This is a genomic window from Halomonas nitroreducens (genome assembly GCF_003966155.1).
In the GTDB taxonomy this organism is placed as follows: Bacteria; Pseudomonadota; Gammaproteobacteria; order Pseudomonadales; family Halomonadaceae; genus Halomonas; species Halomonas nitroreducens.
The window spans coordinates 56,396-107,350 of the sequence record NZ_RXNS01000012.1 but is presented as its reverse complement, the minus strand read 5'-3'; the positions used below and the strand labels follow the sequence as shown (position 1 = coordinate 107,350).

Sequence of the window (50,955 nt, the reverse complement as noted above, 5' to 3'; positions counted from 1 at the left end):
ATCTGGTCGGCGTTTTCCTCGGGCAGCACCGAACAGGTGGCATAGAGCAGGGTGCCGCCGGGCGACAGCAGCGGCCAGAGATTGTCGAGCAGGCGGGCCTGGAGCTCGGCCAGCCGCGGGATGTCCGAGGGCCGGCGCAGACGCTTGATGTCCGGGTGGCGGCGGATCACGCCGCTGCCGGAGCAGGGAGCGTCGAGCAGGATGGCGTCGTAGGGCGTGCCGTCCCACCAGTCTCGCTGGGTGGCGTCGCCATGAGCCAGGGAGGCGCTCAGACCGAGCCGCGACAGGGTGTCTTCGACCCGGGCCAGGCGGGCGTCGTCGCTGTCGATGGCCTGCAGCTCGATATCGAACAGCTCGAGCAGGTGAGCAGCCTTGCCGCCGGGGGCGCAGCAGGCGTCCAGCACTCGGGCACCGGGGCGCGGGGCGATCACCGGCCCCAGCAGTACCGCGGCGAGCTGGGCCGACTCGTCCTGGACGCTGACCAGGCCCTCCTGGAAGCCGGGCAGGTTGGTCACGTCCCGCGGCGCGTCCAGGGTCAGGCCATCGGGCGCATGCAGGCACAGCCGGCAGCTGATGCCCGGGGCATCGAGGCGGTCGCGGTACATCTCGCGGTCGCCATGGCGGCGGTTGACCCGCAGGGTCATGGGGCCGGGGTGGTTATTGGCATCACAGATGGCCCGCCAGTCATCCGGCCAGGCCTGGCGGAAGGCCTTGAGCCACCACCTGGGGTGGAGCAGGGCCACGGCGGGGTCCTTGTCGACCTCGGCCTGCAGCGCCGCGGACTCGCGCTGCAGGCGGCGCAGGCAGCCATTGAGCACCCGCGTGGCCCAGGCCTTGCCCAGCAGGCGGGCGGCGCCGGCGGTCTCGCCCACTGCTGCATGGGCCGGGATGCGCAGTTCAAGCAGCTGGTAGATGCCGACCAGCAGCAGGGCCTGGATATCGGCATCGCGGGCCTTGAAGGGCTTCTCCAGCAACTGCGCAGCCAGGGCCTCCAGCCGCGGCAGGGCCCGGCAGGTGCCGAAGCACAGCTCCTTGAAGAGACTGCGGTCCCGGGCCACCACCTGGTGCTCGTCGAGGTTGTTGAGCGAGCCCTTGCCGGTGATCACCGGGGCGAGCGCCCGGGCCGCAGCGGCCCGCACGGCCAGGCCGTTGTCGAGGGACTTGGAGCGTCCGGCGTTCTGGCTCATGCAGAGGTCTCCCGATCCGAGGGGCCCAGGCGAGTGCCCGGGACGAAGCGGTCTGCGCGGGCCTTTAGCAGCTCGCTAACGTCCAGGGCCTTGCCGCCCGGCAGCTGTGCCCGGGTCACCCGCAGCACCTGGTTGCCGGTGGGACCACAGGCGATGCGCAGGGCATCGGGGGCCGGCGCGAGCAGGGTGCCGGGTGCCGTGGGGTCGCCCGTGTCCGGCGCCGTTTCGGCCATCAGCAGGCGCAGGCGGTCCGCATCCAGGGTGCACCAGGCCACCGGCCAGGGGTTGAAGGCGCGGATGCGGGCGGCGAGCGCCTCGGCGGGCTGGCAGAAATCCAGCGCCGCCCCGGCCTTGGTCAGCTTGGCGGCATAGGTGACACCGGCCTGCGGTTGCGGCTCGGCGACCAGGCCATCGCCGGCCAGGGCATCCAGGGCCTCGCGCAGCGCCTGGCCGCCCAGGGCGGCCAGGGTGTCATGGAGCTCACCGCCGGAGGTCGTGGCGGTGATGGGGGTGCGCCTGACCAGCAGCATGTCGCCGGTGTCCAGGCCCTCGTCCATCTGCATGATGGTCACGCCGCTCTCGACGTCGCCGGCCTCGATGGCCCGCTGGATCGGCGCTGCGCCGCGCCAGCGCGGCAGCAGCGAGGCGTGGACGTTGATGCAGCCCAGCCGCGGCGTGTCGAGCACCGCCCGGGGCAGGATCAGGCCGTAGGCCACCACCACCATGAGGTCGGCGTCCAGCGCCGCCAGTGTCGCCTGGGCCTCCGGCGTGCGCAGCGAGGCGGGCTGGTAGACCGGCAGCCCATGCCGTTGCGCCAGTGCCTTGACGGGGCTGGGGGTCAGCTTGCGCCCCCGCCCGGCAGGACGGTCGGGCTGGGTGTAGACGGCGACGACGTGGTGGGGACTCGCCAGCAGGGACGCCAGGCTCTCGGCGGCGAAGTCGGGCGTGCCGGCGAAGATGACGCGCAGGGGTCGGGACATGGATCGAGGGCCTTACCGGGATGAATGCCCCCATGATAACGGAGCGGGGCGCAAACGACGAAGGTCGACGCCATCAACGGCGCCGGCCTTTGGGTTCAAGCTATCCCTGCCGGTGATGTCGTTCGACCTGATCCCGGCGACAGGTTCCGGTGTGCCGGACCATCGAGGAGGCGCTGTGCCCCCTTCCCTGGGCGCTACCGACGCCCTGCCACGCTCTCGCGTCCCGCTCCGCTCGCAGGTCCGGTGCTGGCCGTCCGTGGCCAGCCCGTTCGCAGCAAGGCTCCTCACCCCTGGCGTAGGACCTGTTCTTCGACCTGTCCCCGGGGCCCTCTTCGCGCCTTACGCTGCCAGGGTCGCCGAGGGCGAGATGGGGAGGGGGGTCAGGCCGGCTGGCCGAGCTTGTGGCGCTTCTGCATCTTCTTCATTACCCGGTCCCGTTTGAGCGGCGACAGGTAGTCGACGAACAGCACGCCTTCCAGATGGTCGCACTCGTGCTGGATGCAGTGGGCCAGCAGGCCTTCGGCCTCCAGCTCGTAGGGCTGGCCATCGCGGTCCAGCGCCTTGAGCTGCACCTTCAGGGCGCGCGGCACGTCGGCATAGTACTCGGGGATCGACAGGCAGCCCTCCTGCATCGGCTCACGTTCGTCGCCGATGGCGGTGTACGTCGGATTGACCAGCACCAGCGGGGTGCTTCGGTCGTCGCTGACGTCCATCACGATGACGCGCCGATGCACGTCCACCTGGGTGGCCGCCAGGCCGATGCCTTGGGCGTCGTACATGGTCTCGAGCATGTCGTCGACCAGTTGGCGCACCTCGTCGTCGACCGTCTCGACGGCGACCGCCTTGGTGCGCAGCCGTTCGTCGGGGAATTCGAGGATGGGGAGTTTGGCCATGGCGTTGGTGTCACCGTTGTGCTGTCATTCAGGATATGCGGCTATTCTAAAAGCCGGCGACGCGGCGGAAAACCACGGGCCGCGTATCGTATCGATAGCATCAGACTATACCACGGTGGCGAGGTTCCATGCGCCACCGGGGATTCACAACGCGGGGGACAATGGGGATGAGGCAGACGAGACGCAGCAAGGTCATGCGGCGCTGGCTGGGGGCGCTGGCCGCGGGGTTGCTGGTGGGCCCCGTGCAGGCCCAGGGCCTGTCCTGGGAGGATGGCCTGAGGGACAGCGCGCCGGAACGCTACACCGTGGTCAAGGGCGATACCCTGTGGGACATTTCCGGACGCTTCCTGCAGCACCCCTGGCAGTGGCCGGAGGTCTGGCAGGTCAACCCCCAGATCGAGAACCCGCACCTGATCTATCCGGGGGACATCGTCTATCTCTACGACTGTGGCGGCCGGCCTTGCCTGGGCCTGGAGCGGGGCCAGGGCATCGTGCGCCTCTCCCCGGAGATGCGTACCCTGCCGCACCGCGAGGCCATCGCCCCCCTCCCGCTGGAGTCGGTGCGTCACTTCCTGCGCGGGCATCGCGTGGTCACCGACCCCGAGCAGCTGGACGAGCTGGCCTATGTGGTGGCGGGCGACGACGGCCGCCTGGTCAGCGGAGCCGGGGACCAGTTCTACGCTCGGGGCCGCGTGGACGGCGGCGGGCGCTTCGGCATCTATCGCGTCGGCGAGCGCTACCGGGACCAGAGCAGCGGCGAGCTGCTCGGCCTCGAGCTGGAAAGCGTCGGCGAAGCCCGCCGGTTGCGCCAGGAGGACGACATTGCGGTGATGGAGGCCACCGACACCCGAGAGGAGATCCGCAGCAACGACATCATCCTGCCGCTGGAAGACCGGGCCCTGACCACCGAGTTCCTGCCCCGGGCCCCGGAGCAGCCGATCGACGGCCGCATCCTGGCGGTGCCCGGCGGGGTGCGCTTCATCGGCCGGCTGCAGGTCGTGGCGCTGGACCGTGGTACCCGCGATGGCCTGGTCCCCGGGCACGTGCTGGCGGTGGAGCAGCGCGGCGAGCTGGTCGACGACCCGCGCAGCGGCGAGGTCCTGCGGTTGCCCGGCGAGGATGCCGGGCTGGTGATGGTCTTCCGGCCCTACGAGAAGATGAGCTATGGCCTGGTGATGCAGGCCACCCGCCCCCTCGCCGTGGGAGACCGCTTGCACAACCCGCGCGCCTCGCTGGGCACGGCGCTGCGCTGAGTCGTCGGGCCACGCATGGGGCTCGAGGCCAGGGAGTGGCTGCTGCTGTCGCGGCTGCCCGGCATTGGCGCCGCCGCTCTGGCAGCGCTCGCCGACCGCGGCCCGGCCTGGCCGGAGGGGTGGCTGGCGGTGCTGCCCGCGCCGGCCGGGCGGGCCCTGCGACTGTGGCTCGAGCATCCCGGGCGCAGCCCGCTGACCGCCCAGCTCGAGGCTGACCTGGCCTGGCTTGACGCCGCGGCCGACCGGCACCTCCTGCATCCCGACCATCCCGCCTGGCCGACCCTGCTCGGCCAGATCGCCGACCCGCCGCCGGTGCTCTGGGCCTGGGGCGATCTCCAGGCCCTGGTACCGCCGAGGCTGGCCATGGTCGGCTCGCGCCGGCCGACCCGAGAAGGCCTCAGCAACGCCGCCAGCTTCGCCCGCGAGCTCGCCACACGCGGCTGGAGCGTGGTCAGCGGCATGGCGCTGGGCATCGACGGCGCGGCCCAGCGGGCGGCCCTGGAGGCCGGCGGTTGCAGCGTGGCGGTACTGGGCTGCGGAGTCGATGTGGTCTATCCGGCGCGCCATCGCGACCTCCACGCGCGGCTGCAGGGCGCCGGCGGCCTGCTGGTCGCCGAGCATCCCCCGGGTACCGCGGCCCGGGCGGGCTTCTTTCCGCGGCGCAATCGCATCGTCACCGGCCTGTCACTGGGCGTGCTGGTGGTCGAGGCCGCCGAGCAGAGCGGCTCGCTGGTCAGTGCCCGGCTGGCCAACGAGCAGGGCCGGGAGGTGTTCGCCCTACCGGGGTCCATCCACAACCCCCAGGTCCGGGGGTGCCTGCAGCTGATCCGTGACGGCGCGGCGCTGGTTCGCCAGGTGGACGATATCCTCGACGAACTCGTGCAGTGGCAAGGCGCCCGGCCGGCCAGCGAGGCAGCGCTCACCGGGCCCGCCCCGGCCCGGGAGGACCCGCTGCTGGGCTGGCTCAGCGACACGCCCACGCCGGTGGATGCCCTGGTCGACCTCACCGGGCTCGGGGTCACGGAGTGCCAGCGACGGCTGCTCGAGCTCGAGCTCGAGGGCCAGGCGAGCCCGGCCATGGGCGGCTGGGTGCGCCTGCCGGCCCGGCGGTGCCCGTGATAGAATGCCGGCCGTCGTCATCAGCGCACCGGACCCTCTGCCATGACCCAGGCCACTCCCCTCGAGACCGCCGTGGCCGCCCTGCACGCGGGCGGCGTGATTGCCTATCCTACCGAGGCCGTCTGGGGGCTCGGCTGTGACCCCGACGATGAGGCGGCCCTGACCCGCCTGCTGCGGCTCAAGGGGCGCGACCCGGCCAAGGGCGTGATCCTGGTGGCCGCCGACCTCGACCAGTTGGCGCCCTGGCTCGACGGCCTGAGCGCCGCCCAGCGCGAGATCCTGTCACGGCCTCGGCCGACTCCCACCACCTGGTTGGTGCCCGACAACGGCCGTGCCCGGCGCCTGGTGCGGGGCGAGCACGACCGGGTGGCGCTGCGGGTCAGCGACCATCCGCTGGTGGTCGCCTTGTGCCGTGCCTTCGGCGGGCCCATCGTGTCCACTTCCGCCAACCGCGCCGGCGAGTCCCCGGCGACGAGCGCCGAGGCAATTCGCGCGATCTTCGGCGAGACCCTCGATGCCATCCTCGACGGCCCCCTGGGCGGCCACGAGCGCCCCAGCACCATCCGCGACCTGGTCACCGGCCGGGTACTGCGCGACTGATCCCGTTTCGCCGATCATCCAAGGAGGCCCCGTGGCCCACGCCCACCTCGACGACGTCAAGACCTATCTGCTCGACCTCCAGGACCGGCTGTGCGACGCCCTGGCCGCCGAGGACGGCCGCGCCGGCTTCCGGGAGGACGCCTGGACCCGCGAGGAGGGCGGCGGGGGCCGCTCTCGGGTGATCGAACACGGTGCGGTATTCGAGAAGGGCGGGGTCAACTTCTCGCATGTGCACGGCGCCACCCTGCCGCCCTCGGCCACCGCCGCCCGCCCGGAACTGGCCGGTCGCGGCTTCCACGCAGTGGGCGTGTCCTGGGTGCTGCATCCCGAGAACCCCCATGTGCCGACCAGCCACGGCAACGTGCGCTTTCTGATTGCCGAGAAGGAAGGAGAAGCCCCCGTCTGGTGGTTCGGCGGCGGCTACGACCTGACGCCCTTCTATCCGGTACTCGAGGACGTCCGTCACTGGCACCGGGTGGCCCGGGACGCCTGCGCCCCCTTCGGGACGGAGGTCTACCCGCGCTACAAGGCCTGGTGCGACGACTACTTCTATCTCAAGCATCGTGGCGAGACCCGCGGCGTCGGCGGGTTGTTCTTCGATGACCTCAACGAGGGCGGCTTCGCGCGCTGCTTCGCCTTCCAGCAGGCGGTGGGCGACAGCTTCCTCGACGCCTACCTGCCGATCGTGCGCCGGCGTCGCGAGACCCCCTGGGGCGAGCGGGAGCGGGACTTCCAGCTCTACCGGCGGGGACGCTACGTGGAGTTCAACCTGGTCTGGGATCGCGGCACCCTGTTCGGCCTGCAGAGCGGCGGGCGCACCGAGTCGATCCTGATGTCGATGCCGCCGCTGGCCCGCTGGGAATACGACTGGCAGCCCGCGCCCGACAGCCCCGAGGCGGTCCTCGATCGCGATTACCTCCATGCCCGCGACTGGTTGGGCGAGCAAGCACAGGAGACCCAGGCATGACCGATCGTTACTGCGTCTTCGGCCACCCCATCGGCCATTCCAAGTCGCCGGCCATCCATGCCGCCTTCGCCGAGCAGACGGGGGAGGCCATCGAGTACACCGCCATCGAGGCGCCGCTGGACGACTTCGCCGGCGCCTGGCGCGACTTCGTCGCCGCCGGGGGGCGCGGGGCCAATGTCACCGTGCCCTTCAAGGAGGAGGCCTACCGGCTGTGTGACGAGCTGACCCCCCGGGCCCGGCGGGCCGGAGCGGTGAACACCCTGCTGCTGATGGCGGATGGCGGTATCCGCGGCGACACCACCGATGGGGCGGGTCTGGTCGGTGACCTTGAGCGCCACGGCGTGGCGCTGGCGGGTGCCCGGGTGCTGGTGCTGGGTGCCGGCGGGGCCGTGCGCGGCGTGCTCGAGCCGCTGCTCGAGGCCGGGCCCGCGAGCCTGCATATCGCCAACCGCACCGCGGCCAAGGCTCGCGCCCTGGGCGAGGACTTCGCCGACCTGGGGCGGGTCTCGGGCAGTGGGTTCGACGCCGTCGAGGGTCCCTTCGAGGTGGTGATCAACGGCACCAGCGCGAGTCTAGCCGGCGATCTGCCGCCGCTGCCGGATGCCCTGTTCGCCCCCGGCGCGACCGCCTACGACATGATGTACGGCGCCGAGCCCACGGTCTTCCTGCGCTGGGCCCAGGCCCGCGGCGCCCGCGGCATCGACGGCCTGGGCATGCTGGTAGGGCAGGCCGCCGAGTCGTTCCATCTGTGGCGCGGCAAGCGACCGGACGTCACCCCCGTGCTGGAGGCGCTCAGGCGCTCGCTCTGACGCCGACCATGGGTGCTACCTGCCCTTGCCGGGAGGAGGCACCCTCTCGGCGAGCTGTCCCCGGCGCCGTCAGCGCTTGTTGACGTAGAGACCCACCATGCAGCAGGCCAGGCCGGCCAGCGATACCAGTATGCCGCCATTGACCAGCCAGGGATAGCGGTCGATCCAGGGCACGAACGGCTGGGGCGTCTCGCGGCATACCCCGGTCAGGTAGTCCCAGTGGCCTTGCTGGACCAGCAGGCACTCACGCACATCGCCCAGCTCCATGAAATAGACGCCCATCAGCACCAGGATGGGCAGGACCAGCAACAGCAGTCCGATTTTCAGCATGTGGTTTCCTTCGGGGCGTCAGGGACGCCCGCAGTTCGGGGGGCGACCGGCCTGTCGGGCCTGTTCAAAGCGGGGCAGGACCTCGGGAATCTCGGCCTCGAGACCGGCGATACGGCTGCCGTGGCTGGGGTGGGTGGACATCCACTCCGGGGGCTGGCCGCCGCCGGCGGCACTCATGTTCCGCCACAGGGCCACGCTGGCCCGGGGGTCGAAGCCGGCCTCGGCCATCAGCTGCAGGCCGATCACGTCGGCCTCGCTCTCGTGGCGCCGCGAGAAGGGCAGCAGAATGCCGTACTGGGCGCCCAGGCCCATGGCGGCCATGACCTGCTCACCGCCGGCGCCCTCCAGGCCCGCCGCCGACGACAGCACCGAGAGGCCGAGCTGGGTGGCACTCTGGGTCGAGGCGCGCTCATTGGCATGATGGGCCAGCACATGGCCGATCTCGTGGCCGATGACCGCGGCCAGCTGGTCCTGGTTCTCGGCGATGTCGAGCAGACCGGTGTTGACCCCCACATAGCCGCCGGGCAGGGCGAAGGCGTTGGCCGACTCGTCCTCGAAGACCCGTACCTGCCAGCCCCCGTCACGGGCCTGCGCCGGCAGGGTGCGGACGATGGCCTCGGTCACGCACTGCACATAGCGGTAGGGGGCGCCGCCCACGGTGGAGCGCTCCTGCTGGTACTGGGCGAAGGCCTGGGCACCCATCTGGTCGAGCTGCTGGTCGGACATCAGGGTCAGCTGCGAGCGACCGGTGGGTGAGGTGGTGCAGGCCGCCAGGGCGAGGCTCAGCGCCCCCACGGCCACTCCATGTATCCAACGCATCTGGGCTCCTCCTGGGGCCGCCAGGGGCGATGCCACTGGACGGCTTGTCACGGTTCGCCACAAGATACCCCGAACGCCCGCGAGGTCAAACCGCGAAACCTGCAACGAAGGAGGAAGTCCATGGACGAGGAGCTGGCGCGGCGCCTGCTGCACCTGGTGGAGCGGCTCGAACCCTGGCTGCCGCCGACCCCGGTCGAGATCGACTGGGACCGCGATATCGCCGCCCTCTGGCAGCGTCATGCCCTGGGTGGACGCCTGATGCCGGTACCGCCCCGAGATACCCTGGGCCTGGCGGCGCTGCTGGGCATCGAGCGCCAGAAGCAGGCCCTGGTCGACAATACCCGCGCCTTCCTGCGCGGCCATCCCGCCAACCACGCCCTGCTGTGGGGCGCCCGGGGCAGCGGCAAGTCCTCGCTGGTCCGGGCGTTGCTCAACGACCTGGCTGCCGAGGGCCTGCGGCTGGTGCAGGTCGACCGCCACGACCTGGCCGGCCTGCCGAGCCTGGTCGAGGGGCTGCGCCGCGAACGCCATCGCTTCGTGGTCTACTGCGACGACCTGTCCTTCGAGGGGCACGATGACGCCTACAAGGCGCTGAAGAGCGTGCTCGACGGGGCGCTCACCGGCCCGCCCGAGAACGTGCTGCTCTACGCCACCTCCAACCGCCGCCACCTGCTGCCCGAGTCGATGAGCGACAACGATGCCACCCGCCTGGTGGGCGACGAACTGCACCATGGCGACGCCGTGGAAGAGAAGATCTCGCTCTCCGACCGCTTCGGGCTCTGGCTGGGCTTCCATCCCTTCAACCAGGAGGTCTATCTGGAAGCCTGCCGTCACTGGGTCGGGCACCTCGGCATGCCCGCGGACTGGACGCCCGAGGCCCGTGCCGAGGCGCTACGCTTCGCCACCCTGCGCGGCGGGCGCAGCGGCCGGGTGGCCTGGCAGTTCGCCTGCCAGTGGGTGGGCACGCGCCGGCTGCAGGCCTCGCCTTGATCAGCCCTGGGGCACCAGCTCGCCGTCCTCGCCCACGGCCATGCGGATCGTCGGGGTCAGCAGGCCGGCGGGAAGTGTCATGCCGAGGCCGCGGAGGTCGCCGGGGGTGATCGCCAGCTCGCTGCCGGCGGGCAGTTCGCCGCGGCGGGCGAGCTGGCTGGCGAGCTCCACCACCGGGGCCAGGCGACGGCGGTCCGTGGCCAGCACATCGAAGGCCACGGGCAGGCGCAGCTTGGCATCGCTGGCGGCGTTGAGGGTCACGTCCTGCTGGTAGCGACCGCTCAGCGCCTCGGCGCCGGGCACGTCCAGGCGCCAGCGGAAGCCGGCCATCTCCACCGGCGGCATGCCGGCGGGCAGGCCGAGGCCCAGGGCCAGGGTGGCCTGAACCGGCAGGCTGCCCGCGCCCAGGCTCGAGGCGATCAGCGAGGTGAGGTCGCTGGTATCCAGCCGGGCGTCGAGGGCGTAGGGGCCGATACGCACCTCCTCCACGCCCAGCGAGGTGACCGCAAGGCGAAAGGCGAACAGGCCGGTCTGGGGCAGCGCCAGGCAGCCGCCGAGCAGGGCGGCCAGGCAGAGGGGAGCCAGCAGGCGCCAGCGGCGTGGAAGGCAACGGGAACGCATCGAGGGTCTCCGGTGGGGGCGAGGGTGATTCTGCGCACGGTCAACGCTGTGGCAGGAGCGGCGTATTTGAGGGGTGCCGGCGTGGCGGGTCAAGGGCCGGCGAGGGCCTTCGGCGTGCCGCCGAGGCGAAGCTGTCGACCGCTGACGACACCGCCCGGCCCGTGAGCGTGCACGGACCGGGCGGGGCGGTGAGGGGCAGAGCTGGCGAGCGTGTCAGCGACGGCCGCGGCGGGCCTCCTTGGTGCGGTCCAGCTCGCGCTTCTTGGCTTTCTCCCGGTCGCTGGCGCCGGCCAGGTTGTCGTAGGGATTCTTGCCCGAACGGAACTCGAAGCGCATCGGGGTGCCGCGCACCTTGAGCACCTTGCGGAAGGTGTTGGTCAGGTAGCGCTTGTAGGCCTCGGGCAGTGAGTCCGTCTGGTTGCCGTGGACGACGATGATCGGCGGGTTGCTGCCGCCCTGGTGGGCCATGCGCAGCTTGATGCGCCGGCCGTTGACCATCGGTGGCTGGTGCTGCTCCACGGCGTCCTGGAGGATGTTGGTCAGCCGGTTGGTGGACCAGTGGCTGTTGGCGGAGGCGAAGGCCCGTTCCAGCGAGGGGTAGAGGTCGCCCACGCCGGTGCCGTGCAGCGCCGAGATGAAGTGCAGTTCGGCGTAGTCGGCGAAGCCCAGGCGGCGCTTGATCTCGGTGCGCATCCTGTCCTTGGCCTCGCTCTCCAGCCCGTCCCACTTGTTGACCGCCAGCACCAGGGCGCGACCGCTGGTCAGCACGTAGTCGAGCAGGTGCAGGTCCTGCTCCACCAGGCCGCTGCGGGCATCCAGCACCATGATGGCGACATGGCACTCCTTGATGGCCTCCAGGGTCTTGATGATCGAGAACTTCTCGGCCACCTCGCGGACGTTCTTGCGGCGTCGCACGCCGGCGGTGTCCACCAGCACGTAGGGCTTGCCGCGGCGCTCGAAGGGAATCTCGATGGCGTCCCGGGTGGTGCCGGCCTCGTCGAAGACCACCACCCGCTCCTCGCCGAGCAGGCGATTGACCAGGGTCGACTTGCCCACGTTGGGCCGGCCGATCACCCCGATACGGATGCCCTTGGTGCCGGTGTCGGCGGGGATGTCCTCGTCGCGCTCGGGGAAAGGGGTGAGCACCTCCTCGATCAGCGCGGTGACGTTGCGGCCATGGGCGGCGGCGATCGGCCGCGGGTCGCCGAGGCCGAGCTGCCAGAAGTCCGCCATGGCGGAGTGCTCTTCCAGGCCGTCGGTCTTGTTGACCACCAGCCAGGTCTTCTTCTGGTTGATGCGCAGATGGTTGGCGATGGCCTCGTCGGCCACGTTGAGGCCGCTGCGGCCGTCGACCAGGAACAGTACGATGTCGGCCTCGTCGATGGCCTGCAGTGACTGCTCGGCCATGGCCGCGTCGATGCCTTCCTCGTCGCCGCTGATGCCGCCGGTGTCGATCACCGTGTAGGCCTTGCCGCCGAGCACGCCGTTGCCGTACTTGCGATCCCGGGTCAGCCCCGGGAAGTCGGCCACCAGGGCGTCGCGGGAGCGGGTCAGGCGGTTGAACAGGGTCGACTTGCCCACGTTGGGGCGGCCGACCAGAGCGATCACGGGGGTCATGGTTGCAGTTCCAGGGCCTCTAGGCTGCCGTCGTCGGCCAGGGCATAGACGCGACGGCCGTCGGTGAGCGGGCGGACGCTGATGCCGGAGCCGTCGATCTCGGTGCGACCGACGAGGGCGCCCTCACGGGCATCGATAAAGTGGAGGTAGCCCTCGAAGTCGCCCAGCACCAGGCGGCCGTCGGCGAAGGCCGGGTCGGTGAGCCCGCGGCCCTCGAGGGCCTCGAGACGCCACAGCTCCTCGCCGTTGCCGGCGTTCAGGGCTACCAGGTGACTGGCCTCGTCAACCACGAACAGGAAGTCGCCGACCAGCACCGGGGTGCGGTAGCTGGAGACGTCGCGGGACCAGAGGATCTCGCCGGTGGTGGCCTCGAGGGCCACCAGGCGGCCGTTGTAGCTGGTGACGAAGAGCCGGCCGTCCTGGGTCAGGATCGGCTGACCGGCCAGGTCGACCAGGCGCTCGATCTCGCTGCGGCCCTCGGGCGTGGCGATGCGGCGCTCCCAGAGGGGCTGGCCCACGCGATTGTCGAGGGTGACCAGGCGGCCGTTGGCCAGGCCGGCGAAGGTGACCTGGTCGATCACCCGGGGGGTGCCGGTGCTGCGCAGGGTCAGCGACGGGCGCGAGGCACTGTAGACCCAGCGTTCGGCGCCGCTCTCGCGATCCAGGGCGGTGACCTTGCCGTCCACGGCCTGGACCACCAGCAGCTCGCGGTTGGCCTGGGGCGCGGCCAGCACCTCGCTGCTGACCCGGGTGCGCCACAGCACCTTGCCGTCGGCCTGATCGAGGGCCAGGACCTCGCCGTTGCGGGTGCCCAGGTAGACGCGGTCGGCCACGGCGGTCAGGCCGCTGGAGGCGCCGGCGGAAAGCTCGACGGTCCAGCGAGTCTCGCCACTGCTCGCATCCCGGGCCTGGACCAGGCCATGCTGGTCGGCGGCGAAGATGACGTCACCGTCCCGGGCTGGCGACAGGGGATAGCCGCCCAGACCCAGGCCGTCGCCGACCTGCTCGTGCCACAGCGTCTCGGCAGAGGTGGTGCCCGCGGTGTCCTGCAGCTCCTTCGGCGGGTACTGGGGCTCCACCTGGCCGGCACAGCCGGCCAGCAGGCCCAGCGCCGCGGTGGCGGCGATCATGAAGCTCGCTTTCATGAGGTGGTCTCCTCGACGCCCAGGTCATCCAGCTTGAGTTGCACGCCATAAAGCGGCTGGTCGCTCGCCTCGGACAGGCTGAGCGCCTCGCGCCAGGCGTCACGGGCCGCCTCGCGGTCGCCGAGCGCCAGGTGGGCATCGCCGCGAATATCGGCCCGCTGGGCGGCCAGGGGCGCGGGGATCTCGCCGTCCAGGGAGGCCAGCGCCGCCTCGGCGTCGTCGGCGGCGAGCTGCAGGCGGGCCAGGCGCAGCCGCGCCAGGCCCTGCAGGTAGGGGCGAGGGCTCTCGTCGATCAGCCCCTCCAGGGCGGTGCGGGCGGCGGCGGTATCGCCGGCCTGCACGGCCAGGCGGGCGTCCAGCAGCCGGGCCAGGTCGGCATAGAGGCTATCGCCGTGGTCCTCGGTGAGGGTCGTCACCAGGTCATCGGCCTGCTGGCGGGCGGCCTCGTCGAGTGCGTCCTGGCCACTCAGGGTGAGCAGCTGCTGGTAGCGCTGTGAGGCGGCCTCGGCCTGGCCGGTCTGGTAGTCCTGCCAGGCCTTCCAGCCGAAGACCCCGGCGGCGGCGATCACCGCGCCGACGACCAGCGAGGTGCCGTTTTCCTTCCACCAGCGCTTGATGGCTTCCAGCTGCTCTTCTTCGGTTCTCAGCTCCGCCACGGGCGGTCTCCTTTGCTGTCCGCGGGCCGTCAGACGAGGGACTCGTCTGCCAGCAGGGATGTGAGGGTCTCGGCCAGCGCTGCCTGGTCGAGGCGCTGCTGCTCGCGCTCCTCGCGCAGGAATTTCAGCGTCACGGCGTTCCCGACGAGCTCATCTTCGCCGAGCAGCAGCGCCAGGCGGGCGCCGCTCTTGTCGGCCTTCTTGATGCGGCTCTTGAAGCTGCCGCCACCGCAATGCAGCTGCAGGCGCAGTTCGGGCAGGGCCTCGCGCAGCCGCTCGGCGAGCAGCAGGGCGGCCGGCTCGGTGGCCTCGCCCATCGGCAGCAGGTAGACATCGAGCTCGCCGCGGGCCGCATCGGGCACCAGGTCCAGGGTGTCGAGCAGCAGGATGAGGCGCTCGATGCCCATGGCGAAGCCCACCGCAGGCACCGACTTGCCGCCGAGCTGCTCGACCAGGCCATCGAAGCGGCCGCCGGCGCAGACCGTGCCCTGGCTGCCCAGCGCCGTGGTGGTCCACTCGAAGACCGTGCGCGAGTAGTAGTCCAGGCCGCGGACCAGGCGCGGATTGATCACGTAGGCGATGCCGGCGGCATCGAGCATGGCGGTGAGCCGCGCGAAATGGTCCTGCGAGTCGGCATCCAGGTGATCCATCAGCCGCGGAGCATCGGCCAGCATGGCGGCCATGTCCGGGTTCTTGGAGTCGAGGATGCGCAGCGGGTTGCTGGTCAGTCGCCGGCGAGAGTCTTCGTCGAGCTGGTCATGGTGAGCCTCGAAGTAGCTCACCAGGGTGTCGCGGTAGGCCGCGCGAGCCTCCGGCGAGCCCAGGGAGTTGAGCTCCAGGGTGACGTGCTCGAACAGGCCCAGCTGCTTCCACAGCCGGGCCGACAGCAGGATCATCTCGGCATCGATGTCCGGCCCCTCGAGGCCGAAGCTCTCCACGCCGACCTGGTGGAACTGCCGGTAGCGGCCCTTCTGGGGACGCTCGTGGCGGAACATCGGGCCCTGGTACCACAACCGCTGGGTCTGGTTATGCAGCAGGCCGTGCTCCATGGCGGCCCGCACACAGCTCGCCGTGCCCTCGGGACGCAGCGTCAGGCTGTCGCCGTTGCGGTCCTCGAAGGTGTACATCTCCTTCTCGACGATGTCGGTGACCTCGCCGATGGAGCGCTTGAACAGTGCGGTCTGCTCGACAATCGGGGTACGGATCTCGTCGTAGCCATAGCGACTCATCAGCGTGCGTACCTGGCCCTCGAAGTACTGCCACAGCGGGGACTGGTCCGGCAGCAGGTCGTTCATGCCACGAATGGCCTGGATCTTCTTGCTCAATGCTTGCTCCTTGAGAGGGTCGTCGGGATCAGGCGTCCCGGGCGATGACGTCCTGTTCGGCCTGCTGCTTCTCTCGGACCTTGTCGCGGATCAGCCGCTCCAGGTCGTCGACCAGGTGGTCGTTGCGCAGCTTGCTGGCCGGCTTGCCGTCGATGTAGACGAGGTTGGCCGGGTCACCGCCGGTCAGGCCGATGTCGCTTTCCTTGGCCTCGCCGGGGCCGTTGACCACACAGCCGATGACCGAGACATCGAGCGGGGTCAGGACGTCTTCCAGACGCTCTTCCAGGGCATTCATGGTGCCAATGACATCGAAGTTCTGGCGCGAGCAGCTGGGGCAGGCGACGAAATTGATACCCTTGGCCCGCAGCCGCAGGCTCTTGAGCATGTCGAAGCCGACCTTGATCTCCTCGACCGGATCGGCGGCCAGCGAGACCCGGATGGTATCGCCGATACCGTCCATCAGCAGCATGCCCAGGCCGATGGATGACTTGACTGTGCCCGAGCGCAGCCCGCCGGCCTCGGTGATGCCGAGGTGCAGTGGCTGTTCGATGCGGCCCGCCAGCTCGCGGTAGGCGGCCACGGCCATGAACACATCGGAGGCCTTGACGCTGACCTTGAAGTCGGGGAAGCCGAGGCGCTCCAGGTGGTCGATATGGCGCATCGCGGACTCGACCAGGGCCGCCGGGGTGGGCTCGCCGTACTTCTTCTGCAGGTCCTTCTCCAGCGAGCCGGCATTGACGCCGATGCGGATCGGGATGCCATTGTCCCGGGCGGCACTGACGACCGCCTGCACGCGATCCTCGCGGCCGATGTTGCCGGGGTTGATGCGCAGGCAGTCGACGCCCAGTTCGGCGACGCGCAGGGCGATCCGGTAGTCGAAGTGGATATCCGCGACCAGCGGGACCTGCACCTCGCGCTTGATGCGGCCGAAGGCCTCGGCGGCGTCCATGCTGGGCACCGAGACGCGAACGATATCGGCGCCGGCGTTCTCCAGCTGGCGGATCTGGGCCACGGTAGCGGCCACGTCCAGGGTGTCGGTGTTGGTCATGCTCTGGACGGAGATCGGGGCGCCGCCCCCGACCGGGACGTTGCCGACATGGATGCGCCGCGAGTGGCGTCTGGTGATGGGCGATGGTGCGTGCATGATCTCGGACTCATTCTCCCAGAGTGAAACGGGCAACGTTGTTGGCACCGGCGCGCGACCCCAGGTCCACGGTCTCGCCGCGCCAGACCAGCTCGACGCCGGTGGCGTTGCCCACGGTCAGGCGGAAGGGCGGTTCGCCTTCGACGCGCGCCGTGGTGCCGGGTTCCTGCAGGCCGACGAAGACGCGTTCGTTGCTGGCGTCGAAGATCTCGGTCCAGGACTGCTCGTTGAAGGTCAGGCGCAGCACGCCGGCGTCGGGCGCCGGGGCCTCGCCGGCCGGCTCGGGGGCGGTATCCGCCTCGGCGGCAGTGGTCTCGTCCTCGGAGGGCTCGGGCGTGGCGACATCGCCTGCCGGCGTGGTTGCTGGCTCGGCATCGGCATCGGCATCGGCATCGGCAGCAGGCGTGGACGGGGCCTCCGTCGAGGCTGTCTCGGCCGAGGCCGCGTCGGCGCCGGGCGCCTCGCTGGCGGTCGCTTCATCCCTGGCTGCGGGGCTGGCGGTCGCCTCGGCCAGGGCCGGCTCGCCGCCGCCCTCGGTGATGGTGGTGGTGCCGTCGAGGCTGTCCACGGCCACCGGGGCATTGTCGCCGGGGGTGGGCGGCTGGCTGCCGCCGCGGCTCTGCCACCACATCAGCGTCAGGCCGACCAGGCCGGCGATGACCACCAGGGTGGCCAGGCGAAACATCCAGGCGCCGAGTCGCGAGGGCGGCTTGTTGACCACGTGGACCGGCGTCACCTTGCGCTCCGCGTCGTCACTGCCGAAGCGTGCTTGGTAGGCGGCCAGCACCTGGTCGGCGTCGATGCCCAGCAGGTTCGCGTAGCTGCGCAGGTAGCCGCGCCGATAGGTGACGATCGGCACCTCCTCGTAGCTGTCCCGCTCCAGGCCATCGATCACGGCCGGGCGCAGGTTCAGGGCCTCGGCGACCTCGTCGCGTGACAGCTCCATGGCCTCGCGCTCGCGTCGCAGCAGCTCGCCCGGCGAGGCCTGGGGAGCGAAGGCATCGGGCTCCTGTGAATGGGTGTCGCTCATGGCGTGGCATCCTTCATTGAAATTCTCGGGGGTCAGGGCGCGCCACGGGAAGCATCCAGTGAGGGCGCATCGACCTGGCCTCCCCGGGCCTGGGCGATGTCGCGGGCCAGGCGGCGGGCCGCCGGCGTGGTGCCGGCCAGGCGCCGGTAGCTCTCGAGCTCGCGCTCGGCCCGGGCATAGTTGCCCTGCTCGTATTCGAGCTCGGCCAGGCGCAGGTAGCTGCCGGGCCGTCGCGGATCGATGCTCCGGGCGCGCTCCAGGCTCTCGCGCGCGGCCTGGGTGTCACCGAGCTCCCGCTGACACTGACCGAGGTTGGTGAACAGCTGGGCCCGGTTGGCGTACTGGGTGTCTTCGGTGGCCTGCTCGAGCTGTTGACAGGCCTCGCGGATGCGTCCCTGATCATACAGGAAGGCGGCATAGTTGTTGCGCGCCCGGGTCAGGTCCGGGGCGCTGCGCAATGCCTGGCGAAAGGTCTCGTCGGCCAGGGCCGTCTCGCCCTGCCGCTGGTAGACCATGGCCATGGCCTGCAGGGCCTCGGGGGCCTCGGGGTCCAGCTCCAGGGCGCGGTCCAGCGCCGACAGGGCTCGGGGCAGGTTATTGCGCTCGAGATAGGCCACGCCGAGGCGGGTATAGGCCGCCACGGGGTCGGCCGTCTCCGGCGTGGCCGGCGTGCTCGCGCCGGGCTGGGCGGCACAGCCGGTCAGCCACAGCGCGCTGGCCAGGAGGACGGTGACGGGCAGGTGTCGGAATCCGGGCAGGCGCGGGCGACGGGGCATGGCATCCTCTCTGGTGGCGGGCACCGCCCTCCGCGCGGGGCGTGGGGTGCCGGGCCGGTGGTGAAAAAAGGCCCGACCATCAAAGCGTCGTGCCCAGTTGAAGTCAAGGTACCCCCGGCTCAGTCGGCGTCGAGCTGGATCGACTGGATATAGCGCTCATGGCGACGGGTGCGATCCTTGACGCGGCCGACCAGCTGGCCGCAGGCAGCATCGATATCGTCGCCGCGGGTGGAGCGGATCGGCGCCGTGTAGCCGAGCTCATAGAGCCACTGCTGGAAGCGCATCACCTGGTTGCGCGACGGCTTCTCGTAGCCCGAATGGGGGAAAGGGTTGAAGGGGATCAGGTTGATCTTGCAGGGCAGCTCCTCGAGCAGCGCCGCGAGTTCACGGGCATGTTCCTGCTGGTCGTTGACGCCCTTGATCACCGTGTACTCGACGGTGACCATCCGCGTGTCGTCGCACTTGGCCAGGTAACGCTGGCAGGCGTCGAGCAGGGTGCGGATGTTGTACTTGCGGTTGAGCGGCACCAGCTCGTTGCGCAGCTCGTCGTTGGCGGCATGCAGCGAGATGGCCAGGCTCACGTCGAGCTCGTCGCCGAGGCGGTCGAGCATCGGCACCACCCCGGAGGTGGAGAGGGTGACGCGGCGCTTGGAGAGACCGTAGCCGTTGTCGTCGAGCATCAGCTTCATGGCCGGCACGACGTTGTCATAGTTCAGCAGCGGCTCGCCCATGCCCATCATCACCACGTTGGTGACCGGGCGGTTGGCGGTGTCCTTGCGCGCCCCGAAGCTGTTGCTGGCGACCCACACCTGGCCGATGATCTCGGCGGCGGTGAGGTTGCGCTGGAAGCCCTGCTTGCCGGTGGAGCAGAAGCTGCAGTCCAGCGAGCAGCCGACCTGGGAGGACACGCACAGGGTCCGGCGCTTGCCGTTCTCGGCCGGGATCAGCACGGTCTCCACGTAGCTGCCGTCCTCCACTTCCAGCACCCACTTGCGGGTACCGTCGCTGGAGGTGCCTTCGTAGACCACGCCCGGGCCGCGGATCTCGGCGACCTCGGCCAGGCGCGTGCGCAGCGCCTTGGAGAGGTTGGTCATGGCCGCGAAGTCGGCGCAGCCCTCGTGATGGATCCATTTCATCACCTGCGAGGCACGGAACTTCTTCTCGCCGATGGAGAGGAAGAAGGCTTCCATCTCCTCGCGCGTCATGCCGAGCAGGTTGGTGCGTTGCGGAGCAGTGGTGGCGGTCATGGCAGTCAGCGGGTCGGTGGGGCCGAGCGGGGGTGGGGCACCCCCGCCGATGACAGGCGATCAGCCGCGCGGGCAGATCTCGCTGTCCTCGAAGAAATAGGCGATCTCGCGAGCCGCGGATTCCGGCGAGTCGGAGCCGTGGACGGCGTTGGCGTCGATGGACTGGGCGAAGTCGGCGCGGATGGTGCCTGCCTCGGCTTCCTTCGGGTTGGTGGCGCCCATCAGGTCGCGGTTGGCGGCGATGGCGTTCTCGCCTTCCAGTACCTGCACGACCACCGGACCGGAGGTCATGAAGCCGACCAGGTCACCGAAGAAGGGACGCTCCTTGTGCTCGGCATAGAAGCCTTCGGCCTGCTCCTGGGACAGCTGGAGCATCTTGGCGGCGACGATCTTGAGGCCGGCCTTCTCGAAGCGGCTCTCGATTTCGCCGATGACGTTCTTGGCGACGGCGTCGGGCTTGATGATGGACAGGGTGCGTTCGGTAGCCATGGGGCATGTCTCCAGTCTGGGAAGGTTCGAGCGGTACAACCTCGCGCCGCCCCGGGAGGGCCGGGGCGGCGCGAGGCATCGGTATGGTGCGGTCCGGCGCCGGGCGCCGACTGGGCGCAGAGTATACCGCCCCGGGGCGGCAATGGACAATCGCGCCCGGCGGGCTCAGACGCTGAAGCTTTCGCCGCAGCCGCACTCGTCCTTGACGTTGGGGTTGCGGAAGCGGAAGTAGCGGTTCAGGCCCTCGGAGACGTAGTCGACCTCGCTGCCGTCGAGCATCTCCAGGGCCTCGGGAGCGACATAGACCCTGACGCCGTGCTCCTCGAAGGCCACGTCGTCGTTGGCGGCCTCGTCGGCGAAGTCGAGGACGTAGCTGTAGCCCGAGCAGCCGCTGGGCTTGACCGTGACCCGCAGGCCCAGGCCGTGCCCGCGCTCGTCGAGCACCCGACGGATCTGCTCGGCGGCGGCAGTGGTGATCGAAAGATGCGACATGGTGGTCTCCTGCATGCGTGATGGGGTCAAGGCGTCTTGCGGCGCAGCCCGATCAGGGCGTGGCGCAGCGCCTCCAGCGCCCGGTCGATATCGGCCTCGGTGGTGAAGCGGCCGAAGCTGAAGCGCAGCGAGGCGAGCGCCAGGCGACGCGGCACGCCGATGCCCTTCAGTACATAGGATGGCTCGACACTGGCCGAGTTGCAGGCCGAGCCGGTGGACAGTGCGATATCGCGCAGGGCCATCAGCAGCGACTCGCCATCGACTCCCTCGAAGGCCAGGTTGAGGATGTTGGGCACCGCGGTCTCGACGACGCTGTTGTGGCGGATGCCGTCGAGGTCCTCGAGCCCGGCCAGTAGCCGATCGCGCAGCGCCAGGATCCGGGCCTGGTCGGCCTCGCCCTCGCGGCCGGCGATGGCGAAGGCCTCGCCCATGCCGGCGATCTGGTGGGTGGGCAGGGTCCCCGAGCGCATGCCCCGCTCGTGGCCGCCACCGTGGATCAGCGCCTCGAGGCGGATGTCCGGGCTGCGTCTTACGTAGAGGGCGCCGACACCCTTGGGCCCGTAGGCCTTGTGGCCGGACAGCGACATCAGGTCGATGCCGAGGCGTGCCACGTCCAGCGGGACCCGTCCCACCGCCTGGGCCGCATCGACGTGGAAGACCGCGCCCCCGGCGTGGGCGACCTCGGCCAGCGCCGCCACGTCATGGATGCTGCCGAGTTCGTTGTTCACGGCCATCAGTGACACCAGTGCCGTGTCCTCGCGCATGGCCGCCCGCAGGGCCTCGGGCGTCACCCGCCCGTCGCGCTCCGGGGTCAGCCAGGAGACCTCGAAGCCTTCCTGCTCCAGAGCCTTGGCGGTGTCGACCACGGCCTTGTGCTCGATGATCGAGGTCACCAGGTGCCGGCCCCGGGCCCGGTTGGCGCGCATGAAGCCGATCAGGGCCAGGTTGTCGGCCTCGGTGGCGCCGCTGGTCCAGACGATCTCGCGGGGATCGGCGCCGATCAGGTCGGCGACCTGACGACGCGCGCCCTCCACGGCCTGCTCGGCCTGCCAGCCTGGCATGTGGCTGCGCGAGGCCGGATTGGCGAAGACGCCGTCCAGGGTGAGGTGGCGACTCATGACCTCGGCGACCCGGGGGTCGACGGGGGTGGTGGCGGCGTAATCGAGATAGACGGGTGCGCTCATGGGCTCGGTCGGTGTCGGGGTTCAGGGCGACGCGGTCGGGATCTGGTCGTCGTCGAGGCGGCGGCGCTGGCGGCCGGCGATGCTCTGGATCTCCTCGCGACTGGCCAGCTGGCCCAGGGTCACGCCCTCGAGGAAGCCATGGATCTGCTCGGACAGCTCGCACCACAGGTGATGGGTCAGGCAGGTGTCGCCCTGCTGGCAGTCCGACAGCCCGCCGCAGCGGGTGGTGTCCACCGACTCGTTGACGGCATCGATGACCCGGGCCACCGTGATCGTCTCCGGGGCCATGGCCAGCAGGTAGCCGCCGCCGGGGCCGCGTACGCTGTCGACCAGGCCCCCGCGCCGCAGGCGGGCGAACAGCTGCTCGAGGTAGGACAGCGAGATCTCCTGCCGCCTGGAGATGTCGGCGAGGCTGATCGGACCTTCGTCGGCATTCATCGTCAGGTCGAGCATGGCGGTGACGGCGTAGCGTCCCTTGGTGGTCAGGCGCATGGAGCAATCACCTCGGCACCGACGCGGGCGTCGGTTGTCGGTGAATCGGGCCGGTCCCCCGCGAAGGACCAGAAAGACCGGCCATTATGATAAAGACCCAGCAGCACGGTCAACCATTGCTGCGGCGCTTGCCGACCTCGTCCCCGGGGGGCGTCGGTGCCTCGCCGCTGGCCGGTTCGCGGGCGGCGGTGCTCTCGGCGGAGGGGTCGCGGGCGGCCGTCTCGGCCCTGTCCTCCCGGGGGCCGCAGCAGCTGTCGACGTCCTCGAGGATATTGGCGAAGTCCTCGTCGCGCAGCTCCGGCAGCCGGCCGTCGCGGAAGCCGGCATCGATCTGGCGCAGCGTCGAGCACATGCGCTCGATGCGCTCGTCCACGGCATGCATGTGGTCGAGCATGGCCTGCATGGAACGGGCCACCGGGTCGGGCATGTCCTGGCTGACGCCGTAGGCGTCGAAGCCGAACTTGCGGCGCATGGCCTCGCGGCGCGCCGGGTCGACCTGCAGGGCCTCTTCCTGGTCAGGCTCGCTGCGTTGCACCACCTTGCCGGGAATGCCCACCACGGTAGCGCCCGCCGGCACCTCCTTGGTGATTACCGCATTGGAGCCGACCTTGGCCCCGGCGCCCACCGTGAAGGGGCCGAGGATCTTGGCGCCGGCGCCGACGATCACGCCGTCCTCGAGGGTCGGGTGGCGCTTGCCCTTGTTCCAGCTGGTGCCGCCCAGGGTCACCCCCTGGTAGAGGGTCACGTCGTCGCCCACCTCGGCGGTCTCGCCGATCACCACGCCCATGCCGTGGTCGATGAAGAAGCGCCGGCCGATGGTCGCCCCGGGATGGATCTCGACGCCGGTGAACCAGCGCGCCAGGCTCGACAGGGTGCGGGCCAGCCACTTGAGGTTATGACGCCACAACCAGTGGCTCATGCGGTGCACCAGCAGGGCGTGCAGCCCCGGATAGTTGGTCAGCACTTCCAGGAAGTTGCGCGCCGCGGGATCCCGGGCGAATACGCTGTTGATGTCCTCGCGCAGACGTTGAAACATGCGGCGGTCCTTGGGTGGAGGGCGAGAGGTTCCTTTCATAGTGGGGGTGCGGCGGGCCGGCTTCAAGCCGGCTGCTCAGCCATCGTCGCCCCGCTCGGCCTGGCGCTCGGTGGCAGAGAGGATGCCACGCAGGATATTGAGTTCCATGCGCTCCGGCCGGGCCCGCAGGGTGAAACGGCGCAGGCGCGCCATCAGCTGGCGCGGCGTGGCCGGGTCGTGGAAGCCGATGGCGACCAGGGTGTGCTCCAGGTGGGCGAAGTAGTGCTCCAGCTCGTCGTGGCTGGCCAGCGGTTGGCCGTCCCCGTCGTCGTCCGTGGCCTCGCCGCTCGCCTGCCGGTCCAGCCAGGCCAGGCGGCACTCGTAGGCCAGCACCTGCACGGCGGCGGCCAGGTTCAGCGAGCTGAAGTCGGGGTTGGTGGGGATATGCACGTGGGCATGGCAGCGTTGCAGCTCGGCATTGGTGAGCCCGCTGTCCTCGCGGCCGAAGACCAGGGCCACGCGGCTCGCCGGCGCGGCCAGCTCCTCGGGCAGTCGCTCGCCGAGCGCCCGAGGCGTGATCATCGGCCAGGGCAGGGTGCGCGAGCGGGCGCTGGCGCCCACCACCAGGGTGCAGTCACTCACCGCCTCCTCCAGGCTGGCGACCGTGCAGGCCTGGTGGACCAGGGCGTCGGCCCCCGAGGCCCGGGACACGGTATCCGCGGTCAGCGGCTCGCAGCGGGGAGCCACGAGCGCCAGGTCGGCCAGGCCCATGTTGTGCATGGCGCGGGCCGTGCCGCCGATGTTGCCGGGATGGCTGGTGCCGATCAGGACGATGCGGATGCGCTCGAGCATGGGGGACCTGCGTGGTGTTGCCGTGGGAAAAGGCCAGCAGTCTAGCATGCCGGCCGGGGGGCTGGCGTGGCGCGCGAGGCGTGCTTCTGCTAGGATTCGCGCCGACCCGTTCTTTAACACCACCGACTCCCCAAGGCCCGATCATGCATCCGATGGTCCAATTCGCGCTGCGTGCCGCTCGCAGTGCCGGCGAACAGTTCCTGCGCATCCGTGAGCGTATCGAGAACGCCCACGAAGAACACAACCTCGACCGCCTGCTCGAGGACGCCGCCCGCAATGCCGAGACCCTGATTTCCCGTCAGCTGTCCCGCGGCTATCCCCAGCATGGCGTCGTCGGCCGCTATACCCCCCATCGTGGCGGGGAAGGCGAGGGCAGCGACATCCTGTGGCGCATCGAACCCTTCCACGGCTACTCCAACCTGGCCGTCGCCTCCCCCGGTTTCGCGCTGTCGCTGGTATGCCTGGTCAAGGGCCGCCCGGAGCATGCGGTGGTGATCTGCCCCTTCAGCGATGACGAGTACCTGGCCAGCCGTGGCCGCGGTGCCCAGCTCAACGGCAAGCGCATCCGCGTGCCGAAGAGCACGGCGATTGCCGGCAGTCGCATCGCCATGAGCCTGCCGGAGACCTGGCTGCGGCCGCGCTTGCTGCCCGCCTACCTGACCCTGACCCAGCAGCTCGCGCCCCAGATCGAGCTGCAGCGCGCCTCCGGCAGCGGCCTGCTGGATATCGCCGAGCTGGCCGCCGGACGCGTTGATGCCACCTTCGTGCTGGGCCTTGAGGAGCAGGACATGCACGTCGGTACCCTTCTGCTCAAGGAGGCCGGGGCGCTGATGGGCACCCCCGACGGCCAGCCATCCATCGAGGTCGAGGGCCAGCTGATGGCCGCCGGACCGCGGCTGTTCAAGGCGCTGGTGCAGCAGCTCAAGCCGCACTTCTGAGCGGCGCCCGGCGATGGCCGGGCCGGCGATGACCGTCTTCACGATGACGCCCCCGCGGCCTGGCCGCGGGGGCGTCGTGCGTTCTGCAGGAGGGGGGGCGGGCGAGGTTACATCCAGTGACAGTCACGGGACTGTTCTGGCTGGCCATGTCGGTGTAGCTTGGGAGGTGTCCGGCGGTCCGACGACCCCGGCATCATGCGCCCCCGGGGGTCACGCCGCCGGGCCATGAGACCCACCCGCGAGAGGAGTGACGATGCAACCGCTCAGCTATTACTACTACAACGTGCTGGAAAGCCTGGAGAAGCCCTGCGACGTCCCCGCCGTGCACCTCCAGGAAGGCTATGACCTCCTGTATCGCTACGGCGGTCGGGTCGAGATGGACCTGATTCGCCGCGCCGAGCAGGCCAGCGCGAATGGCGAGCCGTACCACTGGCACGAGGCCCTCGATGCCGAACAGCAGGACAAGCTGCGTCGTGCCCTCGACGACGGGAATCCGGCCAAGATCCTCAAGGTGATGCAGCGTAACGGTTATGCCGGCGTGCTCTATCATCACGCCCGCGAAGTCTATCGTCCCGACGCCCAGGGCGTCGCCTAGCTGCGTCCTCTCGACCCGCCCGGCTACAGGGCGGGCATGAAAAAGCCCCCGGCACGCCGGGGGCTTTTTGCTGAGGGCGGGCGCGATACCCGGGTCAGGGCAGCTCCTCGGCCTCCGGGTCCTCTTTCTTGGCCGGGATCAGGTCCTCCCGCTGCAGCTTGAGCGGCAGCAGCAGGGCCGCGGACACGTAGATGGACGAGAAGGTTCCGATCACCACGCCGAAGATCAGCGCCACGGCGAAGAAGTGGATCATGTCGCCGCCCAGGGTCACCAGGGCCAGCAGCACCAGCAGGGTGGTGCCGGAGGTCGCCAGCGTGCGCGACAGGGTCTGGTTGATGGCCTCGTTGAAGATGGCCGGCATGTCGTCGATCCGCGACTTGCGGATGTTCTCGCGGATACGGTCGTAGACCACGATGGTGTCGTTCAGCGAGTAGCCGATCACCGCCAGTACCGCCGCCAGCACGGTCAGGTCGAACTCGAAGCCGAACAGCGCGAAGGCGCCGACCACGATGATGACATCGTGGAGCAGCGCCAGCAGGGCGCCGAGGGCGAACTTGTACTGGAAGCGGGCCGCCACGTAGAGCATCACGATGCCCAGCGCCACCAGCATGCCCATGCCGCTCTGGTCACGCAGCTGGTCGCCGACCTGGGCGCCGACGAACTCAGCGCGGACCAGGGAGACGTCGTTGCCGGCGTCCTGCAGCAGCGCCACTACCTGGTCGCCGACGCCGGCCTCGAAGGCCTGCTGGAGACGGATCAGCACCTCGGTGGAGGCGCCGAAGGTCTGCACCGCCACGTCCTGGAAGCCGGCGGCCTCCAGCGTCTGGCGTACCGTCTCCAGCGCCGGCGCGCTGGCGAAGCGCACCTCCACCAGGGTGCCGCCGGTGAAGTCGAGGCCCAGGTTGAGCCCCAGCAGCAGCAGCGAGACGATCGACGCCAGCAGCATCGCCGCGGAGATCGCGAAGGCGACCCGCCGCTTGCCCATGAAGTCGAACTGTCGTTGTATCAGGGATTTCATAGGCACCTCTTATATCCAGAGCTTCTTGAGCGGCTTGCCGCCGTAGCACAGGTTGACCATGGCGCGGGTCACCATCAGGGCGGTGAACAGCGAGGTCAGGATGCCCAGCGACAGCGTCACGGCGAAGCCCTTGACCGGCCCGGTGCCGATCGAGAACAGGATCAACGCCACCAGCAGGGTGGTGATGTTGGCGTCGACGATCGAGGTGAAGGCCCGCTCGTAGCCGGCGTGGATGGCCTGCTGGACCGAGAGCCCGGTGCGCAACTCCTCGCGGATGCGCTCGAAGATCAGCACGTTGGCATCCACCGCCATGCCCAGCGTCAGCACGATGCCGGCGATGCCGGGCAGCGTCAGGGTGGCCCCGAGCAGCGACATGGCGGCCACCAGCAGGGTCAGGTTGAGCGCCAGGGCGAGATTGGCGAACACCCCGAAGACCTTGTAGCGCACCAGCATGAACAGCACCACCAGCAGCAGGCCGATCTGCACCGAGAGCACGCCGCGCTCGATGTTCTCGGCGCCGAGGCTCGGCCCGATGGTGCGTTCCTGGGCGAAGTAGATCGGCGCGGCCAAGGAGCCTGAGCGCAGCAGCAGGGCCAGCTCGGCCGCCTCGGTGGGCGAGTCGAGGCCGGTGATGCGGAAGCTGTTGCCCAGCGCGCTCTGGATGGTGGCCAGGCTGATGATGCCGCGCTCGGTGTAGGGGTCGCGGACGGTGACCTCCTCGCCGTCCTCGATCACCGTGCGCTCGCGGGTCTTGTGCTCGATGAACAGCACCGCCATGTTGCGGCCGATGTTGGTGCGGGTGGCACGGTTCATCAGGGTGCCACCGGTGCCGTCGAGGTCGATGTTGACCTGGGGGCGGCCGTTCTCGTCGAAGCTGTGGTTGGCGTTGGAGACGCTGTCGCCGGTGATGATCACGTCGCGCATCAGGGCGGCGTTGCGCGCGGGCTCGTTGCGGAACGGGAAGGTCTGGGTCTCGACCTCCGGGGTGTCCGGGCGGGCCTCGAGGCGGAACTCCAGGTTGGCGGTGGCGCCGACGATGCGCTTGGCCGCGGCGGTGTCCTGCACGCCGGGCAGTTCGACGACGATGCGATCCGGGCCCTGGCGCTGCACCAGCGGCTCGGCCACGCCCAGCTCGTTGACGCGATTGCGCAGGGTGGTCAGGTTCTGGTTGATCGCATAGTCCTGGATCTCGTCCACGGCGGTGTCGGTCAGCGTCATCGCCAGGCCGGCGCCCCGCGAGAGGTCGACGTTACGGTAGTCGAACTCGGGAAACTCGCGGCTGATCAGCCGCCGAGCCTCGCTGCGGTCCTCGGCGTTCATGAAGTCCATGCGGATCGAGCGCCCGTCGATCTCGGTGTTGCGGTAGCGCAGGCGCTCGTCCCGCAGGGTCTCGCGCATGGCGCTGGCATTGACCTCGAGGCGCTGGGTCACCGCGGCCTCCATGTCCACCTCGAGCAGGAAGTGCACGCCACCGCGCAGGTCCAGGCCGAGGGTCATGGGGGAGGCGGCCAGGGATTCCAGCCAGGCCGGGGTCGACTCGGCCAGGTTCAGGGCCACCACGAAGTCCTCGCCCAGGGCATCGCTGATCAGGTCGCGGGCGCGGATCTGGTCGTCGGCGTTGTCGAGGCGGATCAGCACGCTGCCGGCGTTGCGCTCGACGGACTGGATGTCGATGCCGGCCTCGCTCAGGGTGGTCTCGAGGCGCTCGAGGCGGCGCTCCTCGAGGCTGGTGTCGCCCCGGTCGCTGCTGATCTGCACCGCCGGATCCTCGGGGAAGAGGTTGGGGAGGGAGTAGACCAGGCCGACGAGGAGGACGAGGAGTATCAGCAGATACTTCCACAGGGGGTAACGGTTGAGCATGGGAGCCCTGCCCTCAGGTTGCTGATGATGGAGACGGACGCTACGCCATCACGAGCACCGGGCGGAGCCGGTCGGCCGGGCCCCGCCTCGGTGGTCGCAGGGCAGCCCGCCGCGCCAGGGCGACGCGGCGGGCGCGGGTACGCCCGGTCAGATGGACTTGAGCGTGCCCTTGGGCAGGACGGCGGCCACGGCGTTCTTCTGCACGTTGACCTCGGTGCCCTCGGCGATCTCCATGGTCAGGAACTCGGTGTCGTCGCTGACCTTGGTGATGCGGCCGAGCATGCCGCCACCGATGACGATCTCGTCACCCTTGGAAAGGTTGCCGATCAGCTGCTTGTGCTGCTTGGCCCGCTTGGCCTGGGGGCGCCACAGCAGGAAGTAGAAGATCAGCACGAAGCCGACCAGCATCACGATCTGGGCGATGCCGCCGCCGGCGGCAGCGCCGGCATCCTGGGCCAGGGCCGGGGAAATGAAGAAGTCCAGCATGTACGACGATCTCCTGAGTCGCGTGAGAACAAGGTGGCGCCTGGGCGCCGAGCCGCCGGCCCCGGGGCCGGCCAGCCGTCAATTGGGTGCGGGGGGGACCGGCAGGCCGCGGCGTGCGTAGAACCCTTCCACGAAGTTGGCCAATGTACCCGCTTCGATAGCACCGCGCAAACCGGCCATCAGGCGCTGGTAATGGCGCAGATTGTGGATGGTATTGAGCATCGAGCCAAGCATTTCGCCACAGCGGTCCAGGTGATGCAGGTAGGCTCGGGAGAAGTGCTGGCAGGTATAGCAGTCGCAGTCCGCCTCCAGCGGGGCGGTGTCGTGACGGTGCTTGGCGTTGCGGATCTTGACCGTGCCCTCGGCGGTGAACAGGTGGCCGTTTCTCGCGTTGCGGGTGGGCATCACGCAGTCGAACATGTCGACGCCGCGACGCACCCCCTCTACCAGGTCCTCCGGCTTGCCTACCCCCATCAGGTAGCGCGGCTTGTCAGCCGGCATCCACTCGGGAAGGTAATCGAGCACCTCGATCATCTCGGCCTTGGGCTCGCCCACCGAGAGCCCGCCGATGGCGTAGCCATCGAAGCCGATGGCCTCGAGGCCCTTGAGCGACTGCTCACGCAGTTGGGGATACATGCCGCCCTGGATGATGCCGAACAGCGCCGAGGGCGAATCGCCGTGGGCGTCGCGCGAGCGCCTGGCCCAGCGCAGCGACATCTCCATGGAGCGCCGCGCCTCCTCGAGGGTGGCCGGATAGGGCGTGCACTCGTCGAAGATCATCACGATGTCCGAGCCCAGCGAGCGCTGCACGGCCATCGATTCCTCGGGGCCCATGAACACCTTGGCACCATCCACCGGCGAGCGGAAATGCACGCCTTCCTCGGTGATCTTGCGCATCTCGCCCAGCGAGAACACCTGGAAGCCGCCGGAATCAGTCAGGATCGGCTTGTCCCACTGGGCGAAGTCGTGCAGGTCGCCGTGGGCCTCGATCACCTCGGTGCCCGGGCGCAGCCACAGATGGAAGGTATTGCCGAGGATGATCTCGGCGCCAATCTCCTCTACCGCCTGGGGCGTCATGCCCTTGACGGTGCCGTAGGTGCCTACCGGCATGAAGGCCGGCGTCTCCACGGTACCTCGGGGGAAGGTCAGGCGTCCGCGGCGCGCCCGGCCGTCGCTGGCCAGGGGCTCGAAGGTCATGAAGCATTCGTCTCGCATGGGATCTCTCGAAATTCGTCGGAGCGTGCGGCCACTTGGTCGTCTGTCTCTCCGGCTTAGCGGGCTCTGGTGAGATACATGGCGTCGCCGTAGCTGAAGAAGGCGTAGCCCTCGCGGACCGCCTCCCGGTAGGCGGTCATCACCGTCTCGAAGCCGGCAAAGGAGGACACCAGCATCAGCAGGGTCGACTCCGGCAAGTGGAAGTTGGTGACCAGGGCATCGACAACCCGCCACTCGTAGCCGGGGTAGATGAAGATGTCGGTCTCGCCGCTGTAGGGGGCGATCTCGCCGTCGGCGCTCTTCAGGCAGGCCGACTCCAGGCAGCGCACGCTGGTGGTGCCCACGGCCACCACCTTGTTGCCCCGGGCGCGGGCGGCCCGCACCTGCTCGCAGACGGTCTCGGACACCTCGATCCACTCGCTGTGCATCTGGTGCTCGCGGATGTCGTCGGCGCGCACCGGCTGGAAGGTGCCGGCGCCTACATGCAGGGTGACGAAGGCGCTCTCGATGCCCTTGGCGGCAAGCGCCTCGAGCAGCGGCTCGTCGAAGTGCAGCCCGGCGGTAGGCGCGGCCACGGCGCCGTCGCGGCGAGCATAGACGGTCTGGTAGCGCTCCCGGTCGGCCAGTTCGTCCTCGCGGGTGATGTAGGGGGGCAGCGGCATATGGCCATGGGCCTCGAGCAGCGCGATCAGCGGCGTCTCACCGAGGAAACGCAACTCGAACAGTGCCTCGCGGCGGCCCTCGACCACGGCGTGGATGCCGCCCTCGAACACGATCTCGGTGCCGGGCTTGGGCGACTTGCTCGAGCGCAGGTGGGCCAGGCCGCGATGGGCGTCCAGCGGGCGCTCCAGCAGCATCTCCACGCGCCCGCCGCTGGCCTTGTGGCCGTGCAGGCGGGCGGGGATCACCCGGGTATCATTGAACACCAGCAGGTCCCCGGTCGCGAGGTGCTCGAGCAGGTCGGGGAAGCGACGGTGGGCGAGCCGGCCGCTGGCGCCATCGACGCACAGCAGGCGGCAGTCGCTGCGTTGTTCGGAGGGATAGCGGGCGATCAGCGCCTCGGGGAGCTCGTAGTGAAAATCGGCGCGCTGCATGGGGCGTTTCGGTCCGGATGAAGGGCATGAACGACGGCTCGGACGAGCCGTGGCAAGCCGACAAGGATACCGTGTCCCGTGCGTGAAGTCAGGGGGGCGATTGACCTGCTCCACGGCCCACGTATAATGCGTCGCCGTTGCCGGTGTGGCGGAATTGGTAGACGCAGCGGATTCAAAATCCGCCGCCCTCACGGGTGTGTCGGTTCGAGTCCGACCACCGGCACCACTTGTAAATCAAGTGCTTACCAGCGGTTTTCCCTCTCTCGTAGCACCCCTCCTCAGTGCTTGGTCGCAGTTTGGTCGCAGATGGCCGCATCCAGTCGCGGCAGCCTCGTGGCGATGTCATCGAGCCCGGCGTCGAACATATGCGCATAACGCGATGTGACGATCAGGCTGGAGTGCCCCAGCAGATCCCGCACCGTGGTCATGCTCTCGCCGGCCTGGGCCAGCATGCTGGCGTAGCTGTGGCGCAGGTCGTGGAAGCGCAGGTCCGGCCGGCCCACCGCCTGCCTGGCCTTCTCCCAAGCCAGGCGCAGTCGCGGATAGGTGGTGGCGAAGGGCAGATCCTCCAGCCATGGCCGCGCGTCCTCCGGTACCGGGACCACCCGGGCCTTACCGCTCTTCGTCTGGTCTGGTCGCAGCAGGATGCGACCACCGTGGACGTTCGAGGCGTCCAGGCTGAGCAGCTCCCCCTGACGTAGCCCGGTGAGCGCCGCCAGGGCGATGACCTTCTTCTCCACGGGGTTCCGGTCGGGGATCGCCTGCAGCAGTTCGCTGAGCTGATCTGTGGTCAGGTAGACGTGCCGCTCGTTCTTGGGTGACTTCTTGCGCAGCTTGTCTCCCAACGGCTGCTCGAGCCATCCCCACTCGCGGTAGGCCAGGTTGAGCACGCGCTTCACCACCTGGAGGTGGTTGTTGATCGTGCTCTGGGCCCGGCCATTCCGGCGCAGGTCCCGGGCCATCTCCCGGGCCCGGTCAAGCGTCTCCTGGCCGAGCAGCACCCGGTCGCCCATGTAGGCCGCAACCGGGCGGATCGCCTTCACCTGGCTGGCCACGTCGTACTCGTCGATCCAACGCTCGAGGCCCTCGATGAAGGTGCGGTGCGGCTGGCGCCCCATCACCTCCCCATGGAAGACCGCCTCGTTCAGTTCAGCTTCGCGCTTGGCGGCGTACTCTCGCGCCTGGCGTTCCCCGTCTCGATCCCCCGCAAACGTTCGTTGATGTCGCTGACCGTGGTGCGTTTCCGTGACCACCCACCGGTCGCGCTTCTCCCTGTAGCGGACAGTGATTCCCATGTGTTGCGTCCCCCTGTCTGAGGGCCGCGCTTGCAGCCCTCAGAGTATGCCGCGACGTCGGCCGGCTCAAACCGGATCGCGGTACCGAGCTGGTGGTAGCCGATGCGGTGCTTGTTCGCATAGACCCAGCTCAGGCTCATGGCGAGCTGCTGGGCCACCTCCTCCGGTGTGAGCAGTGCCATCGTCAGTCTCCCGTTCTCCGCTGGCCGTTGGGTCCATGCCCCCGGCCGCCTCTCCATTGCTGCTCCTGCCGGCCCACAGCTTCGTCCTGGCGGCGCTTCACCAGCTCCTGGACCTCGGGCATGGCCTCGAGGCTGTGCAGTCTCTGCAGGGCCGTCTGCTGGCGCTGGATGATGCGGCCCGCGATGTCGGCGAGCTGCCACATATCCGTCGGCGTTTCCCCGTCCGGCCGGACCTTCCCCAGGCCATAGCAACCGCCGCACGGCTGGCGCTTGTTGCCCTTGATCTGGTCGGTGCCGGTGCCCATGCAGAGGGTGCAGTCGTCCTTCTCGATCTCCCGCCAGTGCTGTCGCCACTCCCCCTCGAGGGCGACGCTCTCGACCTCACGATCTAGGTCGCGGTATAGCGCCAGGCGCTGGCCATCCAGGGCCCCGGTCCCGTGGTGAAGGGCGACCAAGGTGAAGCGGCCTCCCTGGGTGCGGTGCGTGTGGGTAGGCTTCGTGGTCATAGGCTACTGCCTTGCGATGGGCCCAGATGGGCAGGGGCCCAATGTGCAGATAGCGATCCTGCTATCAACGTGACAGCAGGAAAACCAAAATTCACTGTGCTAGCTTGATAAAACGTAAGATCAGAGGAAGGGGGGAGAGGAACATGCCTGATAGAGAGATACCGAGAAAAATTTTTGATCCATATCGTAGGGTTACAGACGACATGAATTGGGATACTCACCGGCCAATTTATGAAGCTCCTTTTCTGCCTACTGAAAATAACCAGGATGATGAAAAATCTGGCGATGAGCAGGAGGATGAAGCTACTGACGTTATCCAAGATCACACTCACTTGAGATCGTAATGTCTGACAGGCGCTTCCGTGACCCCGCAACGCAATGCTGATGAGTTCGCAGTTTTTGTCTCTTTCAACGTTGAAAAGCTGACAGAAACCCTTAACGCCCGTGCTGACAGGTTCTGCACTTTTCTTCTGATTCTGCTGGGTTCGGCAGTTTTTGGCTCCATGGCGGATACCTTCTGGCTTGGTTTTGCCGTGGCCAGCACCGCTGCTGTGCAGTTCGTCTGGCGATTCGGTGAAGCGGCTGGGGCCGCTGGCTCTCAGAAGCAGCGCTATGCTCTGCTGCTGGGGTGTATGAGTAGTTTGAGCGATAGTGATCTGGCTGCAGAGCTTGAGCGTATCCAAGAGCATGACAGTCGCCCGTTGTCCGCAATTGAAGCAATCGCCTTTAATAAGGCGTGTCTTATGCGCGGGCAGTCTGATCAGATGAAACCCCTTCCCACTCCTGCTCGGATGCTGGCGCCATTTATAGGAGGACACCCTTGTGGTAGTTCTCTGAGGCGTGGCTCGGCTTCCAGTTTTTGAGTCCATATGCTGCTTCATACGTAGCGTCCTCAATGTTGTACCAGCTGGCGCTCGGTGCTCAGGTCCAGTGCCGGGGCGGCCGGGCGCAGGCCCGGACACTCGTCGGCGGCGATACCCTTCCAGTCGGGGTGGCCGGTACGGTGCTCCGGCTGCACGCCCTGGTGGGCCTCCCACTGCCAGGTGGCCACGCCTTTGCAGTACTGGCGGTGGCCCTCGGCGGCGATCTCGGCGTCGGTGCCCTGGACGGCGCCCAAGGCGAGGAGGGCGGCGCTGCCGACGACCAGGGCGGCGAACCCACCGACGATGCCGCCGGTGGCGCGGTCGGTGTGCTGTTGGCGTGTCATGCGCATGCGGCGTCCTCCCGGCGGTAGAGGGTGATGTTCCCGTTGTGGTGGAGCTGCTCGAGCATCCAGCGCAGCCAGTCGATGGCCTCTTGCTCGTAGCGGTGCGGCTCCTGGGCGACGATGGTCACCAGCTCGCCGGTGCTGGGCACGAAGAAGGCGGGGCGGTAGCCGGCCCGGGGCGAGCCCTGGACAGCCTCCTGCGCCAGCAGCTGCGTCTCGGGGTCGGTGATGCCGTGGCGCTGGGCGTGCTCGCGCCAGGCGACGGCGATGTCGTGCACGTGGTAGGGGAACTGGGTGGCGTCCTGGTGCTGGTTCATGAGGGCTTGCCCTCCTCGATCAGGCGCTCCAAGCGCTCGGCCATGTTGAGCAGGTCGGCGTGGACCGTCTGCTGCGCGATCTGCCAGGACCATCCCATGCGCTGCATGTAGTCCTGGTCCCACAGGCGGCTCAGCCAAGCGTCCATCCCCACGGCCTCCGGATCGGTGTGCGTGCAGCCCCGGGGCATGGTGACGAGGCGATAGCTCAGGCGGTCGCCGCCGTGGATGTAGAGCCATGCCTGGTGCCGGCCGGCGAGGTTGAGGTCGAGCACCAGGTCCTGGATGCGGGCCATCAGGAAACGAGTGGCGGATGGAATGCTTGGCGTGCTCATGCGTAAAGGCTCCCGGTGTCGCGGCGAGTGAGCCGCGCGGTGGCTGACACTTGCTGGCGCGTGCGCTGGGGCGGACGGTGGCGCATGGCCTCGGCGTGGGGGTTCAGGCCGGAGACGAGCAGCGCCAGCACGAGCGGGGCGATCCAGCCGCGGCGCATGCCCTTCACGATGGCGTCGGCGGCTCGGGTGGCGCGCAGGCGGTAGTAGATGGCCTCGGCAGTGCTCTTCACGGTGGACGGGCTGATGCCGCGCTCCCGGGCGATCTCCTTCTGCGTCATGCCCGCGGCAAGCCCGGCGAGCACCTGGGCTTGCTTGGCGGTGGGCCAGTCCGAGCCGCGCTTGCCGATGCAGCATCGGAAGCCGGCGAACTCGATGTGCTGCGGTGCGTGATCCATGTGATGTCCCCCATCCATGCGCTGAACTTGTGAACCAAATATGTACCATTGGTACAGCAATGGTCAAGTACCAAAAGTACATTTCAGGGCTTGGGCACAAAAAACCGCCTCGAGGGCGGGCTGTCGGAGGTCAGGAAGAGCACGGGTCAGCGGTATGTAGAAGGCTCAGGGCATTGTGGGAGTAGGGGTGCCCGGGTAGCATCTTCTGGCCCCGTCGAGGGGCGCCAACAGAACATCGACTTACGCAAGGGGACTTATGAAACTCAAGGGAATGGTTGCCGCGATCGGCGTGGCCAGCGTGATGACGCTCAGCGGCTGCGCCAGCATCGTGGGCGACAAGGAACAGGCGATCACCATCAACAGCACCCCGTCCCAGGCGGACGTGGTGATCACCGATGAGCGGAGCATGGACGTGTTCGAGGGCAAGACCCCGACCACCGTGACCCTGCGCAAGGCCGACGGCTCATACTTCGGCGGAAAGAGCTACACCGTCAACATCAGCAAGGACGGCTTCGAGGACCGCACCGTGGCGATCTCCAGCTCTCCGAATGGCTGGTACGTGGCGGGCAACCTGGTATTCGGCGGCTTCGTCGGCTGGCTGATCGTGGATCCGCTGACCGGCTCCATGTATTCCCTCAGCCCGGACGAGATCAACGCCAGCATGGGCGAGAGCGTGGCCACCGCTGAGGACGGCAGCCAGGCCCTGAACATCGTCCTAGTCCAGGACGTGCCGCAGGAGCTGCGCAGCGACATGAAGCTGCTGGGGCAGCTGTGACAGCGTTACCAACGTCCTGAAACGCAAAAAGCCCGCATCATTGCGGGCTTTTTGGTGCTAGGGAGCCAGCTTAGGCAGCGTGAGCCTTCATCCTTTGCTGGATGGCTTGGCCAATAGCGTGAGCCACGGCTTGGCTGGCACCTTTCACCTTTAGGGTGGATTTCAGCGCTTGGGCCCCGTGGCGTTGCGTGAAGACGCCAAACAGCTCATCAGCATACGAACCGGACAGAGACGATACCTCACTGTAGTCCAGCACCACCTGCTCGCCTTTGTAGGCAAGCTCCTCGATCTGGTGGCGTTCCTGCGCTGCCGTGTTCCGATTTGCTAAGGAGCCCTTATATTTCAATGTCTTAGTCATGGTCTGCTCCCTCAGTGGCGCGGCATGGTGAGAGCTCACTCGGAGATGAGATCGTCCAGAATGGACTGCACGTCCTCATCGAGGGGCTCTTCTTCAATGTGTTTACCAAGCTCGCTGATCCTTAATCTACATGCGATTGCCACACCTTGCCAGTGCGGCACTGCAGCAAAGCTGCCGAATTCTGCGTCCTGTCGGGTGGTCGCGCTGGAGGTCAGCAAGGCATCCCCGCTGGCGATCCATAGGTCTCCATCGTATTGGCGCACTAGCTTCATGAGCTGGTCTAGGCCCAAGCCTTGGTGGTGGTTGCCGTCATGCCAGTGACGTGTCTCGGTCAGGTCGCCAAAGGGGGTGCCCATCGCATCCTCGGGTTGCTGCTGGGCAAATTCATCATGATCTACGTCTTTCGTAGAATGCTCTTTTCTCAGGCACCAGTCGATAGCGCTAGCATGATCGGTCGCTTCAGGAATGCCGCGCCGCTGGCACTCTCCAAGAAACCCCTTGCCTGCATCTACCACCGAGAACTCGATGGCGTCGTATTGTCCTCGATAATTCCAGAGCAGCGCCATCGAGAATCCAGCGCCTCCGGCGTGTGCTCGGACGTTGTCGTGAAGTTCGCCAATGACGCTGCATAGCTTGGCCACGCCAGGTAAGTCACCAGCGTGCCCACGAATACATGTAGAGGTCTCTGTAGTGGCGCGGTCAACGTCGTCAGCGTCTACCAGCATCATCATGGGGCTATACCGTAGACCCCGGTTTATGCGAGCCAAGGGGAAGTCATCATCGCCAAACAGCATGTAAGGCACCTGCAAGGCTGAGAACAATCCCTGATGACTGCCTGGATCGTCGTACTGGATCCCGCTGACCCCGTTCGTGTGGCCCAGGCTGGTGGCCACGGTGACAAAGCCTGGGGTGAGAAACCCTTGAGGGACTCTTAGCTCAGCGCCGGGCTCACCTACGATCCTTGATTGCGTTCTGATCGCATGCTTTAGGCATTTTTCTGCCATGGGGGCATCCCTGCTCATATGTCGTGTTGGTTATTAGCTGGCAAGTTGCCAGTGAGGAGGCTGGCTCCTGACTATATCTCAGTCCTGGGAAGGGCATCCATGAGGGTAGGCAAGACTCAGCGCATCCGCATGTCCGCCACCACCACGCCGATGACCCGGCAGTTACCGTTGATGGGCAAGTAGGGGTCCTTCCAGGCGGGGTTGAGGGCCTTGAGCATCTTGCCAGCGCCCGGCTCCTCGATGAAGCGCTTGAAGGTGGCCTCGCCGGTGTCGGTCATCACCGCGATGACGTCCTTGCCGGTCTCGGCGCTCTTCTCCGGGTCCACATAGATCAGGGTGCCCGGGCTGTATTCGGGGATCATCGACTCGCCGACCACCCGCAGCACGAAGGTCTGCTCGCTGGCGCTGGGCGGGCGCGGGTACCAGTTGACCGACTCGGGATCGAGCTCGACGTGGCAGACTTCGGCCCACTGGCCGGCCTGTACCCAGGAGATCTCAGGGCACATGCCCTGGAGCTGTGGTGCTGGTGCCACGTTGCTCTCACCTGATGGCGTTGAGCCGGCGCCCTCGTCAGCTGCTTTCTCGCCGGCTAGTTCGGAGAAGGTCATGGGGCCGCGCCCATAGGCCAGCCACTCCTCCCTGACCCGCAGAGCCTTGGAGATAGCCACCAGCTTGTCATGCCCTGGGCGGGCTTCGTCGTTGAGCCACTTGCTCGCTGCCTTCGGCGTCACTTGGGCCAATTTCGCAAGGCGAGCCCCTTCCCCGCGGCCGGATAACCCGGCGCGGTCAAGTGCTGCCCTTAAGCGTGCGCTGAATGGCGCTTCAGAATTCGGAGTGTGAACCATGCGTTCAATCATGGCAGTGGTTGCGTGTACTTTCAGTCCCGGCCTATTATGTACCGTAAGTACATAAGTGGAGGTCGGCAGTTCATGAGCGCACTGAGGTTTGCGATCGATAAGGTGGGCGGCGTCACGGAGTGCGCCCGGGTCTGCAACATCACGCCGCGCGGCGTTTACAAGTGGATCCATCGCGATGCTCTCCCTCGCACCGAGTTCACCGGCGAGACCCGTTACGCCAAGGCCATGGCTGAGGCGAGCAGTGGAGCCTTCACCGCTGAGTGGTTGCTGGCCAATGCCGGCCCTCGCTCTGTCCCAAAGATTACGCCCCAGCCAGGGATGGCAACGACCGCTTGAGAGAGGTGGTTGGATATACAGGAGTCGAGGGGGAAGAGATGACCGCCGCATTGACGCTGCTGAGCTACGGAGAGAGCTCACGCACCGACCTGATCCTCGAGGTGTCCCGCCTGGGGCTCGCCGTCGAGGAGGCGCTGCACGACCAGGGCCCGGTTGAAGAGGCCCGCCTTCGTGCCCGGTTCCATCACGCCATGGCCACGCTGCTGGCGCTGGTGAAGGCCGAGGAGGAGGACGACGAGGCCCGGGAGCGGATCGTCGAGCAATGGAGCCACCACGCGCAGCTGGTGGAGGAATACAAGGCCGAGCTCGCGAAGCTCGAGGGAGACGCACGATGAAGCAGGATATTCCGCTGCTGGAGCAGTGGCAGGTGGAACAAGAGCTCGGTCGCCTCATTGGAGAGCTTCAGGCAGTCCGGGAAAGCGTCTCTCGCCTAGAGGAAATGGTAGGGCGGGAGCGGGGCCACGAGCGTGAGGTGCTGGCGGAGATTCGAGCATATCGCCAGCACCTCGCCGCGCTCTATTCGGCTTGTGAGGCGCCCTCCGGTTCAGGTGCTAGGTGACTGATATGCGAGAACATGTCGTTTTTCGTGAATATTCCCTTGACGGCTTGGTAAACACCCGGGTCGTACGAATGCTGAGTCAACTCGTCGTGCAGTGCCATGAAAAGGTCCGCATCGCTGAGTTCTCTCACTGTGGCGGGAAGCCAGTGATGCTTGTTTACGGCATCGAGCTCGGCACCCATTCGCCCGGTAAGTACAGCCCAAGGTCGATCTTCTTGAGCTTTGATCCTTTCATGGCTGTAGCAGGCAACCAAGAAACTCTGAAGGGCCATGGGAAGAATGGCTCCAGGGCGTTCGTAACGTGGCATGTCTGGGTTTTCACTATCAACGCGCTGCGCCGTTTCTTGCAGGATCCGGTCCCAAACATGCTCGTGCAGCATTGGTTCGATTTCGGCCACGGTGTTGCTCCATTGGGATGTGTGGAAGCTCCTAATGTAGCGGGTAACACCGTGGCCCTCTATTCCCTGGGAGGTGGCTATGTCGGTTGAAGCCACCACCTGGGCCCTCCATCAGCAGGCCGTCACCGATCCTGGTGCCCGAGCGGTGCTGTTCGGCCTGGCCAACCATGCCAACCACGAGGGGCGGCACGCCTTCCCGAGCGTCGACCTGCTGCGCCGCTATACCGGCCTGGGCCGCCGCACGGTGATCGCCAAGCTCAAGCTGCTGCAGGACAAGGGGCTCATCCGTAAGGGCAACCAGCGGGTGGCCGCGGCGATCATCGACCGCGCCGACCGTCGCCCCACGGTGTACGACCTCGCCCTGGGCATGGGGCTCGAGGAGCTCGAGCCGATCGGCGACGAGCAGGCGCCGGACATGCCCCCCGAGCCGGGTGCAAATTCTGCACCCCGTGGGAATGACTCGCGAGGTGCACAGGCTGCACCCCGTGGAGATAGCGGGTTGCAGGATTCTGCCAACGGGGTGCAAATGACGACGCCACGGGGTGCAGGAGCTGCACCCGAACCGTCCGGAACCAACCCCCACTCTCTCTCTGGCGCGGGCGACGCGCCGAGCGAGCACCCGGTGTTCGAGCAAGCCGCCGGCCATGACGACGACGGCCAGCCCCCGGCGGGCGATCACCGCTTTGCCATGACCCTCGACTGGCAGCCCGAGCCCGAGGCGTTCGCCATGGCCTGCCAGCGCGCCGGCTTGCCTGCCGACACCGAGTACGCCCCGGCCCAGCTGGCCAAGTTCACCGCCCACCACGCCGATGCCCCGGGACGCCGCCACGGTCAGGCCGCCTGGGTCGCCAAGTTCGTCGACTGGATCCGCAACGATGCCCGCCGCGCTCCGCCTGCGGCCGGCTCCGCCACGGGAGGACAGCCTCATGGACACCGCACAGGACCTGCTGGCCAGCGCCAGCGCTTCTCGAACCTCAGCGCCGCGGAGGCTCGTCGCGAGCTTGAGCGCCGCCGCCGAGCGCAAGACCCAGCAGCGCCAGGGGGATCGGTCTACGACGGGGAGCTTGACCCCGGTCACTGAGCAGACCATCGACCGGCTGTTCGACGCCCTGGGGCAGCTGTACGGGGTGCACTGGCGCCGCCGCTGCGCCGAGGCCGGCTGGGGCGAGGAGCTCGAGGGCGAGTGGATCTGCCTCGACGTTCGCCACGAGTGGCTCCAGGCCCTGCAGCACCTTAGCGAGGCCCACGTGACTTGCGGGCTGGCCGCCCTGAACGCCGCCGCCGGCGAAGCCGTGGCTCAAGGTCGCACCGCCTGGCCGCCGGACAGCCCGATGCTGTTCGCCAAGGCGTGCCGCCTGCGCCCGGAGCCGCTGGGGCTGCCGAGCACCGAGCAGGCCTGGCGCAACGTCCAGGATCACGCGTTCGCCGGCAAGCCGTTCATCCACGACGCCGTGGCCGCCGCCGCCGAGCACGTCGACCTGCACAACATGCGCAGCGCCAGCTACCACCAGCTCGGCGAGCACCGCCGGCAGTTCGAGCACTACTACGCCAGCGACAACCGCGACTGCGTGGTGGAGCGGGTGGCCCGGGGCGACAGCATGCGCCCCCGGGCGGCCCTGGAGCACGACGCCAAGCGCCGCCGGGCCGAGCTGGCCGAGCGCGCCAGCCGAGACGAGGCCGCCCGCCAGGCCGAGGCCGCGGGCCTGCCGCACGCCATGAACGCCGACCAGGGGCTCCGGTCCCTGAAGGCCGCCCTGGGGAGGGGATGACCATGAGCGCAGTGATGCAACCGACCGGCAACGAGGTCTCCCGCGAGGCCTATGACGACGTGCGCCGCTCCGGGCGTGCCAACCAGCAACACCGTCTGGTGCTCGAGGCCCTGAGTCAGCACGGCCCCAGCACTCGGCATGACCTGGTCGAGCATACCGGGCTGCCGATCCAGACCGTCTGCCCGCGCTGCCATGAGTTGTTGGACCGGGGCGAGATCGAGGTCGTGGGTACTGCGGGCCGGCCGGCGCGCCAGGTGCTCGCCATCGTCGAGGAGGAGAAGGAGGGAGCCGAGCAATGAAGCCCGTCGATCTCGAGAACGAAGTCCTGCTGGCGCTGCGCCGCGCCGCCGGCGACACCCTGACCATCGCCCATCTCCACCGCCGGCTGAGCTCGGCCGCCGGTGAGGGCCCGATCTGGCGCCAGGTGGCCAGCACCTGCACCCGACTGGAGCGCCTGGGGTTCATCTACATCGCCGCCGAGGAGAAGGTCGGCGACGCCTGGCACCCGGCCTATGCCCTGACCGAGGCCGGCCGAGCCGCGGCGCACGCTGCGCGGATCCAGCGTCACAACGCAAGCCGGGAGGTGAAGGCGTGATGGCAGCCGCGCCTCTGACTCGTCCCAGCCGCCAGCGGTGCGCGGCCTGCCACCGGCTGGCGCCCGTCGGCCACTTCCGCGACGCCGTGTCGGACCCCGAGCGGCCCGGCCGCACCCGGCACATCACCCACGACACCTGCCAGGACTGCCGGCAGAACCGTCGCATCGCCCCGGGGAGGACGTTCCGATGACCGCACATCTCAAGGGCGGCCCGCAGGCCCGTCGCGCGGCGATCTTGTGTCAGAACCCGCGCTTCCGCCTTTACCTCGACCGGCGGCGCCGGTGCCAGCACGGCATGGCCGAGGGACAGCTGCCGGATGGCACCCACACCGAGCAGGACGCCGCCGATGCCATCCGCCTGGCCTGCGGGGTGGCGAGTCGCGCCGAGATCGACCACAGCGCCTCGGCCCGGGCGATGCTCGACCGGATCGTCGCCGACTACCAGCGCTGGGAGCGCCAGCAAAGGAGAGCAGGATGATCAAAGTCACGCCGCTGCAACAACCTACCGCAAACACCTGCGCCCATGCCTGCCTGGCCATGGTGACCGGTGAGTCCATCGATGCGCTGATCGAGCGCTTCGGCGATCGCGGGATCTGCTGGGAAGACGACGCCCTGGTCTTGGTGGAGAACGGCATCTTCCCGGTCAAGATCGCTGGCGCCGGCCACCCGTTCCCCTGGGTGGGAGCCTATCTCGTCTCGGCGCCGAGCCTGAACCAGCCGGGCAAACTGCACGCGGTCATAGTCGAGGCCTCCGAAACGGGCTATGTGGTCCACGACCCGAATACCGGCCGCGAGGGCGTCGAGGCGTATGGCCCTGACGCCATCATGGGCGGCGAGCTGGCGCGAGTAGACGTCACCTACCTCGATACCGAGATCCTGCGGGGCATGAAGCGCAAGGAGGGCAAGGCCGCATGACCGAGCGCCACCACCCGAGCGAAGACCAGGCCCGCGCCCTGGCCGAGAGTGAGCGGTTCTGCGAGTGGCTCGATGCCACGGCGGCCACGCCCCATGGCTGGCCGCACAACCGCACCACGGCGAAGCGGTGGCTCGAGCGGGCGTGCGGGGTCGAGAGCCTCGGCTGGCTGGCCACCAACCGCCAGGCGTCCGATCGGCTGCGGGACATCGCCCGCCGCTTCGACGCCTGGGATCGGAACGAGGAGCTGGCGGTATGAGCGAGCCGAGGGAGCAGCCCCGGGGTGCCCGATACGTGAACAAGCCAAGGAGGGCGAGCTGATGGCGTCGACGCCGAAGCGGATTACCCGTCGCAAGCGGACCTGGCGGGAGAGGTCCCTCACCGCGCCGACCATGGGGAAGACCGGGACTGCCAAGCCCGCCGCCCCCGGGGCACCCCGTATCGATCACGAGGGCAACGAGCAGAAGGCGTTGGTGCTCTGGCTCTATGGGGAGTGGCAGCGCGGGTCCGAGGTGGGCCAGGCCTACCCGGTGACCTACCACGTACCCAACGGCGGCCAGCGCAACAAGAAGACGGCGGCCGACCTGAAGCGGCAGGGCGTGAAGGCCGGGGTGTCCGACCTGGTGGTGATGGAGGCGCGTGGGGGTCTGTTTGGGCTGTATCTCGAGCTCAAGGCGACGCCGCCCCGGCATGCCGCCATCGCGCCTTCCCAGCGTGACTGGCTGGCGCTGGCCGACGAGCGGGGGTATGGGGCCGTGCTGGCGCGAGGCCTAGAGGAGGCCCGGGCGGTGCTGAGGGAGTACATGGCGTTGCCGCCGACCCGGGTGGTGGGCGCTGTGCGGCGTATCGAGTCGGGGACTGACTGGAGGGAGTGATGCGAACGAGCCAACTGGTCGGAGGGGACCTGACGCGCATGTCGGTCCGCCAGCTGGAGGAGGTGATGCGAACGCTGGGGCCCAAACAGGCGCGCAGCCAGGAGGCGGCCCGCGCCATGGTCGCAGAGCTGATGGAGATCGAGGCGGAGTGGCGGCTGGGCCAGCGCCATCGAAACCCCGGTTTTGCTCCGGTCTCGCCGGTGGACGGGATCGGTGAAGGCCGTGGGGAGGTGACGGGCGCCGTCGACCACATGGCTGAAGCGGCGACCCGGTACTGCTACGAGAGCGAGCTGGCGCAGGTGGCGCATGCCCTGGTCGGCGGGATCACCGAGCACCAGGCCGCTGCGGTACTGATGTGCACCCGTCTGGTGGCTCGCTCGATGGCGCCCAGGGATGAGAAGCGAGAGCTCACCAGCGAGCAGCTGGCGCACCCCTCGCGCCAGGTGTGGGCCCTGCAGCGGCTCGGGTTCCCACCAGGTGGTGGCTGCCGGTTCCTGTCAGCGGGTGCCATGCGCAAGGCGGCGACCCAGGCGCGGGGGCGAATGGTGCGCCATGTTATCCACAGGATCGAGGAAGAAAACACAACATCTTGCGTTTTGGTAACTGGGTAGCTACTCTATAGCCATTGTCGATTACTGCGCCCTGGCGGGCTTTCCCGCCGGGGCGCTTCCGTTTGTGCCGCCCTGGCTCGGTGTCCCCCTCGAGCGTCTCTCCCCTGGGCGGCCTTTTCTTCGCCGAGGTCATCATGTCTCAGCCGCTACAGCGCCGCCTGATCGATGAGGTCGTCGATCGGGAGGGCGGCTATGTGAATCACAGCGCCGACCGTGGTGGCCCGACCCGCTACGGCATCACCGAGGCCGTAGCTCGGCGCCATGGGTACAAGGGCGACATGCGCGAGCTGCCTCGCCGCCTGGCCTTCGAGATCTACGCGGATCGCTACTGGCACAGCCTGCGCCTCGATCAGGTCGCCGAGATCCACGAGCCGCTGGCCGAGTACCTATTCGACTTCGGGGTCAACTCCGGGCCGGGCCGCGCCGGCGAGTACCTCCAGCGCCTGCTCAATGTGCTGAACCGCGTCGAGCGCGACTACGACGACATCGCCGTGGATGGCGCCGTCGGCCCGGCCACCCTAGGTGCCTTGGAGGCCTACCACGAGACCCGGGGCCGCCCTGGGCTGCATGTGCTGGCGCACGCGGTCAACGGCCTGCGCCTGGCGTTCCTGGTGGAGTTGGCCGAGCGCCGGGAGAGTCAGGAGGCGTTCTCCTTCGGGTGGTTGCGCCGCGTCATTGAACTGCGAGATGGAGGCGCCTGATGCCATGGCGAAACACCGGCTGGCTGCAAGATGCCCTGCTGGCTCTATCCGCAGGTGGGGCCGTGATGATGGGGCTGCTCGCTAAGATCGCCCACGAGGTCAAGATGGGACACCGTCCGAGATTCTTCACTCGTCGGCTGTGGCTGGACGTGCCGGCCCTGGCCGCCATGGTCGCTGTCGCGGCCGGTATCAACGTGTATTTCGAGCTCGAGGGCTGGCCCGGCAGTGCGGTCGGCGTCGTCTGTGGCTGGCTGGGCCCGCGCAGCATCGACGTGATGCTGATGGCCGTGGCCGAACGTGTCAGGGGAGGTCGGTGATGGACTGGAAAGATGCTGTCGGGGAGGTGGCCAAGTATGCGCCCGCCGTGGCCACTGCGCTTGGCGGCCCTGCTGCTGGCGGTATCACTGCTGGCGCGGCCGACCTGGTCACTGGGCTGCTGGGTGTCGAGAACACTCCTGCTGGCCTGGTGGCAGCGACTCAGGACGAGGAGAAGCGGGCGGAGCTGATCCGCATCAACAATGAGCACCGCGAGAAGCTCGAGCAGATGCGCCTCGATGCCGAGGCAGCCGATGCCGCCGAGAAGACGGCACGACTGGTCGAGACCCAGAAGACCATGCGTGCAGAGCTAGAGCATGACGGCGTCTATAAGTCCGGCTGGCGGCCGGCTCTGGGCTGGGTGTTCGCCGCCTCACTCGGCGGCCTGGCTGGCGTGATGGTCTACGCCATCGGCCGGGAGCCAACGCTGGTCAGCGACCCCGAGTTCACCGGCATGCTCGCCTGGCTGTTCGTGACTATGGGCGCCGCCTTGGGCATTAACGTGCGGGAGCGCTCAAAGGACAAAGCTCGCCGAGCGGGACACCGCCCGGCGAGATTTATGGATGCGATAAGCTTTAATAACAGAGAAGGGTAGAGTGGTTGTTTTTATCAGCGGTATTGTTTTGCTCTACTTGTCTCGAAAAAATGTGTGCATAAAGAACATGCAGTACCACATAAAAGCAAATGCCCTGGCTGAATTTTCGCGTGTTCCGTATCTAATAGACTCTCCGTGAAGCACCAGGTTTCGATTTATTATGTGGTCCGGTATTTTGATTTCTGGTCTATTCCTTGTGCTGACAATGACGGGCATCTTTGTGCTTAGCATGGGAAGAAGTAAGGCACTCAGGTAGTTTTCTTCATTGTTGTTTTCTCTTGCGGCAGTAAGTAATGAGGTTCCGCCTTTTCCAGGCGACCACACAGGGTGGCCATGGTTCTCTTTAGAGTACCCATCAGCCTGCATCAAAAAGATAGGCGCTGACAGGAAATACTTGCCTGAGGCATGTGCACCTATCGCTTCCAAGATGATTTTCATTCGATCATCAGTCACTTCTTTAGGCTTGGTTGTTGAAAAATCATTCATGACTTCTTCGAAGTGCTTCGTCATGTAGTTATCAGCAGCATTTGCTCCTTCAGAGTGGAAGATGGTCTGGTACTCTTTGGCTTGCTGAAAATGCTCCCCTAAGGATAGCTCGAAGTCAGGAAACCACCCATTTTCAGCAAGAAGCTCAATGCGCTCTTTTTGTTGAAGCTCAAAGGTGTCTAAATCTTCTGGTATTTGAGAGGCGATTTCTTGGAAGCGTTCAACTATCGGCGAGATGCTGGCTTGAATTTCGTGGAACATATCGGGAATTTGTGCTGACGCTTCTTTGAGTGGGCGCATTTTCTCTTGAATGGCACTCAAGTTCTTTTTGAGATCGACCTGCCATTGGGGCAAGGTTATTCGGATTTGAGAACGAAACTGTTCAAACTGCTTTTGCTGTTTCTCGAGATCCTTATCCATCACTCAACTCCTTCATCTATATGCCTCAACGTCCCGCTCAGCCCTGCCGAGAGAGGTTATGTCGACAGCTTACCCGGGAGCGCCATGGTTATTGCAAGGAGCACGAGCGCCTGCAGACCGGCTGGGCTCGTCACCAGGAGAGCAAGTCGGCCAGCCAGAGAGGCTATGGCTCACGCTGGCGCAAGCTGCGTCAGCTGGTGATGGAGCGGGACCGCTGGCTGTGCCAGGCCTGCCGCCGCAAGGGTCGCGCCACCCCGGCCGCGGTCGTCGACCACATCGTCAACAAGGCCGAGGGCGGCTCTGACAGCCCCGACAACCTCGAGGCGCTGTGCCGGCTGTGCCACAAGGCGAAGACCCAGCAGGAGGCCCAGCGGGGCCGAGAGCGGGGCGGCTCAGGGGGAGGGGGTGGTCGAATCTCTGGAGCCTGAGCCGGCCGAGACCGCCCGCGCAGTCGATTTTTTATGCGCGAGAAATAACGAAAGTTTTTCTGAGGGGTTCCGATGGCCAACGGCGCACCAGTTCGGGCCTCGGGTGGAGGCCGCAAACGCAAGACCGGACAGCAGCACAAAAGCTCGTTGACCCGCATGCCGCCGCCGCCCGAGCTGATCGACGAGACGGCCGTTCGGGTGTGGAAGACTCAGTCCAGGGTGCTGATCGACCGCGGCACCTTCGAGGTCGAGGACGCCCCGCTACTGATCGCCTACTGCAATTCGTTCGCCTACATGCTGCAGGCCGAGGCGTCGATCACCCAGCACGGCATGGTGGTGCCCACCGCGGACGGCAGCATCAAGAAAAGCCCCTTCGTGGCGGTGCGCGCCGACTGTATCGCCCAGCTGACCCGCACCGGCTCGCTGCTGGGGCTCGACCCCCTGACCCGCATTCGCATGCTGGGCGCGGGCGGTGGCGGCGAGGAGGGCGGCGAGGGAAACGACTTCCAAGAGTTCTGATCCATGGCCGCTTACCCCAACGTGAACGCGGCGCAGAAGTACGCGCGCGACGTGGTGGCCGGCCGGATCGTTGCTTGCCGCTTCGTCAAGGCGGCCTGCGCGCGACACCTCGATGACCTGAAGGCCGCCAAGGCCAAGAGCTACCCCTATCGTTTCGACCGCGACCTGGCCGAGCGGGTGTGCCGCTTTATCCAGCTGTTGCCCCACACCAAGGGCGAGTGGGCCCGGGGCTTCAAGCGGATCGAGCTGGAGCCGTGGCAGCTGTTTATCTTCGCCGTGGTGTTCGGCTGGGTGCGCAAGACCGACAAGACCCGGCGCTTTCGCGAGGTCTATGTCGAGGTGCCGCGCAAGAACGGCAAGTCGATCCTCGCCGCCGGGGTGGGGCTCTACGCCTTCTGCGCCGACCAGGAGTACGGCGCCGAGGTCTATTGTGGCGCGACCAGCGAAAAGCAGGCGTGGGAGGTGTTCCGCCCGGCCATGAAGATGGCCAAGAAGCTGCCCGACCTGCGCAAGCACTTCGGCGTGGTGACCTGGGCGAAGAAGCTGGAACGCACCGACGGCAGCGTGTTCGAGCCGGTGATCGGCGATCCGGGCGACGGCTCGAGCCCGTCGTTCTCGATCGTCGACGAGTACCACGAGCACCCCGACTCGCGGCTCTACGACACCATGATTACCGGCATGGGCGCGCGCAACCAGCCGATGATGTGGGTGATCACCACCGCCGGCTATGACGTCGCCGGGCCCTGTCATGAGATGCGCGAGCGCCTCGCCGAGATGCTCGACGGCGTGACCCAGGACGACGAGCTGTTCGGCATCATCTACACCATCGACAAGGGCGACGACTGGACGAGCGAGGCTGCGCTCTACAAGGCGAACCCCAATATCGGCGTGTCGGTGAAGCTGGATTACCTGCGCAGCCAGCAGGCCCGGGCGGTGGCCCGCGCCCGCTACGCCAACCAGTTCAAGGTCAAGCACCTGAACGTGTGGGTCACCTCGCGGGCCGGCTATTTCAACATGGAAGCGTGGCGAGCCTGTGAAGATGTCACGCTTACCGCCGCTCAGTTCCGCGGCGAGGACTGCGTGCTGGCCTTCGACCTGGCCCGCAAGCTCGACATGAACTCGATGGCTCGGCTGTTCACGCGGGTGATCGACGGCAAGGTGCATTACTACAGCGTTGGCCCCAAGTTCTGGGTGCCCGAGGACACGGCCTTCGACAACGACGACCGGCGCCTCGGCGAGCGTTACCAGGGCTGGATCGAGGCCGGCGCGCTCGAGGCGACCGACGGCTGCGAGGTGGACTATCGCGAGATCCTCGAGAGTGCCAAGGAGGCCAACCTCGAGACCCCGGCCAGCGAGTCGCCGATCGACCCCCACGGCGCCGCCAACCTATCGCATCAGCTCGACGACGAGGGGCTGACGCCCATCACCACGGTGCAGAACTACACCAACCTGTCGGACCCGATGAAGGAGCTGGAGGCGGCGATCGTCGCCGGGCGCTTCCATCACGACGGGCACCCGATCATGTCCTGGTGTATCGGCAACGTGGTCGGCAAGCACCTGCCGGGTAACGACGACGTGGTGCGGCCCATCAAGCAGGGCGACCACAACAAGATCGATGGCGCGGTGGCCCTGATCATGGCCATCGGTCGCGCGATGCGGCCCGACGACAGTGACGACCTCTCCGACCACCTCGAAGAACACGGCATTCGGACCCTTTAAATGAAATTTATCGACAAGTTACTGCGCCGCAAGAGCACGGCCATTAGCACGTCGCAGGCCCTCGCCGAGGAACTCGGGGTGACCTATGACTCGGTCAGTGGCCGGCGGATAAGCGGCAATCAGGCCATGCGCCTGACCACCGTTTTCGGCTGCGTGCGCGTGCTCTCCGAGTCGGTGGGCATGCTGCCTTGCCGACTGATGGAGCAAGGGGCGAAAAGTCGCAACCCCGCCACCAGTCACCCGCTGTATCGGCTGTTGAATGTCGCCCCCAACGACTACATGACTGCCCAGGAGTTCTGGGAGCTGCTGGTGGCCTGCCTGTGCCTGCGGGGCAACTTCTACGCCTACAAGGTCAAGGGGCTGGGCGGGCGAGTGTCGGAGCTGCTGCCGATCGATCCCGGCGCGGTGGAGCCCAAGCTCGACGAGCGGTGGAGGCCGGTCTATCGCGTGACCTTCCAGAACGGCAGTCAGGACGTACTGAGTCAGGATGAAATCTGGCATGTGCGGCTGCTGACGCTCGACGGCCTGGTCGGGCTCAATCCGGTGGCCTATGCCCGCGAGGCCATCGCCCTGGGCCTCGATACCGAGGAGCACGGCGCCCAGCTGTTCCGCAACGGGGCGGTGACCACCGGCGTGCTGTCCACCGAGCAGACCCTCACCGACAAGGCGTATGCGCGACTGAAAAAGGATTTCGAGGAGCGCCACGGCGGCCTGGCCAACAACCACAAGCCGATGATTCTGGAGGGTGGGCTCAACTGGAAACCCATCTCGCTGAATGCCGAGGACAGCCAGTTCCTGCAGACCCGCCAGTTCCAGCGCGACGAGATATGCGCGATCTACCGGGTGCCGCCGCACCTGGTGGCCAACATGGAAAAGGCCACGTTCTCGAACATCGAGCACCAGGGGATGAACTTCGTCAATTACTCCCTGGTGCCGTACCTGACGCGCATCGAGCACCGGGTACAGGTCGGCCTGCTGAGGCCCGAGGACCAGGCCCGCTATTACGCCAAGTTCAATGCCGGGGCCCTGCAGCGGGGCGACCTCAAGGCCCGCTATGAGTCCTACGGCCGTGGCATCCAGTGGGGGATTCTCAGCCCCAACGAGTGCCGCGAGCTCGAGGATCTCAACCCCCGCGAAGGCGGCGACATTTACCTGACGCCGACCAACATGACCACCAAGCCGGAGGCCGGCAACCGTGACGACCCGGAATGACCGAGAGCGGCGGCAGGCGCGCGAGCAGCGGGCCCGCC

At 67.8% G+C, this 50,955-nt stretch carries 68 protein-coding genes, 1 tRNA gene and 1 pseudogene (2 of these 70 only partly in view); 32 read left to right on the top strand and 38 right to left on the bottom strand.

Annotated features, from left to right (window positions below; translation table 11 throughout):
* The 3 genes from rsmB to def all read right to left on the bottom strand — a co-directional run.
* Positions 1 to 1,187, bottom strand: the 5' portion of a protein-coding gene (gene rsmB / locus EKG36_RS13475; protein ID WP_126484944.1) for a 16S rRNA (cytosine(967)-C(5))-methyltransferase RsmB. The gene continues 154 nt to the left of window position 1, outside the view; the window shows 1,187 of its 1,341 coding nt (coding positions 1–1,187); the start codon lies at positions 1,185 to 1,187; its stop codon lies beyond the left edge, outside the window.
* On the bottom strand, positions 1,184 to 2,167 hold the full coding sequence (gene fmt / locus EKG36_RS13470; RefSeq protein ID WP_126484942.1) for a methionyl-tRNA formyltransferase: 984 nt from the start codon (positions 2,165 to 2,167) through the stop codon (positions 1,184 to 1,186). Before fmt ends, rsmB begins: the two co-directional genes overlap by 4 nt.
* A 380-nt stretch (positions 2,168 to 2,547) precedes the next feature.
* Positions 2,548 to 3,060, bottom strand: coding sequence for a peptide deformylase (gene def / locus EKG36_RS13465; protein ID WP_126484940.1), 513 nt, complete (start codon positions 3,058 to 3,060; stop codon positions 2,548 to 2,550).
* A gap of 167 nt (positions 3,061 to 3,227) precedes the next feature.
* Here def and EKG36_RS13460 point away from each other — a divergent pair, with 167 nt between their 5' ends.
* From EKG36_RS13460 to aroE, 5 genes are read left to right on the top strand one after another with little or no spacing between them, the layout of a single operon-like run.
* On the top strand, positions 3,228 to 4,313 hold the full coding sequence (locus tag EKG36_RS13460; RefSeq protein ID WP_126484938.1) for a LysM peptidoglycan-binding domain-containing protein: 1,086 nt from the start codon (positions 3,228 to 3,230) through the stop codon (positions 4,311 to 4,313).
* A gap of 15 nt (positions 4,314 to 4,328) precedes the next feature.
* Positions 4,329 to 5,432, top strand: a complete 1,104-nt coding sequence (gene dprA / locus EKG36_RS13455) for a DNA-processing protein DprA (protein WP_126484936.1) — start codon at positions 4,329 to 4,331, stop codon at positions 5,430 to 5,432.
* Between the two features lie 42 nt (positions 5,433 to 5,474).
* Positions 5,475 to 6,032 carry an L-threonylcarbamoyladenylate synthase type 1 TsaC gene (gene tsaC / locus EKG36_RS13450; RefSeq protein ID WP_126484934.1) on the top strand — a complete coding sequence of 186 codons (558 nt, stop codon included), beginning with the start codon at positions 5,475 to 5,477 and terminating at the stop codon, positions 6,030 to 6,032.
* A gap of 31 nt (positions 6,033 to 6,063) precedes the next feature.
* The gene (gene hemF / locus EKG36_RS13445; RefSeq protein WP_126484932.1) at positions 6,064 to 6,999 is read left to right on the top strand and encodes an oxygen-dependent coproporphyrinogen oxidase; all 936 of its coding nucleotides are present in this window, start codon (positions 6,064 to 6,066) and stop codon (positions 6,997 to 6,999) included.
* Positions 6,996 to 7,808 carry a shikimate dehydrogenase gene (aroE, locus tag EKG36_RS13440; RefSeq protein WP_126484930.1) on the top strand — a complete coding sequence of 271 codons (813 nt, stop codon included), beginning with the start codon at positions 6,996 to 6,998 and terminating at the stop codon, positions 7,806 to 7,808. Before hemF ends, aroE begins: the two co-directional genes overlap by 4 nt.
* A gap of 69 nt (positions 7,809 to 7,877) precedes the next feature.
* On the opposite strand, the gene EKG36_RS13435 is transcribed toward aroE, so the two are convergent.
* Together EKG36_RS13435 and EKG36_RS13430 are read right to left on the bottom strand one after the other, a co-directional pair.
* A complete protein-coding gene (locus tag EKG36_RS13435; protein ID WP_126484928.1) occupies positions 7,878 to 8,138 on the bottom strand; it encodes a hypothetical protein in 261 nt (86 codons plus the stop codon).
* Between the two features lie 18 nt (positions 8,139 to 8,156).
* The gene (locus EKG36_RS13430) at positions 8,157 to 8,957 is read right to left on the bottom strand and encodes a M48 family metallopeptidase (RefSeq protein WP_126484926.1); all 801 of its coding nucleotides are present in this window, start codon (positions 8,955 to 8,957) and stop codon (positions 8,157 to 8,159) included.
* A 120-nt stretch (positions 8,958 to 9,077) separates the two neighbouring features.
* Between EKG36_RS13430 and EKG36_RS13425 the strand changes: the two genes are divergently transcribed.
* Entirely contained in the window at positions 9,078 to 9,947 is an 870-nt protein-coding gene (locus EKG36_RS13425; protein WP_126484924.1) for an ATP-binding protein, read from the top strand.
* Here EKG36_RS13425 and EKG36_RS13420 read toward each other — a convergent pair whose 3' ends face one another.
* From EKG36_RS13420 to trmJ, 15 genes are all read right to left on the bottom strand, one after another.
* On the bottom strand, positions 9,948 to 10,568 hold the full coding sequence (locus EKG36_RS13420) for a hypothetical protein (RefSeq protein ID WP_126484922.1): 621 nt from the start codon (positions 10,566 to 10,568) through the stop codon (positions 9,948 to 9,950).
* A 213-nt stretch (positions 10,569 to 10,781) separates the two neighbouring features.
* Entirely contained in the window at positions 10,782 to 12,185 is a 1,404-nt protein-coding gene (gene der, locus EKG36_RS13415) for a ribosome biogenesis GTPase Der (protein ID WP_126484920.1), read from the bottom strand.
* Entirely contained in the window at positions 12,182 to 13,330 is a 1,149-nt protein-coding gene (gene bamB / locus EKG36_RS13410; RefSeq protein WP_126484918.1) for an outer membrane protein assembly factor BamB, read from the bottom strand. Before bamB ends, der begins: the two co-directional genes overlap by 4 nt.
* A complete protein-coding gene (locus EKG36_RS13405) occupies positions 13,327 to 13,986 on the bottom strand; it encodes a YfgM family protein (RefSeq protein WP_126484916.1) in 660 nt (219 codons plus the stop codon). The genes bamB and EKG36_RS13405 overlap by 4 nt, the downstream gene beginning before the upstream one ends.
* A 29-nt stretch (positions 13,987 to 14,015) precedes the next feature.
* Positions 14,016 to 15,311, bottom strand: coding sequence for a histidine--tRNA ligase (gene hisS / locus EKG36_RS13400; RefSeq protein ID WP_126484914.1), 1,296 nt, complete (start codon positions 15,309 to 15,311; stop codon positions 14,016 to 14,018).
* A gap of 28 nt (positions 15,312 to 15,339) precedes the next feature.
* Positions 15,340 to 16,455: a flavodoxin-dependent (E)-4-hydroxy-3-methylbut-2-enyl-diphosphate synthase gene (gene ispG, locus EKG36_RS13395; protein ID WP_126484912.1), complete on the bottom strand. Its 1,116-nt coding sequence runs from the start codon at positions 16,453 to 16,455 to the stop codon at positions 15,340 to 15,342.
* Between the two features lie 10 nt (positions 16,456 to 16,465).
* Positions 16,466 to 17,485 (bottom strand): RodZ domain-containing protein, encoded by a 1,020-nt coding sequence (locus EKG36_RS13390; protein WP_126484910.1) that lies wholly within the window; start codon positions 17,483 to 17,485, stop codon positions 16,466 to 16,468.
* A 32-nt stretch (positions 17,486 to 17,517) separates the two neighbouring features.
* Positions 17,518 to 18,261 carry a type IV pilus biogenesis/stability protein PilW gene (pilW, locus tag EKG36_RS13385; protein ID WP_126484908.1) on the bottom strand — a complete coding sequence of 248 codons (744 nt, stop codon included), beginning with the start codon at positions 18,259 to 18,261 and terminating at the stop codon, positions 17,518 to 17,520.
* A gap of 119 nt (positions 18,262 to 18,380) precedes the next feature.
* Positions 18,381 to 19,508 carry a dual-specificity RNA methyltransferase RlmN gene (gene rlmN / locus EKG36_RS13380; protein WP_126484906.1) on the bottom strand — a complete coding sequence of 376 codons (1,128 nt, stop codon included), beginning with the start codon at positions 19,506 to 19,508 and terminating at the stop codon, positions 18,381 to 18,383.
* A gap of 60 nt (positions 19,509 to 19,568) precedes the next feature.
* Positions 19,569 to 19,997, bottom strand: a complete 429-nt coding sequence (ndk, locus tag EKG36_RS13375) for a nucleoside-diphosphate kinase (protein ID WP_126484903.1) — start codon at positions 19,995 to 19,997, stop codon at positions 19,569 to 19,571.
* A gap of 165 nt (positions 19,998 to 20,162) precedes the next feature.
* Positions 20,163 to 20,489, bottom strand: coding sequence for a HesB/IscA family protein (locus EKG36_RS13370; protein WP_126484901.1), 327 nt, complete (start codon positions 20,487 to 20,489; stop codon positions 20,163 to 20,165).
* Between the two features lie 26 nt (positions 20,490 to 20,515).
* Positions 20,516 to 21,673, bottom strand: coding sequence for an aminotransferase class V-fold PLP-dependent enzyme (locus tag EKG36_RS13365; RefSeq protein WP_126484899.1), 1,158 nt, complete (start codon positions 21,671 to 21,673; stop codon positions 20,516 to 20,518).
* Positions 21,674 to 21,694: 21 nt separating this feature from the next.
* Entirely contained in the window at positions 21,695 to 22,165 is a 471-nt protein-coding gene (locus tag EKG36_RS13360) for an Rrf2 family transcriptional regulator (RefSeq protein ID WP_126484897.1), read from the bottom strand.
* A gap of 109 nt (positions 22,166 to 22,274) precedes the next feature.
* Complete coding sequence (cysE, locus tag EKG36_RS13355) at positions 22,275 to 23,201, bottom strand: serine O-acetyltransferase (protein WP_126484895.1); 927 nt, start codon at positions 23,199 to 23,201, stop codon at positions 22,275 to 22,277.
* Positions 23,202 to 23,276: 75 nt separating this feature from the next.
* Complete coding sequence (gene trmJ, locus EKG36_RS13350; protein WP_126484893.1) at positions 23,277 to 24,032, bottom strand: tRNA (cytosine(32)/uridine(32)-2'-O)-methyltransferase TrmJ; 756 nt, start codon at positions 24,030 to 24,032, stop codon at positions 23,277 to 23,279.
* Between the two features lie 143 nt (positions 24,033 to 24,175).
* On the opposite strand from trmJ, the gene EKG36_RS13345 reads away from it, so the two are divergent.
* Complete coding sequence (locus EKG36_RS13345; protein WP_126484891.1) at positions 24,176 to 24,970, top strand: inositol monophosphatase family protein; 795 nt, start codon at positions 24,176 to 24,178, stop codon at positions 24,968 to 24,970.
* A 253-nt stretch (positions 24,971 to 25,223) separates the two neighbouring features.
* Positions 25,224 to 25,565: a hypothetical protein gene (locus tag EKG36_RS13340; RefSeq protein WP_126484889.1), complete on the top strand. Its 342-nt coding sequence runs from the start codon at positions 25,224 to 25,226 to the stop codon at positions 25,563 to 25,565.
* A 94-nt stretch (positions 25,566 to 25,659) separates the two neighbouring features.
* On the opposite strand, the gene secF is transcribed toward EKG36_RS13340, so the two are convergent.
* The 5 genes from secF to queA all read right to left on the bottom strand — a co-directional run bounded on the left by secF (position 25,660) and on the right by queA (position 31,238).
* Positions 25,660 to 26,583 (bottom strand): protein translocase subunit SecF, encoded by a 924-nt coding sequence (gene secF, locus EKG36_RS13335; protein ID WP_126484887.1) that lies wholly within the window; start codon positions 26,581 to 26,583, stop codon positions 25,660 to 25,662.
* Positions 26,584 to 26,592: 9 nt separating this feature from the next.
* Positions 26,593 to 28,443, bottom strand: a complete 1,851-nt coding sequence (gene secD, locus EKG36_RS13330; protein WP_126484885.1) for a protein translocase subunit SecD — start codon at positions 28,441 to 28,443, stop codon at positions 26,593 to 26,595.
* 147 nt (positions 28,444 to 28,590) lie between these two features.
* A complete protein-coding gene (gene yajC / locus EKG36_RS13325; protein ID WP_126484883.1) occupies positions 28,591 to 28,929 on the bottom strand; it encodes a preprotein translocase subunit YajC in 339 nt (112 codons plus the stop codon).
* Positions 28,930 to 29,007: 78 nt separating this feature from the next.
* On the bottom strand, positions 29,008 to 30,126 hold the full coding sequence (tgt, locus tag EKG36_RS13320) for a tRNA guanosine(34) transglycosylase Tgt (protein WP_126485031.1): 1,119 nt from the start codon (positions 30,124 to 30,126) through the stop codon (positions 29,008 to 29,010).
* A 74-nt stretch (positions 30,127 to 30,200) separates the two neighbouring features.
* Positions 30,201 to 31,238, bottom strand: a complete 1,038-nt coding sequence (queA, locus tag EKG36_RS13315) for a tRNA preQ1(34) S-adenosylmethionine ribosyltransferase-isomerase QueA (protein ID WP_126484882.1) — start codon at positions 31,236 to 31,238, stop codon at positions 30,201 to 30,203.
* A gap of 139 nt (positions 31,239 to 31,377) precedes the next feature.
* Here queA and EKG36_RS13310 point away from each other — a divergent pair.
* Positions 31,378 to 31,464: transfer RNA gene (locus EKG36_RS13310), tRNA-Leu, on the top strand.
* A gap of 52 nt (positions 31,465 to 31,516) precedes the next feature.
* Here EKG36_RS13310 and EKG36_RS13305 read toward each other — a convergent pair.
* Genes EKG36_RS13305 through EKG36_RS13295 form a run of 3 tightly spaced genes read right to left on the bottom strand, consistent with a single transcriptional unit; the run spans position 31,517 to position 33,221 of the window.
* Complete coding sequence (locus tag EKG36_RS13305; protein ID WP_126484880.1) at positions 31,517 to 32,356, bottom strand: tyrosine-type recombinase/integrase; 840 nt, start codon at positions 32,354 to 32,356, stop codon at positions 31,517 to 31,519.
* Between the two features lie 26 nt (positions 32,357 to 32,382).
* The gene (locus EKG36_RS13300) at positions 32,383 to 32,715 is read right to left on the bottom strand and encodes a helix-turn-helix domain-containing protein (RefSeq protein WP_126484878.1); all 333 of its coding nucleotides are present in this window, start codon (positions 32,713 to 32,715) and stop codon (positions 32,383 to 32,385) included.
* A 2-nt stretch (positions 32,716 to 32,717) separates the two neighbouring features.
* Entirely contained in the window at positions 32,718 to 33,221 is a 504-nt protein-coding gene (locus tag EKG36_RS13295; RefSeq protein WP_126484876.1) for a hypothetical protein, read from the bottom strand.
* Between the two features lie 143 nt (positions 33,222 to 33,364).
* On the opposite strand from EKG36_RS13295, the gene EKG36_RS13290 reads away from it, so the two are divergent.
* The gene (locus EKG36_RS13290; RefSeq protein WP_126484874.1) at positions 33,365 to 33,565 is read left to right on the top strand and encodes a hypothetical protein; all 201 of its coding nucleotides are present in this window, start codon (positions 33,365 to 33,367) and stop codon (positions 33,563 to 33,565) included.
* 18 nt (positions 33,566 to 33,583) lie between these two features.
* Positions 33,584 to 34,084: a hypothetical protein gene (locus EKG36_RS13285; protein ID WP_126484872.1), complete on the top strand. Its 501-nt coding sequence runs from the start codon at positions 33,584 to 33,586 to the stop codon at positions 34,082 to 34,084.
* A gap of 29 nt (positions 34,085 to 34,113) precedes the next feature.
* Here the strand turns inward: EKG36_RS13285 and EKG36_RS13280 are convergent, their stop codons facing one another.
* The 4 genes from EKG36_RS13280 to EKG36_RS13265 are packed head-to-tail and all read right to left on the bottom strand — an operon-like array spanning position 34,114 to position 35,472.
* A complete protein-coding gene (locus EKG36_RS13280; protein WP_126484870.1) occupies positions 34,114 to 34,434 on the bottom strand; it encodes a hypothetical protein in 321 nt (106 codons plus the stop codon).
* Positions 34,425 to 34,745 (bottom strand): hypothetical protein, encoded by a 321-nt coding sequence (locus EKG36_RS13275; protein WP_126484868.1) that lies wholly within the window; start codon positions 34,743 to 34,745, stop codon positions 34,425 to 34,427. Before EKG36_RS13275 ends, EKG36_RS13280 begins: the two co-directional genes overlap by 10 nt.
* Positions 34,742 to 35,077 (bottom strand): hypothetical protein, encoded by a 336-nt coding sequence (locus EKG36_RS13270; RefSeq protein WP_126484866.1) that lies wholly within the window; start codon positions 35,075 to 35,077, stop codon positions 34,742 to 34,744. Before EKG36_RS13270 ends, EKG36_RS13275 begins: the two co-directional genes overlap by 4 nt.
* Positions 35,074 to 35,472: a response regulator transcription factor gene (locus EKG36_RS13265; protein WP_185827559.1), complete on the bottom strand. Its 399-nt coding sequence runs from the start codon at positions 35,470 to 35,472 to the stop codon at positions 35,074 to 35,076. Before EKG36_RS13265 ends, EKG36_RS13270 begins: the two co-directional genes overlap by 4 nt.
* Before the next feature lie 256 nt (positions 35,473 to 35,728).
* On the opposite strand from EKG36_RS13265, the gene EKG36_RS13260 reads away from it, so the two are divergent.
* Positions 35,729 to 36,247: a peptidase associated/transthyretin-like domain-containing protein gene (locus EKG36_RS13260; protein ID WP_126484862.1), complete on the top strand. Its 519-nt coding sequence runs from the start codon at positions 35,729 to 35,731 to the stop codon at positions 36,245 to 36,247.
* A gap of 70 nt (positions 36,248 to 36,317) precedes the next feature.
* Here EKG36_RS13260 and EKG36_RS13255 read toward each other — a convergent pair whose 3' ends face one another.
* The 4 genes and pseudogenes from EKG36_RS13255 to EKG36_RS21105 all read right to left on the bottom strand — a co-directional run.
* Positions 36,318 to 36,605 carry an STAS-like domain-containing protein gene (locus EKG36_RS13255; protein WP_126484860.1) on the bottom strand — a complete coding sequence of 96 codons (288 nt, stop codon included), beginning with the start codon at positions 36,603 to 36,605 and terminating at the stop codon, positions 36,318 to 36,320.
* Between the two features lie 35 nt (positions 36,606 to 36,640).
* On the bottom strand, positions 36,641 to 37,171 hold the full coding sequence (locus EKG36_RS13250; protein ID WP_126484858.1) for a hypothetical protein: 531 nt from the start codon (positions 37,169 to 37,171) through the stop codon (positions 36,641 to 36,643).
* A 554-nt stretch (positions 37,172 to 37,725) separates the two neighbouring features.
* Positions 37,726 to 38,142, bottom strand: coding sequence for a S24 family peptidase (locus EKG36_RS20810; protein WP_246007513.1), 417 nt, complete (start codon positions 38,140 to 38,142; stop codon positions 37,726 to 37,728).
* A 105-nt stretch (positions 38,143 to 38,247) separates the two neighbouring features.
* Positions 38,248 to 38,454, bottom strand: a pseudogene (locus EKG36_RS21105) (helix-turn-helix domain-containing protein); the annotation flags it as partial.
* An 84-nt stretch (positions 38,455 to 38,538) separates the two neighbouring features.
* On the opposite strand from EKG36_RS21105, the gene EKG36_RS13240 reads away from it, so the two are divergent.
* Positions 38,539 to 38,802, top strand: coding sequence for a helix-turn-helix domain-containing protein (locus tag EKG36_RS13240; RefSeq protein ID WP_126484854.1), 264 nt, complete (start codon positions 38,539 to 38,541; stop codon positions 38,800 to 38,802).
* Between the two features lie 38 nt (positions 38,803 to 38,840).
* Positions 38,841 to 39,137 (top strand): hypothetical protein, encoded by a 297-nt coding sequence (locus EKG36_RS13235; RefSeq protein ID WP_126484851.1) that lies wholly within the window; start codon positions 38,841 to 38,843, stop codon positions 39,135 to 39,137.
* Positions 39,138 to 39,318: 181 nt separating this feature from the next.
* Here the strand turns inward: EKG36_RS13235 and EKG36_RS13230 are convergent, their stop codons facing one another.
* Complete coding sequence (locus EKG36_RS13230) at positions 39,319 to 39,759, bottom strand: hypothetical protein (protein WP_126484849.1); 441 nt, start codon at positions 39,757 to 39,759, stop codon at positions 39,319 to 39,321.
* A 79-nt stretch (positions 39,760 to 39,838) separates the two neighbouring features.
* On the opposite strand from EKG36_RS13230, the gene EKG36_RS13225 reads away from it, so the two are divergent.
* The 13 genes from EKG36_RS13225 to EKG36_RS13165 all read left to right on the top strand — a co-directional run bounded on the left by EKG36_RS13225 (position 39,839) and on the right by EKG36_RS13165 (position 46,133).
* Entirely contained in the window at positions 39,839 to 40,840 is a 1,002-nt protein-coding gene (locus EKG36_RS13225; RefSeq protein ID WP_126484847.1) for a DnaT-like ssDNA-binding domain-containing protein, read from the top strand.
* Positions 40,824 to 41,528, top strand: a complete 705-nt coding sequence (locus EKG36_RS13220) for a hypothetical protein (protein WP_126484845.1) — start codon at positions 40,824 to 40,826, stop codon at positions 41,526 to 41,528. Before EKG36_RS13225 ends, EKG36_RS13220 begins: the two co-directional genes overlap by 17 nt.
* Before the next feature lie 2 nt (positions 41,529 to 41,530).
* Positions 41,531 to 41,827 carry a DNA glycosylase AlkZ-like family protein gene (locus EKG36_RS13215; RefSeq protein ID WP_126484843.1) on the top strand — a complete coding sequence of 99 codons (297 nt, stop codon included), beginning with the start codon at positions 41,531 to 41,533 and terminating at the stop codon, positions 41,825 to 41,827.
* Positions 41,824 to 42,123: a hypothetical protein gene (locus EKG36_RS13210; RefSeq protein ID WP_126484841.1), complete on the top strand. Its 300-nt coding sequence runs from the start codon at positions 41,824 to 41,826 to the stop codon at positions 42,121 to 42,123. The genes EKG36_RS13215 and EKG36_RS13210 overlap by 4 nt, the downstream gene beginning before the upstream one ends.
* Positions 42,123 to 42,314 carry a hypothetical protein gene (locus EKG36_RS13205; RefSeq protein WP_126484839.1) on the top strand — a complete coding sequence of 64 codons (192 nt, stop codon included), beginning with the start codon at positions 42,123 to 42,125 and terminating at the stop codon, positions 42,312 to 42,314. Before EKG36_RS13210 ends, EKG36_RS13205 begins: the two co-directional genes overlap by 1 nt.
* Complete coding sequence (locus tag EKG36_RS13200) at positions 42,311 to 42,601, top strand: hypothetical protein (RefSeq protein WP_126484837.1); 291 nt, start codon at positions 42,311 to 42,313, stop codon at positions 42,599 to 42,601. The genes EKG36_RS13205 and EKG36_RS13200 overlap by 4 nt, the downstream gene beginning before the upstream one ends.
* Complete coding sequence (locus EKG36_RS13195) at positions 42,598 to 43,038, top strand: hypothetical protein (RefSeq protein WP_126484835.1); 441 nt, start codon at positions 42,598 to 42,600, stop codon at positions 43,036 to 43,038. The genes EKG36_RS13200 and EKG36_RS13195 overlap by 4 nt, the downstream gene beginning before the upstream one ends.
* Positions 43,035 to 43,295, top strand: a complete 261-nt coding sequence (locus EKG36_RS13190; protein WP_126484833.1) for a hypothetical protein — start codon at positions 43,035 to 43,037, stop codon at positions 43,293 to 43,295. Before EKG36_RS13195 ends, EKG36_RS13190 begins: the two co-directional genes overlap by 4 nt.
* 61 nt (positions 43,296 to 43,356) lie before the next feature.
* Positions 43,357 to 43,911, top strand: a complete 555-nt coding sequence (locus EKG36_RS13185) for a VRR-NUC domain-containing protein (RefSeq protein ID WP_126484831.1) — start codon at positions 43,357 to 43,359, stop codon at positions 43,909 to 43,911.
* Positions 43,911 to 44,522 (top strand): hypothetical protein, encoded by a 612-nt coding sequence (locus EKG36_RS13180; protein ID WP_126484829.1) that lies wholly within the window; start codon positions 43,911 to 43,913, stop codon positions 44,520 to 44,522. Before EKG36_RS13185 ends, EKG36_RS13180 begins: the two co-directional genes overlap by 1 nt.
* Positions 44,523 to 44,656: 134 nt before the next feature.
* Positions 44,657 to 45,223: a glycoside hydrolase family 108 protein gene (locus tag EKG36_RS13175; RefSeq protein ID WP_126484827.1), complete on the top strand. Its 567-nt coding sequence runs from the start codon at positions 44,657 to 44,659 to the stop codon at positions 45,221 to 45,223.
* Positions 45,223 to 45,540 carry a hypothetical protein gene (locus tag EKG36_RS13170; RefSeq protein ID WP_126484825.1) on the top strand — a complete coding sequence of 106 codons (318 nt, stop codon included), beginning with the start codon at positions 45,223 to 45,225 and terminating at the stop codon, positions 45,538 to 45,540. Before EKG36_RS13175 ends, EKG36_RS13170 begins: the two co-directional genes overlap by 1 nt.
* The gene (locus tag EKG36_RS13165; RefSeq protein WP_126484823.1) at positions 45,540 to 46,133 is read left to right on the top strand and encodes a 3TM-type holin; all 594 of its coding nucleotides are present in this window, start codon (positions 45,540 to 45,542) and stop codon (positions 46,131 to 46,133) included. Before EKG36_RS13170 ends, EKG36_RS13165 begins: the two co-directional genes overlap by 1 nt.
* Before the next feature lie 33 nt (positions 46,134 to 46,166).
* On the opposite strand, the gene EKG36_RS13160 is transcribed toward EKG36_RS13165, so the two are convergent.
* Positions 46,167 to 47,039 carry a hypothetical protein gene (locus tag EKG36_RS13160; protein ID WP_126484821.1) on the bottom strand — a complete coding sequence of 291 codons (873 nt, stop codon included), beginning with the start codon at positions 47,037 to 47,039 and terminating at the stop codon, positions 46,167 to 46,169.
* A gap of 20 nt (positions 47,040 to 47,059) precedes the next feature.
* Between EKG36_RS13160 and EKG36_RS13155 the strand changes: the two genes are divergently transcribed.
* From EKG36_RS13155 to EKG36_RS20960, 5 genes are all read left to right on the top strand, one after another.
* Positions 47,060 to 47,467 carry an HNH endonuclease gene (locus EKG36_RS13155; protein ID WP_126484819.1) on the top strand — a complete coding sequence of 136 codons (408 nt, stop codon included), beginning with the start codon at positions 47,060 to 47,062 and terminating at the stop codon, positions 47,465 to 47,467.
* A 156-nt stretch (positions 47,468 to 47,623) separates the two neighbouring features.
* Positions 47,624 to 47,986, top strand: a complete 363-nt coding sequence (locus EKG36_RS13150) for a phage terminase small subunit P27 family (protein ID WP_246007512.1) — start codon at positions 47,624 to 47,626, stop codon at positions 47,984 to 47,986.
* Positions 47,987 to 47,989: 3 nt separating this feature from the next.
* Positions 47,990 to 49,705 (top strand): terminase large subunit, encoded by a 1,716-nt coding sequence (locus EKG36_RS13145; RefSeq protein WP_126484815.1) that lies wholly within the window; start codon positions 47,990 to 47,992, stop codon positions 49,703 to 49,705.
* The gene (locus EKG36_RS13140; protein WP_126484813.1) at positions 49,706 to 50,917 is read left to right on the top strand and encodes a phage portal protein; all 1,212 of its coding nucleotides are present in this window, start codon (positions 49,706 to 49,708) and stop codon (positions 50,915 to 50,917) included. It begins immediately after the preceding gene.
* Positions 50,901 to 50,955 carry the 5' end (the start) of a hypothetical protein gene (locus EKG36_RS20960; protein WP_281274428.1) on the top strand. 80 nt of this gene lie beyond the right edge of the window, so the window shows 55 of its 135 coding nt (coding positions 1–55); the start codon lies at positions 50,901 to 50,903; its stop codon lies beyond the right edge, outside the window. Before EKG36_RS13140 ends, EKG36_RS20960 begins: the two co-directional genes overlap by 17 nt.

Excerpts from the sequence above, each read along its gene's own strand:
- EKG36_RS13205 (WP_126484839.1), top strand. The coding sequence starts at position 42,123 with ATGGCAGCCGCGCCTCTGACTCGTCCCAGCCGCCAGCGGTGCGCGGCC.
- rlmN (WP_126484906.1), bottom strand. The coding sequence starts at position 19,508 with ATGACCGCCACCACTGCTCCGCAACGCACCAACCTGCTCGGCATGACG.
- EKG36_RS13225 (WP_126484847.1), top strand. The coding sequence starts at position 39,839 with ATGTCGGTTGAAGCCACCACCTGGGCCCTCCATCAGCAGGCCGTCACC.
- ndk (WP_126484903.1), bottom strand. The coding sequence starts at position 19,997 with ATGGCTACCGAACGCACCCTGTCCATCATCAAGCCCGACGCCGTCGCC.
- EKG36_RS13145 (WP_126484815.1), top strand. The coding sequence starts at position 47,990 with ATGGCCGCTTACCCCAACGTGAACGCGGCGCAGAAGTACGCGCGCGAC.
- dprA (WP_126484936.1), top strand. The coding sequence starts at position 4,329 with ATGGGGCTCGAGGCCAGGGAGTGGCTGCTGCTGTCGCGGCTGCCCGGC.
- EKG36_RS13280 (WP_126484870.1), bottom strand. The coding sequence starts at position 34,434 with ATGCGCATGACACGCCAACAGCACACCGACCGCGCCACCGGCGGCATC.
- tgt (WP_126485031.1), bottom strand. The coding sequence starts at position 30,126 with ATGACCTTCGAGCCCCTGGCCAGCGACGGCCGGGCGCGCCGCGGACGC.
- EKG36_RS13460 (WP_126484938.1), top strand. The coding sequence starts at position 3,228 with ATGAGGCAGACGAGACGCAGCAAGGTCATGCGGCGCTGGCTGGGGGCG.
- EKG36_RS13200 (WP_126484837.1), top strand. The coding sequence starts at position 42,311 with ATGACCGCACATCTCAAGGGCGGCCCGCAGGCCCGTCGCGCGGCGATC.
- yajC (WP_126484883.1), bottom strand. The coding sequence starts at position 28,929 with ATGCTGGACTTCTTCATTTCCCCGGCCCTGGCCCAGGATGCCGGCGCT.
- EKG36_RS13265 (WP_185827559.1), bottom strand. The coding sequence starts at position 35,472 with ATGGATCACGCACCGCAGCACATCGAGTTCGCCGGCTTCCGATGCTGC.
- bamB (WP_126484918.1), bottom strand. The coding sequence starts at position 13,330 with ATGAAAGCGAGCTTCATGATCGCCGCCACCGCGGCGCTGGGCCTGCTG.
- EKG36_RS13425 (WP_126484924.1), top strand. The coding sequence starts at position 9,078 with ATGGACGAGGAGCTGGCGCGGCGCCTGCTGCACCTGGTGGAGCGGCTC.
- EKG36_RS13185 (WP_126484831.1), top strand. The coding sequence starts at position 43,357 with ATGGCGTCGACGCCGAAGCGGATTACCCGTCGCAAGCGGACCTGGCGG.
- EKG36_RS13390 (WP_126484910.1), bottom strand. The coding sequence starts at position 17,485 with ATGAGCGACACCCATTCACAGGAGCCCGATGCCTTCGCTCCCCAGGCC.
- EKG36_RS13290 (WP_126484874.1), top strand. The coding sequence starts at position 33,365 with ATGCCTGATAGAGAGATACCGAGAAAAATTTTTGATCCATATCGTAGG.
- EKG36_RS13275 (WP_126484868.1), bottom strand. The coding sequence starts at position 34,745 with ATGAACCAGCACCAGGACGCCACCCAGTTCCCCTACCACGTGCACGAC.
- EKG36_RS13240 (WP_126484854.1), top strand. The coding sequence starts at position 38,539 with ATGAGCGCACTGAGGTTTGCGATCGATAAGGTGGGCGGCGTCACGGAG.
- EKG36_RS13195 (WP_126484835.1), top strand. The coding sequence starts at position 42,598 with ATGATCAAAGTCACGCCGCTGCAACAACCTACCGCAAACACCTGCGCC.
- EKG36_RS13420 (WP_126484922.1), bottom strand. The coding sequence starts at position 10,568 with ATGCGTTCCCGTTGCCTTCCACGCCGCTGGCGCCTGCTGGCTCCCCTC.
- EKG36_RS13295 (WP_126484876.1), bottom strand. The coding sequence starts at position 33,221 with ATGACCACGAAGCCTACCCACACGCACCGCACCCAGGGAGGCCGCTTC.
- EKG36_RS13180 (WP_126484829.1), top strand. The coding sequence starts at position 43,911 with ATGCGAACGAGCCAACTGGTCGGAGGGGACCTGACGCGCATGTCGGTC.
- EKG36_RS13435 (WP_126484928.1), bottom strand. The coding sequence starts at position 8,138 with ATGCTGAAAATCGGACTGCTGTTGCTGGTCCTGCCCATCCTGGTGCTG.
- EKG36_RS13175 (WP_126484827.1), top strand. The coding sequence starts at position 44,657 with ATGTCTCAGCCGCTACAGCGCCGCCTGATCGATGAGGTCGTCGATCGG.
- EKG36_RS13370 (WP_126484901.1), bottom strand. The coding sequence starts at position 20,489 with ATGTCGCATCTTTCGATCACCACTGCCGCCGCCGAGCAGATCCGTCGG.
- EKG36_RS13215 (WP_126484843.1), top strand. The coding sequence starts at position 41,531 with ATGAGCGCAGTGATGCAACCGACCGGCAACGAGGTCTCCCGCGAGGCC.
- EKG36_RS13430 (WP_126484926.1), bottom strand. The coding sequence starts at position 8,957 with ATGCGTTGGATACATGGAGTGGCCGTGGGGGCGCTGAGCCTCGCCCTG.
- EKG36_RS13235 (WP_126484851.1), top strand. The coding sequence starts at position 38,841 with ATGACCGCCGCATTGACGCTGCTGAGCTACGGAGAGAGCTCACGCACC.
- secD (WP_126484885.1), bottom strand. The coding sequence starts at position 28,443 with ATGCTCAACCGTTACCCCCTGTGGAAGTATCTGCTGATACTCCTCGTC.
- der (WP_126484920.1), bottom strand. The coding sequence starts at position 12,185 with ATGACCCCCGTGATCGCTCTGGTCGGCCGCCCCAACGTGGGCAAGTCG.
- EKG36_RS13160 (WP_126484821.1), bottom strand. The coding sequence starts at position 47,039 with ATGGATAAGGATCTCGAGAAACAGCAAAAGCAGTTTGAACAGTTTCGT.
- EKG36_RS13270 (WP_126484866.1), bottom strand. The coding sequence starts at position 35,077 with ATGAGCACGCCAAGCATTCCATCCGCCACTCGTTTCCTGATGGCCCGC.
- EKG36_RS13190 (WP_126484833.1), top strand. The coding sequence starts at position 43,035 with ATGACCGAGCGCCACCACCCGAGCGAAGACCAGGCCCGCGCCCTGGCC.
- EKG36_RS13345 (WP_126484891.1), top strand. The coding sequence starts at position 24,176 with ATGCATCCGATGGTCCAATTCGCGCTGCGTGCCGCTCGCAGTGCCGGC.
- EKG36_RS13150 (WP_246007512.1), top strand. The coding sequence starts at position 47,624 with ATGCCGCCGCCGCCCGAGCTGATCGACGAGACGGCCGTTCGGGTGTGG.
- EKG36_RS13170 (WP_126484825.1), top strand. The coding sequence starts at position 45,223 with ATGCCATGGCGAAACACCGGCTGGCTGCAAGATGCCCTGCTGGCTCTA.
- def (WP_126484940.1), bottom strand. The coding sequence starts at position 3,060 with ATGGCCAAACTCCCCATCCTCGAATTCCCCGACGAACGGCTGCGCACC.
- EKG36_RS13340 (WP_126484889.1), top strand. The coding sequence starts at position 25,224 with ATGCAACCGCTCAGCTATTACTACTACAACGTGCTGGAAAGCCTGGAG.
- EKG36_RS13250 (WP_126484858.1), bottom strand. The coding sequence starts at position 37,171 with ATGGCGCTGCTCTGGAATTATCGAGGACAATACGACGCCATCGAGTTC.
- EKG36_RS13255 (WP_126484860.1), bottom strand. The coding sequence starts at position 36,605 with ATGACTAAGACATTGAAATATAAGGGCTCCTTAGCAAATCGGAACACG.
- EKG36_RS13260 (WP_126484862.1), top strand. The coding sequence starts at position 35,729 with ATGAAACTCAAGGGAATGGTTGCCGCGATCGGCGTGGCCAGCGTGATG.
- ispG (WP_126484912.1), bottom strand. The coding sequence starts at position 16,455 with ATGCACGCACCATCGCCCATCACCAGACGCCACTCGCGGCGCATCCAT.
- fmt (WP_126484942.1), bottom strand. The coding sequence starts at position 2,167 with ATGTCCCGACCCCTGCGCGTCATCTTCGCCGGCACGCCCGACTTCGCC.
- EKG36_RS13155 (WP_126484819.1), top strand. The coding sequence starts at position 47,060 with ATGCCTCAACGTCCCGCTCAGCCCTGCCGAGAGAGGTTATGTCGACAG.
- EKG36_RS13360 (WP_126484897.1), bottom strand. The coding sequence starts at position 22,165 with ATGCGCCTGACCACCAAGGGACGCTACGCCGTCACCGCCATGCTCGAC.
- EKG36_RS13305 (WP_126484880.1), bottom strand. The coding sequence starts at position 32,356 with ATGGGGCGCCAGCCGCACCGCACCTTCATCGAGGGCCTCGAGCGTTGG.
- cysE (WP_126484895.1), bottom strand. The coding sequence starts at position 23,201 with ATGTTTCAACGTCTGCGCGAGGACATCAACAGCGTATTCGCCCGGGAT.
- EKG36_RS13210 (WP_126484841.1), top strand. The coding sequence starts at position 41,824 with ATGAAGCCCGTCGATCTCGAGAACGAAGTCCTGCTGGCGCTGCGCCGC.
- EKG36_RS13300 (WP_126484878.1), bottom strand. The coding sequence starts at position 32,715 with ATGGCACTGCTCACACCGGAGGAGGTGGCCCAGCAGCTCGCCATGAGC.
- aroE (WP_126484930.1), top strand. The coding sequence starts at position 6,996 with ATGACCGATCGTTACTGCGTCTTCGGCCACCCCATCGGCCATTCCAAG.
- EKG36_RS13140 (WP_126484813.1), top strand. The coding sequence starts at position 49,706 with ATGAAATTTATCGACAAGTTACTGCGCCGCAAGAGCACGGCCATTAGC.
- EKG36_RS13165 (WP_126484823.1), top strand. The coding sequence starts at position 45,540 with ATGGACTGGAAAGATGCTGTCGGGGAGGTGGCCAAGTATGCGCCCGCC.
- trmJ (WP_126484893.1), bottom strand. The coding sequence starts at position 24,032 with ATGCTCGAGCGCATCCGCATCGTCCTGATCGGCACCAGCCATCCCGGC.
- pilW (WP_126484908.1), bottom strand. The coding sequence starts at position 18,261 with ATGCCCCGTCGCCCGCGCCTGCCCGGATTCCGACACCTGCCCGTCACC.
- tsaC (WP_126484934.1), top strand. The coding sequence starts at position 5,475 with ATGACCCAGGCCACTCCCCTCGAGACCGCCGTGGCCGCCCTGCACGCG.
- secF (WP_126484887.1), bottom strand. The coding sequence starts at position 26,583 with ATGAAATCCCTGATACAACGACAGTTCGACTTCATGGGCAAGCGGCGG.
- queA (WP_126484882.1), bottom strand. The coding sequence starts at position 31,238 with ATGCAGCGCGCCGATTTTCACTACGAGCTCCCCGAGGCGCTGATCGCC.
- EKG36_RS13365 (WP_126484899.1), bottom strand. The coding sequence starts at position 21,673 with ATGAGCGCACCCGTCTATCTCGATTACGCCGCCACCACCCCCGTCGAC.